Origin of the sequence: Rhodococcus sp. 2G (assembly GCF_001886355.1) — a bacterium.
GTDB classification, from domain to species: Bacteria; Actinomycetota; Actinomycetes; order Mycobacteriales; family Mycobacteriaceae; genus Rhodococcus; species Rhodococcus pyridinivorans.
In genome coordinates, this window is the sequence record NZ_CP018064.1 from 230,507 (window position 1) to 288,177 (window position 57,671).

The window sequence follows — 57,671 nt, forward strand, 5'->3', positions numbered from 1 at the left end:
CCGAATGCCGATACGACATGAGGATCGCCGGTGTACGGATCGATGAAAGTCACTGCGGCGTGGACCCGCTCAGTCGGGCCAGTCAAGTCCCTGCAAGCCCACGCAGCGAACGTCACGCTCGCCATCAGATAGCCCCTTCGTGTGGTGATCGATTGATGCGCAAAGCTTCGCAACGCTCGGAAACGAGGGCGGCACGAGAGTTCACGTCGATGGACGTGACGGAGCGACCGCAGCTGTGCCGCACAAAGAAAAGGTGACTGCAACGGTGGGGGCCAACACGATGACAGGAGAACTCGGCTATGTCGGCAACCCGCCACCCCACGTCCGATCCGATGTCGGCTGCCCCGGACGGGGACCACACACCAGCGTGGCGGAAACTGTCGCTTCGGCTCGGTGCGTTCGTCGATACGATCACCCCACGTCGGGACCTGCTGGCCGTCATCGGTCCCGGTGCCACGGAGATCTTCGATGGCCAACGCCCGGCCGGGATGTTCGATCACTCGGCGGCGACCCTCTTCGTTGACGCCACCCAGGTCCTTGCCGCGGCCACGGACCCGGATCGGATCGACCTGCGGGATCCACGTGACTGTGCCAGGTACCCGGTTTTGGCCGGGGTGACAGCACACGAGGTCGGCCACGCCACGCACTCGGCGCGACGCGGGACGATGCCGAAACGAGCTGCAATGTGGGCATCGCTTCTGGAAGAGCCCCGTATGGAAGGCAGGGTTGTCGCGGAGAACCCACGCGCTCGATCGTGGCTACGGGCTTCGGCAACCCATCTGCTCGGCCCCATCAACGCGCGAAGCGCAGACGAGGCAGCCAGGATGTTGATCCTGGTCGGCGGCCGCATCGACGCAGGCGTCTACGAGCACAGCGACCTTCCGGATCTGACAGCACTGGCCGGCCGCTTTCTCTCGGACGAGCAGGTCGACGTGCTGGTGACACAGATTCGGATCGCCGTCGGTCTCCCCGATGGCGACGTCGAGGCTCTGGTGCGGTGCGCGCACACAATCGCCGACGTGATGAGCTCCGAAGACGCCGAGGACGACGGTGGCGACGAGTTGGTCGAACACGGCAGCGATGACGTTCCCGTCTCCACCGGATCAAACGACCATGCAGCCGCCAGCGCAGACGCGGACGTCGAGGAAGAACTCGCCGCAGCACTGGCCGCGATGGCCCGCCGCTCGGTTGACCAGCTCCGCTACGCAGAGAACGTCACCGCCCTGACCTCTCGCGCTCAGCACCGCCGTGACCTCAGGCGAGAGCTTGCAGCGCAGACAACGGCAGCCGGTGCCGCCGCCCGCGCCCGCACACACCGCCACTCCGCACGTCGACCCACTGCCGCTGAGACCCAGCAGTCAGCACGGCTGACCCGGCTGCTTACGCGGGCTGCAGACCGCGGAACATACGTGCGCACCATTGCGCAGGCAGCTCCTCCCGGCCGGATGAACACCCGCGAGCTCGTCAGACGCGAAGGTCAACTCGCCGCAGGTCTCACCCCCACCGCCGCGCCGTGGTCTAGCAAACGAAGACGGGTGGTCGATGTTCCTCCCCTGACAGTTGGTATCGCAATGGATACTTCGCCCTCGATGGAGCCGGTACTCGAAGCTGCCGGAGTCGCGGCGTGGATGGTGCGGCGTGCTGTGCGTTCGCGGGGAGGCGACGCCGAGACCATGACCTGGAACAGCGACGCCGCGGTCTTGCAGGTAAACCCGGACAATAGAAGGGTGCTCCTGCCAGCTTGCGAGGGCACGAGTGAGGGGCTGCCCGAAGCGCTGTTGGCTTTGGACGCTCGCCTGCACTTGACCGCGGGTACCGGGCCGCGGCTGGTTGTGGTGATCAGCGATGGAGACATCCCCAACCACCACATAGTGGAGCAGCATCTCCGTCGCTTCACTACCAGCGGCGCCGCGGTGCTGTGGCTGACGCACTTCCAGTGGGTGCCGCAGTGGTTGGAACAGCTGAACCAGCGGTCAGACGCGGTACGGGTGAGCATCTTGGACGACACCGAACAGATCGCAGAGCGCATCGGCGCAGCGATGGTCGGCCTGCTGCAGACCTGGTAACCGCTGCGCCGGTCTGGGACGTGGGACTGAGGAGCGCTGAGTCTCCGTTCCGCTGCATGACCCTTCCTGCAAACTGAACCAACCGGACATATGCGATACAGTTCCCGGTTTAGCGGGTGGTGAGTGCTAGACAGGCTGGCAATCGGGGCAGCCACATCGCGGTGGTTACGCGAGAGGGATTGTCGTGAAGTTCGACAAGAAGTCGATCCTTGCCGGCGCCGCTGTTGTGGCGGTTGTCTGCGTTGCTGCCGGAACGGCCATTGCGTTGTCCGGGAACTCCGAAACGCGTCCGACCGGCGATCCAGTTCCGGGAACCTACTCTCAGATTCCGCGTGAGATTGGGACACACGAGATCGAATTTGCGGACGACGAGGTGTGGCCGCTGCTCATCACGGGCGAGGCTTTGGTCTATTTCCAGGACCCCACCGGGTCCGCCGGAAGAAGCCTCGGAAAGAAGATGACCGGGGTCAATCTCGAGACCGCCCAGTCGTGGGAATACATGATGGAAGGCGCATACTGCGGTTCTTCCGAGATGTACTCGCAGGATGCGACCATGGTGGTATGCCGGATGTCGGGGACAGACACCACCACCACCATCCTTAGCCCCAAGGACGGCTCTACCGTCGCATCCATACCTAGCCTGCAGGGCAACGACCATGTCGCCGGTGACACGCTCTATACCTGCTGGCGTGAGGACGGAACGTTCAAACTCGCGGCTCGAAAAGCCCCGGACTTCACCGAGGAGTTGCTTGTCAGGGTTCCTGCGAATACTGAGAACCCCTGCAACTTCAGTCTGCACGGCGACAAGATTGCGATCTACAGCAACCAAAACTGGGTGACGGTCGTCGAGGAGGACGGCACGATCGTCTACCAGGATTTTCAACGTCAGGGCTCGTTCAACTCGGCCGGGCTGCTCGAGACGATGGTTTACAACGCGGAAGAACCTCTCGAGGACAAAACATTCGACGTTATCGACCTGGACGGGAAGAAGATTTTCGAGTACTCCGAGCCCCTCGAGGAAGTGCCGAGCATTCCGGGTGGGCGTGATAGCGGACTCTTCATCGATGAATACGGGGCAGTGCGCGAACGCTCTACGGGACGCGTCCGCTGGACCTATGCAGAGACGGACCGCTTTCGTGTCGTCGGACTGGCCGGCAACACGCTTCTGGTCGTCGAGGACTTTGAAAGACTGCGCGCCTACGACGCCGAAAACGGAGCCCCACTGTGGGCCATCAGCGTCGATAGTGTGCTCCCCGATGACGCGGAGTCCTTGCCCGGAAACCCCGGCGGCTACTCGCTCACCGATAGAAAGCACCGCGTCGCAGGTGACGGCGAGGTCCTGCTGTTTGCATCCGGAACACGCCTGACTGCAGTCGATGTCGCCACCGGTGACATCCTGTGGAATATGGGCACCGGAGGCTGGATCGTCGACGAATACCAGGATTACATCGTCCTTTCCGACGACGAACGCATGCGAGTCCTTCACTTCGAGTGACCCTGTGCACGGGTGAACGATCTATCGGTCGGCCCGTAGTTGCACGAGCTCAGGCAGTTTCGCGGATCTGCTCGACCATATGTTGGGTGGCGTCGGCGACATCCAAGTAGGACTGTCCGAACGCGTCGCGGTCGGCAGCAGCAGGTATGTCCGGCACAGCGAGCACACCCGACTGCACGCATGCGCCGGTGCGACGAAGCACCTGTACCGCGAGTTCCAGACCACCAATCGGCATGTACGCCATCGGCGGGTCGCTCTGGAACAACTCCGGAGACGTATCGGCGTCGACGAGTGTGAAGGTCAACGCGGTGAGCAGCTCGGCGATCTCCCGGGGGTCAAGCCCAACAGGATCAGGAACTCCGGATTCGAGCAGCATCCGAAGTGCGGAGGCAAGCTTCATGCGCAGCAGCCCCATGGCCGCGTAGCGAGCGTGAACGTCAATCGCATGCACGTGTGCGGGCAACCGACGCTCGGGATAGGTGGTGGTCATCGCGGATCTCCTGGTGTCGAATTCCAGTGGTGTCACCGGGCAGGTCAGCGAACGTCGCCGTGCGCGGCGGTGATGATGTCGTCCAGCCATGACGCGGTGTCACGGAACCCGGCCGCGGCCTCGATAGGACTCTGGTTGGTAGGCACTGGACACAGGCCTGCGTCGATGTTGCCGGCTGTCGCTATCAGCACATCGCGTGCGAACGCCAGCGCTCCGGTCACAGAGAACACCATCGGATAGTCGGTTCGCAGGAACTGGCCGGTATCGCCATTGGTGTTTTTCTCGATGGTCGCGAACAGCTCCAGGGCCTCACAAATCTTCAGCGGATCAACACCTGGAGCAGACCCGCCCGCTTCAAGTGCGATACGCAATGCGTGCGTCAATGCGTGCTGCACCAAACCGTTGTCGCCGACGCTGATAGAGCAGTCGATGTCCTCTACCGAAATCGGCACTCGGGTGCGAGCAAATGTCTTCATATCCGGAGTGTGCCTCACCAGATTCGGGTGGAGCGCTCCCTGCAATGCCCCGTCGGCGCCGTTGCGGCCCTATACATGAGGTCACCGACAACTGAGAACGCTCATGAAGTGGAGTGACTATGCCGCACCTGTCGTCTGCCATGAGCATGGGACCGGTGTGAGCTGATTTTGCCAGGGTGATGGGACCACCTGGATTGCCAGTTATGGGACCACCGGCGCGCCTTGCCGGTGATCTCGTCGTTTGCTCGTTCGATCGTCTGTGACAGCTCAAGCGAGGTCGCGGAGGTCGACGGGCATGGCTTTTCGGGAGATCAGTGTGAACGAGATCAGAGAAGTACTGCGACTATGGCTCGGGACAGCCGCTCTGCCGGCGCCTGGGCTGCGCACCATCGCAGACCACGCCGGGGTGGACCGCAAGACCGTCCGACGCTACGTCGACGCCGCCCAGACTGCCGGGCTGAACAGGGACGGCACTGCAGCCGACATCGATGACGAGTTGATCGCTGCGGTCGTCGACACCGTGCGCCCCGACCGGCCTCATGGACACGGTGCGGCATGGGAACAGTTGGTTCCTCACGAGCAGCAGATCACCAGGTGGGTGGCCGGGGACGATGAGCACAAACCGCTGACGATCACCAAGATCCACGTGCTCCTCGCCCGCCAAGGCTGTGTGGTGCCGTACCGGACGCTGCACCGGTTCGCTACCGAGCGGTGCGGTTTCGGCCGCAAGGACCTCACCGTTCGGGTCGTCGACGGAGATCCGGGTGTCGAATGCCAAATCGACTTCGGGTATCTGGGGATGCTCACCGACCCCGAGGACGGCCGATCCCGGAAAGTTCATGCCCTGATCTTCACCGCCGTGTACAGCCGGCACATGTTCGTGTGGTTGACCTATTCGCAGACGCTGGCGGCGGTGATCGCCGGATGCGAGGCGGCATGGAAGTTCTTCGGCGGGGTCTTCGCGGTCCTGATCCCCGACAACCTCAGACCCGTCGTCACCGCGGCGGACCCGATCACCCCGCGTTTCAGCGAGGGGTGGCTCGACTACAGCAGTCACGTCGGATTCATCACCGATCCCGCCCGGGTGCGGTCACCGAAGGACAAACCCCGCGTCGAACGCACCGTGCAGTACGTGCGCGGAAACTTCTGGGTCGGTGAACGTTTCACCGATCTCGCCGAAGCTCAAGAGTCCGTCGTCCGCTGGTGCAGCACCACCGCGGGCATGCGTATCCACGGCACCACCTGCGCACGACCGCTGGAGGTCTTCGACACTGCCGAACGACCCATGTTGTTGCCGGTGCCGGCGGTCTACGATGTGCCGATCTTCAAGGACGTGAAAGTGCACCGTGATTTCCACGCAGAAGTCGGGCGGGCGTTGTATTCGTTGCCGCAACAGTGGATCGGATCGACGCTGTCGGTGCGCGCCGACACCGAACTGGTGAAGTTCTATCACCGCGGCATCCTGGTGAAGATCCACCCCCGCACGCCGCCGGGTGGACGGAGCACCGACCGCGCTGACCTGCCCGAACACAGATCCGACTACGCGCTGCGTGATGTCACCTCTCTGATCGCCAAGTGCACCGCGCACGGGCCGAACATCGGCATCTACGCCGAACGCATCCTCGACGATCCGCTGCCGTGGACGAGGATCCGCAGCGTCTACCGTCTGCAAGGACTGGTCCGCCGCTACGGAGCCGAACGGGTCGAGCAGGCCTGCACCCTGTCGCTCGACCTCGACGTCGTCTCGGTCACCAAGATCGCCTCGATGCTCGAGCGCGCCACCGAAAAGACCTCGCCGGATCTGCCGAAAGCAGTCGGACACACCGCATCACGATTCTCACGTGATCCATCCGAATTCAACACTGCCGCAAATGCACCCACACTGTCAGTCGTCGGCGACAGCGCCGAGAACACGGAGATCCACCGATGAGCACCCACACCCGCACCGCAGCCACCGAACCTGTCGGTACCGACATGGTCCGACTGCTCAAAGCTCTCAAACTCGGGGCGCTGGCCGACACGCTGCCCGAACGCGCCGCCCTGGCCCGTCAACACAAACTCAGCCACATCGGGTTCCTCGAAGTGCTCCTCGCCGACGAAGTGAACCGGCGTGAATCACGTTCGGCGACACTACGAGCCACCAAGGCAGGACTCGACCCGGCGATGGTGTTCGATACCTGGAATGCGCTCGATGATCTGCGCTACGACCGGACACTCCTCGCAGATCTGACCTCATTGCGGTTCCTCGACAACCAGCAGTGCGCGATCGTTCTCGGCCCGGTCGGGGTCGGCAAGACCCATCTGGCAACAGCATTAGGGCACATGGCAATCCGGCGGCGACACAGTGCTCTGTTCGCGCGATCGGACAAGCTGTTCACCCGGCTCCGCGCAGCCCGATTGGATAACACCGTCGACGCCGAGATCCGCAGGTTGACCGCGATCGACGTGCTCATCATCGACGACTTCGCGCTGCGACCGCTCGATGCCACCGAAACCAACGACTTCTACGAACTCATCGTAGAACGGCACAAGAAGAAGACCACGATCGTCACATCAAATCGGGAGCCGTCGGAGTGGCTGACGATGACCGCAGACACCCTCCTCGCCCAATCCGCGATCGACCGGCTGACCTCCAGCGCCCACACCCTCGTCGTCGAAGGACCGTCCTACCGTCAACGCACCCGGCCCGGAGCAGTTGACGCCGCCACCGACAACACGCATCCTCAATAACGCGCCACGGTGGTCCCTACCCTCTGGCAATCAGGTGGTCCCATCAACCTGGCAAGCGACAGCACCGCGCGCCCACCTACCCGCCCGACGAATGTGCCTCCGAGTTCGGGGACGATCCGAACGATCTGCCGGGTCGATCGGATCGACGGCCACCGAGGCCCCTGCGGCCGCACGAGGGCTACCGCTTCTTTGCTCTGCCGGCGACAGCTGCGTACGTTCCGGACAACTCCTACCGAGTGGACCTGGCCGAGCAGGTCCTGCTGCATGAGGGTGTACCCGTCGCGGTTATCAGAGCCGATGGACGCCCACAGTGGTCTGCGCGACGCTCGCAGGATGAGTTTGCTCGCTGGGCGGAGGACCTGCGCTGGATCCAGCAGGTGCCGGCAGCGACGACACTGACCCACTTTGGTTTCGGCCTACTGCTTCGGGAGGCACGCACAGCGGCGTGGTGCGAAAAGCAATCGAAGACTGCGTTGATGTACTCGACCGTCGACGAGGTGCGCCGAGGACGGTGGCGTGCAGAAGAGCTTCTCAAGGCAGACCGTCCCGAAGATCTTCAGTTCCTGGCGCGTGTCGATCCCCAAGCGGCGTACTACTGGCATTGCGGCCGCCGGCACGTTCTGGTCCCCGGGCTAGCTGAGCTGCTCCCCGAGTCGTCGGCGGGGGGATGGCTTGCAGATGTCGCCTCGGGGAGAGCCTCCGTGGCCGGTTGAGTCTCTCCGAAGGCCACATACCGGGGCTCGACCTGCATGAATCGCTGTCAGCAGGGTCCGCATGCACGCAGCTGTCGCCGTGCCGCCAGACTGGGGACTATGGAGATCAAGGGGAACGTCAAGCCCACAGCAGTGGCCACCGCATACTTCCGTTCGGTGGAGTCCAAGCGACCAGATCACCTGTTCGTCGACGATCTTGCCGAGAAGTTCGTAATCGCTTCCGGGATGTCTCCGGATGGAGACCTTCGTCTGCCGAACGTCACCGAGACCAGGCTGTATCGCACCAACGCAGCGCGCACCCACTACCTCGACGAGCAGGTTCGCCAGGCTGTCGCGGCAGGTGTACGCCAGGTTGTGATCCTGGGTGCAGGCCTGGACTCTCGTGCCTTCCGGTTGGGCTTGTCCGCGGAGGTGACCGTATTCGAAGTGGACCTCGAGAGCTTGTTCGAGTTCAAGGACGCCGCGGTCGCGGCGTCCGGCCGCGAGCCGACCTGTCGCCGCATCACAGTGGCTGGAGACGTGGAAACCGATGACTGGTCGAGTGCGCTAACCGCGGCCGGGCACAACGCTGCCGAGCCGACTGTGTGGATCGTCGAGAGCTTGTTCTTCTATCTCGGGGACGAGCAGAACGAACGTCTTCTGTCGACCCTCAGCGAACTCAGTGCTAGTGGGACGGTGCTGTGTGGCTCTCACTTCGGTCCGGGCTCACGCGAAGAACAGCAGACTCAGCAGATGAACAACCGCGCTACTGAAGCCGGTTCAGCGTTCCGGTCGTACGTCGACGACCCTGCTGCATGGCTGCGGCCGCACGGATGGGAGGGCGAAGGCGTAAGCATCGCCGACTACGCCGCGACCATCGACCGTCACGTTCCGTACACGGAAGAACCGGGCAATGTCGTGGCGTGGCTACTGTCCGGTCGGCGTTTGTAGAGCTGAAGTCTCCGGTGCTGCTTGGGTGGCACCGAACATGCCGATGTCGGATAGCTCCACCATGAGCCGGTGGGCAGCTACGGAGTCTTTCGAGGCGCGCCATGCTGCCCACCGGCTCAGGGTCGGCGCGGTGGGTGTAAGCACCACACCCTCATTGAGGCGGGTAGCTTCTTGCCATTCGTGCATCCGGTTGCGCAACAACTGATACCGGCGGTAGCGCCGGGGGAACGTTTCGGCGATCACGATTCCACCGACAATTGCGAAGGCAGCAACGAGACCGAGAACCAGCACGAGGGACACGGTTTTCGAGTGCTGCGCGTACCAGGTCTCATCCAGGTCCGGGTCGTTGTTGACATACAGGTCAGCGATTTTCATCGCAACATAGGCGGCTGCGATGGTAGCTCCCACAGCGAAACTGGCAAGACCCGCCGCTAGCGGGCCACGTCGAACCTTCCTCATCGCGTTGATGGTTACCACCAGAATGGAAAGCGCAGCGACTCCGATCGTGCCGAGATAGACGGTCCAGTACGCCGCCAGCCACCCAGTCATCGGAAAGTCGGCAGTCATGTAGCTCGTGGGTGATTCTGTGACCGGAGTCATCAGGAAGGTCCCTGCCATCAATGCCGTTACGACGGCATAGAAGTAGGGGAGTCGACGAGAAGTCGACCAGTTGCCACCGATAGTGAACGATGCGAACGCCGCGAACGTAGTCGCGGCCAAGGTGCCCAACAGCATTCCCGTGAAGTCGGTCAGGTTGTACACACCAGTGATGGCATGCAGTCCTTTGTCGATGTACTCATCGGTGATGACAGGGACGCGTGCGAGTTTTGCGGATCCCAGGAGGCCGAGAGCCGCGGTGAGGATCCACGTTTCCCGAAGGCCGCGGTATCGGTACGCGCGCCAGGCGGCGATCAGTACGAGAGCTAATGGCAATGCGATGCCCACCACGATTGAGGTCATGGCACTGCCCATCCGACGGCACGGGCTAGGCGCCCGAGGATTGCGCTGTCGTGGTCACCAACATCGTCACCCCACAATGGTCGTGTCAACTCCTTGGCTCGGGACATGAGCAGCGTCGCTAACCATTCGGCCTCGCGTTCGATGGGGTCTGTCAGAAGCGTGCGGTTCTTGCAGTAAGTGGGGAGCAGGGTTTGCACCACGTCACCGCTGATCGAGGGCATGAGTGTGCGCAGGTAGATCTGCTGCAGTGTCTCGGCAGTCCGAGCGTCGGGACGGTGCCGGAAGATGATGTGGGCCAACTCGTGGCAGATGATGTGGTCACGGTAGTCGCCTTCGGTCTTGGAGGTGACGAAGACGTAGTCGATTCGCTCGGTGGGGAGCCAGGCCCCGGTGATCGTATATCCATCCTGGTCTTCGACCTGTGTTTTCTGGTCGGGGATGGTCATCAGCTGAATAGCGCGACCGTTTCGGATGGAGAGATCGGCGATGAACCTCTCGATACTCCAGGGGCGGCTTACGGGGAGGTCCTGTAGAACACGTTCCGCGGCCTCACGGGCTGAGTCAGATGACGTCTCTGGACCCGGCCGGTCGCTCATTAATGCTCCTGAGTAGAGAGATGACTTGTCTTCGTTCGGCGGAGGATGCGCGCCCGGGGTTGCGTCGTAATCCCACCCACGGGACCCCCGCTGTGCGCATGGCGGCAAACAGTTCCAACTGCTCCTCGAGATCGACGGCATCGTCGTCGGTGAGGTATTCCGGGGCGAACCCGAAGACCTGAGCTATACAGCTGAGGACAGCGTCGGAAACATCCGTCACGGCACCAGAACGGAGATTCTCGATGTCTTCGGTCGTGATGGCCGTGTTGATCCGCGAGTTCACTTCAGCTGCGACACTGGCCGGGGTGTGCGAGGAGCCGTCGGGCTTGGGGAGAGTTGTGAAGAGGCGATCGATGCGCTCAGACAGACGTGACTGACGCCTATCGTTCATGCCGTACCTCCCTCTTCTAACCCGTGTGATTGGCTCGGCGGCGGAGTCGCTGCGTAAACGCTGCAGTCTGTTCCTCCGTCAGACCGGCAACTCTCCCGCTCAGCCACCGACGATACAAGCGCTCGGTCAGTTCTGGTTCAGCGGTGCCGTCGGTCGGGGCATCGAGAAGGTGGCCGAAGGCCAGCTCGAGGACTGCGGGAACCTCCGTGTTGGAGATTCGATTGCGTTCGAGGACTTCGGTGGCCCAACGTCCTGCCAGACTGGAAGTCGAGGACTGGACCTGTCGAACCGACTCGCCGAGGTCGTCGCTGCCCACTGCGTAGGAGTCAGTGAGCCGGTTGACTGCTCGGAGCAGGCCGGCCAGTTCTTCCACCGCTACGGAGACCTGTGATACACCGATCATGGGTTGTCCCGAGGTGTGGTCGGGCACGTTCCCGTCGCCGTTCGATGCATAGGTTGGAGCGTCAGGCAGTGCCCTTGGGATGCCGCCCGAGAGCGTTCGAGCCGCTGATCCTGGCTGCCACTGCAAGCCCGCATCTAGCTTTTGAAGTGTGGGGGCGGAAGGATCGGGACCGCTGTTTTCTTCGATGGTTGCGAGTCGGCTGACCGAAGGACCGCCCGCCTGCTGGACCTGCGCGCGAGTCAGGCCGAGTTCACGGCGACGGGCGGCGACATAGTCGCCGAGGCGGGCTGAATCATTGGCCATTAGCTGGAACACCTCATTTGCGGTCTGTTGGCGTGCGCCAATGGGTTCCTCGGCTTTCGGGGGCTAAGCGTTACTCGAGCTACATCCAGAACGGTGCTTCTGTCAATCCAACGTATCGCAGTAACTATGACATAGGGCTCAGATGGCGCTCAAATGGTGTTGAAATACATCTGCGATACGTATATGTTCCTCCGTTGGGAGGAGGTAGACGAGGGGAAGTAGATGATTCGGATCGACGTGGACTCGTTGAAGCTCGACGAGTACCTCGCGACCATCGAGGGATCAAGAACCTACGACGACATCACTGTCGACAACGGTCACACCTTGATGACCTCGTTGTGGAGGGCATTGTGCGAGCTCGAGGATGCTGAGGTCTTCACCATCCGTGATCGGGAGGGTGATCATGGAAACCTCGACATCAGCATCATCAGCGAGTATGGCAGCACCGATGACGACACCGGCGGCGAAATCGTCCGCGTGGTAGCAGTTCTCGGTCGTCGATTCCCACACATGGCCGGCCGACGCATGTCGACAGCCATCAGCGTCGGGCAACTGACGTCACCGTGGGAGCTCTGCCAGGATCAATGCGGCGGGCCAGACTTTGCCCGCGCTGTCGCACACGGTATCGCCGATCTCGCCACCCGCGCGGTCGATGATGCCCGGTCGATCCTTAGCTACAACCCATCCAATATCTCTGCCTAGTCGCCGCATAGCGGCGCATCATCGGAGAACAACCCTGACCACAGGGACAAGACGCGTGAGGCCCCGGACGCTGTCCGGGGCCTCACGCCGTTCACCGTCTCGGCGTGCCGCACCTTCGGCCGCGACCCCTTATCTTTCTCACCGCCATCGCGGCCGCGAGACCACACTCACGTGCGCTCGCCGCCTCTACGCAACCCCCGATCGGGGGACCTCTCCACACCACGAGTAAGGACACACGCATGCGCTCAGAAGGCCACTTGCCGAGTGAAAGCCTGCCCAGCTCTTCCTCCGCGCTGGTGACAACTCTGGCCTGGACCCTGAACCACCGGCTATCGACAGTCTCCGAACCTGACGACGACGAACTGACCATCCTGTCGTGGATGCTCGCAGGGGCTATCGCGTCCCACTGCAGCAACGTGGCAACAACGACGTCGATGGAACTGCAACCTCGCGTGCTTAACATCTTGCGACGACAGCGGACTCATACGTATCGGGAACACCGGAACCTCGACCTCGTTGCCCGAGCAGTGGCCGCGGTCAACACAACGCCATCTCACGCAGTGGCCGAGTCCAAGTCGTGAAGAGTCGCAGAAACGACGTCACTGAGCGTGTACTCGCCCAGGACGGTGTGATGGTAGGTGCCGTGCCCGTTCTCCTCGGCCAGCGGCAGTAACGGACACTGCGACACCTCGTCGAGGAAGTCGATCAACCGGTTGTACGTGTCGACGGGAAGCTGCAGCACTTCCAAGGGCGGCTGAGTTACCAAATGGCGCGCAACATCCTGTGATAAGGACTGCACTCTCCGCTGCACCTCCAAGGACAGATCTCGCATCATTGCCGAATCAGTTGCAACGTCCGACATTGCCAGAACCGCGGTGTCTGCCAACTGCTCGACTATTCGGGCTGCCCTCATCAACTCCACCAATGTGGCAGCCGCCTGCGCGAGAGTATGGGCAGACAGCAGCACCGTCGGCGCAGATTCGCCGGGGACCGCGCTGGCCAGAATTGTCGGGGCAAGGCTGTCCGCCCAACGTTCCACTGCATCGGACGTGATGACTGTGCGGGCCAGGTCCGGGGTGATGCCGGCCGATTCGGACACCAACGTAACCATGTTGTTGACGAATTCACTGACGACTTCGCGGGAAACGGCAATGTTACGTTCCTGCAGGATCGCACAGAGCCGCTCCGTTTGCGCGACATGCCAGCTGGTCTCGTTCATGCGCCAGATCATGACGTACCAGGTTCGGGTGGACGAGACGATGAGTGCCAACGACCGACGAATCCCTGAATGCATGAGAAGGACACCTGATGGCCGGAACAACAGCATCGATACGGGAGTGGAGTGTGCAGAACGAAGCGAGTCGTGCCGCCGTGCAGCTACGTGATTCGGTGCAGTGGATGCGTGGTGACATGGCGGCGGTGATGGGAGCTTGACCCCTGATCTTGGACACGTGGAATCCAGCACACTGCTGGGGGAAGCGAGAATCCAAGGATGGCCAGAAAGAACTACACCGACGAGTTCCGCCGTCGGGCGGTGGACTTGTATGAGTCCACGCCGGGCGCGACGCTCAAGGGGATCGCGGCGGATCTGGGCGTGTCTCGGGGCGCGTTGAAGGAGTGGGTCGACAAGCTGGGCTCGGGGACCATGACGGCGGGTGCAGCGCCGGTCGCGCCGAGCCGAGGCCGGCCCGAGTCACAGACGGCGAGGATCGCGCGGCTGGAGTCGGAGAACGCCGCGTTGAGGGTCGAGCAGGCCAAGCTCGCTGAGGAGCGGGACATCCTCCGCCAGGCGGCGAAGTATTTCGCCGGGGAGACGAACTGGTGAACCGCTTCCAGTTCGTCGAGGACCACAAGGACGCCTGGGGCGTGAAGCGGTTGTGCGAGGTCATCGAGATCGCCCGGTCGTCGTTCTATGCGTGGCTGGCCGCTGCGCCGGGACGTGCCGCGAGGCAAGCCGAGGATGCGGCGCTGGCTGAGCGGATCCGGGTGCTGCAGGACCCGGCGCTGGGCGGGGACCGTGCCTCGGGGGCACCCAGGATCACCGCCGACCTGAACGAGGGTGCGGCCGCGGACGGGCGGGTCAACCACAAGCGGGTGGCCCGCGTGATGCGCGAGCACGGCCTAGCCGGCGTCCGGCTGCGCCGTCGCGTGCGCACCACGATCCCCGACCAGTCGGGACGGCGTTTCCCCGATCTGATCGGCCGCAACTTCTCCGCCGGCGAACCGAACCGCCGCTACGTCGGCGACATCACCTACCTACCCGTCGAGGGCGGCACGAACCTGTACTTCGCCTCGTGCATCGACCTCGGCTCGCGGAAGCTCACCGGGTGGGCGATGGCCGACCACATGCGCACCGAACTCGTCGAGGGCGCGCTCGAAGCCGCCCGGCGCGAGCGCGGTTCCCTTACCGGTTCGGTGTTCCACTCAGACCACGGGTCGGTCTACACCTCGAAGGCATACGCCGCCCTCTGCGAGCAACTCGGGGTGACCCAGTCGATGGGGGCGATCGGATCGTCCGCCGACAATGCCCTCGCCGAGTCGTTCAACGCGACCCTCAAACGTGAACTCCTCGAAGGCCGTTCTGCGTTTCCCGACGCGGCCACTGCCTACCGCGCCGTGTTCCGCTGGGCGAACCGCTACAACACCCGGCGCCGCCACTCCGCGATCGGCAATATCAGCCCGAACGCCTACGAAGCCGCTGCCTCCGCTACCCTCGCGGAAGCGGCATAACCGAAATGACACCGTGTCCAAGGTCAGGGGTTAAGGCCCATGAGGTTGTTCGCCGAACAACACAACGCCAATGTCCACTGGGCTGACAGACATCCGGAACATCCGCACGCGGACGTGCTCACCATGCTCACCGAATGGATCCAGCACTACTACGGCTTCGTCCCGAAACCACCCCAGCGTGCGGACACGGGATTGAGTTCGGCCCCTCAACTCGTGCAGCAGATCATGCACACGCGGGCTGACTCATTCGCCGCTTTGCCGATCCATGTCCTGCCACCTCGGGTGTTCGAGACCATCCTCATGCTCGCAGGAACCGACACCTATCGACGCGAGCCTCTTCCGCTGAGCACAGCGTGGGAACCTACAGGACTGTTGGTGCTTCCGACCGCCATCCTCCGCCGCAATGAGTCCCGATTGGACCAGATGCTGGCGCAGGTGCTGGGTCGTTCACCCGAGCCGGACACGCTCTCGGCGGTGTCGTGGCTTCGCGAACCCGCCCGTGAAGGTGGTGAGCAGATCCGAGTGGGGGACTGGATCGTGCCGGAAGTGGGCTATCAGGGCTCCGGTATAGACGACAACGTCGGTCAGGCGCTAGCCGCCTTCGACAACAACAGCGAGTTACCTCCCTGGTTATGGACCAACGAACAGATCCACCACGTTCAAAGCGCAGCGCACCCATCCAACGATGCACGCCGACGAATCCACTCCGCCGCCAACGACCTGAAAACCGGCACCGTTGTTCCATGGACGCGGGGAAGCGTCTACGACGATGCCGATGGCCTACTTGCCTTACGTCTGACCCACGTGGCCTGGGATGCAGTCCAAGCAGGGATCCTCTGCAGGGTGCCGCTGGAGGGTAACGAGCCGGCCTTTCTCGTGCAGCCGTCCTAGCCGTCGGGCTGTGCCCACTCCACCGCGTACCGACCACGCTGTCCTGCACCGCCGAACGTATGCGTGCCACAACGACACTCTTCAACCGGATAACAGCCTCAGCCGGCCACCATCTGTCTACGGCCGGCCGCGCTGTCGTGCCGCGGCCTTGGGTGCCGAGACGCAGGGTTGATTGCAGTACATCGCAATCGCTCAAGGAGGCCCACATGTCGATCACGTTCTACCCCGAAATTGCACCGGTCATCGGTTACCGGCTCGTCGACCACCTCGGTGGTATCAGTGAGCTGTTCGCGGAGTATGCCGAGGCGGTTGCTCGATTGGACGAGTTGCACGCGTCCGATGCAGTGCTGCCAGGTTGCACCGACCCGGAGTCCGCTCGTGCGTACGGCGCAACGATCGAGGCCGTCACCTCCGACGGCGAGGACGTGCCGGACCTCAACGTCTCGAATGCGAACGCGGCAACGTTGTTGGACGTTCTGGGATTTTCTGGTGAATGCAGCGGCGCGTGCTCGGCGGAGGACTTCCTCGGCCGCGTTCTCACTGCTGAGGCACTAAGCCCTCAGGATGCAGGTGTGCCCGCCCATCAAGTCGGCGCCAGCCCCCGCGTCATCGACTGTGGTCGACGCGCGGGATACATCCAGGAGCGACTCGAAGAGCTCCGTGTCATCGCTGAATGGGCACGCGCACATGATCGAAGGGTGCAGTGGGCCTGATGAACTCCATCGGTCGAGTTCCGAGTGATGAAGTCAGGTCCAAGGTTACAGCGAGTCGATTTTCCTCTCGATGCAGTCGTCGACCAGTGAGTAAGTGATCTCTCCAGCAGATCCGACTTCCGAACGGCACCGGTCTTTGATTACTTGGTAGTGTTCGCCACCAGACTTTTCGGGGACCCAGAACCCCCAGACGAGCAGCGCGACAACGCCGATGAGGACGCCCCCGCTTAGCCTCAAACTTTCGTCTGGCTAGGCTGACCTGCGGATAAGTCGTAGGTGGCTGCGTTGTCGGATGAAGGCATGAGGGATCGCCGGCGCTGCGTTCGCCGGTTCTCCATGATTGCTCGTCGGTTCGAGGTGAATGCTCAGGCGGTGCGCAATGTGGTCCAGGCGGCGTCAATGAGGTGGTTGTAGGGCCAACCCTTCGGCAGTCGCAGCAATCGTCTCCTGCCGGTGTTGATGATGCGGCCGGCGACAGTGAGGATCCGCAGGCGCAGCCGTTTGGGTTCCCACCGGCGGACCGGTGCACGCTCACCCCAAGCAAGAGTCTGAGTCCAGGCCAGTAATTCGGCTGCGAGGGAGACGATTTCGAGCCAGATCTGATTCTGGGCGAACCCGTGAAACGGCAGGTTCCGCATGCCGGTGTCCTTCAACCCGCGGATACGGTCCTCGGCTCGGGCCCGTTGCCTGTGCCGGACCTCGAGGACCGGCAGGGTCCAGCCGGGACCGCGGGTGTTGGTCGCGAAACAGGTGATCCGCCACCCGTCGGCATCGGTCAACCGCAACTGCGCGCCGGGATGCGGACGCTCACGTCGGACGATCACCCGCATCCCGGCGGGCCAGTCCTTCGGCCCGGGCCTGGTGACCCGGGTCGGTTCCGGCATCCACGCGGTCAGCTCCGCGACCTGGGCGCCGTCACGAGGTTCACCCTCGCCGTCGACCGCCGCCCGCCACGCCTGAACAGGGATTGCCTCGATCGCCGTCTTCACCGTCTCGTGCGCGGGGAACCCGATCGAATACTCGAGCCCGAGGTCGGTGATGTGATGCAGGAACGCTTTGGAGCACCCGCCGGAATCGGTACGTACCAACACCTGCCCACGCTCCGATGCAGGCAGCTGATCGAGGGCGTGGTCGAGGGCGGTGATGTGGTCCTCCTTGTCGAATGGGGAAGCCTTGCCCGGCCGCAGATCCAGGACCAGCGGTTCGCCGGTGCCGTGTTCGCCATGGTCGACGAACACGCACATCGGCGAGAACCCGAACGTGCGCTTGTAGGTCGGCTCGGCGAGTTCCTTGTCCGAGTGCGCGGTCACCAGTGTCGAGTCCAGATCGACGATCACCTGACCACCGTCACGGTTGCCCGCGGTGCCGGCCAGTGGTCGGCGGCGATCCCACGCCGCCGCTCGAGCCGATGCACGAGCAGCCCGGATCGCGGGCAGCACCGTCTCGATTTCTGCGGCAAGGCCGGTGACCAGCCGGGACACCGTCGGATCGGAGGCGACCGGTCCGAACAGTTCGGGTTGGGCGCACCACCGCGAGGTCGGCGGCGCAGTCACCACCGAGCGCGATCGCCATGGCCAGGTCGATCAGCACCTTGCCCGGGTCATGACGTGATCGCGGCGCCCGCCACGGTGTCAACGCCGTCGACAGTGCCCGATCGACGCCACAGACCCTGACCGTCTCGCGCAGCAGCAGTGCCCCGGACGAGGAAATCAGCGACTCGCGGCGAGGATCGAGAACCAGAGCTGGGTACGGGTTAGGCTTCACCTGCGGAGTGCCTCTCTCGATGACGGATACTTGACCTTCGACAAGCCAAGAATCCACTACCGGACAGGCACTTCCGTGCTTTACACGCCGGGCTCAGCCCGCATGAGAGGAAATCTCCAGGTTAGGGTGAGGCGCTTCCGATAGCGCCTTCGCTCTACAGCAGTATCACTGTCCCCAGTCAGGGAAGGCTTGGATGCCAGGCAGGCGATAACCCCGATAATGGCGCCCCAGTAAAGCAATTGCGCCGCTATTCCCACGTGGCAGGTCCCCGATAGTCGGTCCGGTCGGTTCTAGGTCGTGTTTCATAAGCGCGGGGTGCGGAGCCACAGGTTGATGGCGGCGATGCAGACAGTGGCGGTATAGCGGACGGCGAGTTTGTCGTATCTCGTTGCGACGGCCCGGTTCTGCTTGAGCAGGTTGATGCCGCACTCGACGGCGTGCCGCTGCTTGTAGTGCTCGCGGTCGAATGCGGGCGGCCGGCCACCCGCCGACCCCTTCTTCTTCCGGTTGGCGACCTGATCGGACTTGACCGGGATCGTCGCCCGAATGCCCCGCTCGCGGAGGTACTCGCGGTTGGCGGCACTGCTGTACGCCTTGTCCGCCAGCACCGCGTCGGGGCGACACCGCGGCCTTCCCACCCCGAGCCTCGGCACCCGAATCGCGTCGAGAACAGCCTCGAACTGCGGACTGTCACCACGCTGACCTGCGGTGACAAGGATCGACAGCGGTTTGCGGCCCTGCTCGCACGCCAGATGGGTTTTCGTGGTCCAGCCGCCACGCGAGCGTCCCAACGCGTGATCGGCGGGTTCGGCCTCGATCCCGCCGGGCGGCTCGACCTGCCCGGCACCGTCTCGGCGGGCACCGGCTGCGTGCTGATGGGCGCGGGCGATGGTCGAGTCGACGCTGACATCCCACACGATCTCGCCGGCGGCGTCGGCGAGTGCCTGCAACCGGGTGTGGATCTGCGCCCACACCCCGGCGCGTTGCCAGCGGCGGAACAACCCGTAGACCGTCTGCCACGGCCCGTACCGGGCCGGCACGTCCCGTCACGGCGACCCGGTGCGGGTCCGCCACCGGATCCCGTCGATGAGCTGGCGTTTCGTCCACTTTGGTGGACGCCCCACCTTCTTCCCCCTCGGCAGCAGCGGAGCGAGCTGTGCCCACTGCGCGTCAGATAGATCCGCTCGCGCCCCTGGCCCGTTGTGCTGGGCGCGTGACGTCGATGGCCTCATCGCGGCCAGATTTGGCGACGCATAGCCCGCCGCTGTGGCGACCGCGCAGGCGCCCGGTGCTCAGCCCTACTTGTCCGTCACCAGGCGATAGATCACATATCCGACGAACCATGTGGTGAGGAGGACGCAGAGAACGAGGAGGACGTCGATCGCGATCACCAGCATGCAGACTCCTTGGTTAGTGGGTACTCACTAACCAGAATCGTAAGCTACCGTCGGGACATGCCCGACAACGCTGTCCCCACCGCGCGTGACCGGATCCTGGATGCAGCTGCCAGCACCATGCGGGACAGAGGGCTTGCCCGGGCAACAACGAAGGAGATCGCGGCGGTCGCCGGCTATTCGGAGGCGATGATCTACAAGCTCTTCGACGACAAGGTCGACCTATTTCTGAGCGTCCTGCGTGAACGGGTTCCCACCGTCGACATTCTTACTCGCACCGACCGCACCCCCGGTGACGCCACCACCCTCGAGGGCAGGTTGGTAGCGACGATCGAGCAGATCACTGCGTTCTATCGGCAGACGTTCGCAATCGGCGCCTCCCTGTTCTCCGACGCCGAACTCCTCGAACGACACCGAACCGCCGTCATGGCACAAGGGGCAGGCCCGGCGCTTCTTCCAGCCGCAGTAGCCCGATTCCTTCAGAACGAGCAGCGTACCGGCACCATCGCTGCCGATGCCCCGATCAACGGGGCCACATCGTCCATCGCCGGCGCCTGCTACCTACGGGCCTTCCTCGAGCAGTTCTACGGACCCGAGCACGTACAAGAACCGATGGCCGAGTTCACCGCCTCGGTCATCGCGACGGTGTTACCTGCTCTGATCGCTGCGTAACACCACTTCTGAAACACGGCCTAGTAGTACTTTGTTAGGTTCACCACTTCTTGTTGCGGGGCCTCGAGTTTCGGCGGGATGTCCGAGACGATGACCGGGTGGATGCCGCAGCCCTGATCGATGTCGGTGAACGTCTCGACGTGTTCGTCGACGAGGTGTTCTCCTCGCTCAAACGCAAGGACCAGCGAGCAACGGCAGGGGTATATGCGCGGGGATTGATGCTCGACGGGCGCCGCAAGTCGATGCAACCGATGGCCGACCGGCTCGGGATCGATCACCAACGCCTGCAGCAGTTCGTCACCACCTCACCATGGGATCCGGTACCGGTCCGGAAAACGCTGTCCCGCAGGGCGTGTGATCTGATCGTCCCGGATGCGTGGGTGATCGACGACACCGGATTCGCCAAGGATGGCGACGCCTCCCCATGCGTGGCCCGGCAGTATTCGGGCACCTTGGGCAAGGTCGGGAACTGCCAGGTCGCGGTCAGTGTGCACGCCGCCACCGATTCCGCGTCCGCGCCGTTGGATTGGCGGCTGTATCTGCCCGAGAGCTGGGACGATCAGCGGTGCGACGATCCGGAGACGGCCGCGGTGATCACCGCTCGCCGGCGACGCAATGCGATCCCGGACGAGGAGCGGTACCGCTCCAAGGCGGTCATGGCTCTCGAGATGCTCGACGAGCTGATCTCGTGGGGCCGGACCCCGCCGGTGATCGTCGCCGACGCCGGCTACGGTGACTCGGCCACCTTCCGTCAGGGTCTGACCGACCGCGACCTGGTCTACGTCGTGGCGGTCAAGGGCGCGACCCTCGCCCACCCGGGTGATGCGGTGCCGGTCGCCGCCGCGTATTCCGGGCGCGGGCGGCCGCCGACCCGGCGCTACCCGGCGGCGGTGACCTGCAAAGATCTCGTCTTGGGGGCAGGCGTCGAAGCACTGACCGAGATCAACTGGCGCTGCGGCACCAAGACCGGCCCGGCCAATCCGGCCGCGGCGATGCGCTCACGCTTCGTGGCGCTGCGCATACGCCCGGCCAACCGCACGATTCCCCGCGATGAGGACGGTGTGCTGCCGCAGGCCTGGCTGCTCGCCGAATGGCCGATCGGAACGGCCGCCCCTACCGACTTCTGGCTCGCCACCCTGCCTGATGACACCCCGCTGTCGGAGTTGGTGCGCCTGGCCAAGATCCGTTGGCGCATCGAACACGACTACCGGGAACTGAAAACCGGTCTCGGACTCGATCATTTCGAAGGGCGTTCCTGGCTCGGCTGGCACCATCACGTCACCCTCGTCACCGCCGCGCACCTGTTCCTGACGTCACTGCGACTGACCGACCCAAAAGCGACCGGGCGGGACTGACCCTCTACGGCATCGTGCGCGAACTCCAACGCGCACTGGCCTATTGGATCGGTACCTGCCCGACCTGCCACCACACCTTCCCGACCTAACAAAGTCCTACTAGAGCCGGTTCCTACGTGCAGTGAGGTTTTCTCACCAGGAGAGCACTCATGAGAGCTGTGTCGAGTCGGGGGCCGGGGCGGTGCTGAGGACGTGGGGTCCGGCCTGGTAGGGAATGGTTTCGACCAAGAAATTCATTCCCCGAAGCAGGACCCCACGTGATCACCTATCGTGCCACGCTCGACGTGCCCGAGCACACCCTGGCCTTCGTCACCGGCATCCTTGCTGCGCACCGCCGCAGGACCGATCGCCGACCGTGGCAGCGGGCCGCCACCGTCTACGTCCAGGCGGTGATGGTGCTGCGCTGGTTTCGCGACGGCACCGCTGTCGCCGACCTCGCCCGCGATGCCCGCATCTCGCAGGCCACCGCCTACCGGTATCTCCACGAAGGTATCGACGTGATCGCCGCGCACGCCCCGGACCTGCACGAGGTGCTCGAACGTGGGATCGAGGACGGCTGGGAGCATGTCTGCCTCGACGGCACCCTCATCCCCTCGACTCGCTGCCGGGAACGCTCCGGGCCCGGGCACGACGCGTGGTACTCGGGTAAACACCGCCGCCACGGTGGCACCATCCAGCTCCTGACCGATCCGACCGGCTATCCGGTGTGGGTGTCCGAGGTCGCACCCGGTTCGGTGCACGACTTCACCGCTGCTCGTCGGGGCGGGATCCTCGGCGCCCTCTACACCGCTGCCGCCGGCGGGATGCCCACCCTCGCCGACAAGGGATACACCGGTGCCGGGATCGTTGTCCACACGCCGACCAAGGGCCGCGACCTCGATATCGGCACCCGCTGCCACAACACGGTGCTGTCTGCGATGCGTGCTCCGGCCGAACGCGCCAACGCGCTGCTGAAGACCAGGTGGAAGGCACTACAACGAGTCAGCCTGTGTCCCTGGAGGATCGGTGCGATCGCTGCTGCCGCCCTCGTGCTTCTTCACCTACAAGCACCAGCCCGGTGAGAAAACCTCACTGTTTCTGCACCTGCATAAGAAACTCCTCGTTGTCGCGAGTCTCTCTGAGCTTACTGATCAACAGGTCGATTGCCTGTTGGGAGTCGAGGGTACTAAGCACTTGTCGCAATTTGTTTACAACAGCGCCCTCCTCAGCGGAGAGAATGAGCTGGTCTTTGCGGGTACTTGACGGGGTGATGTCGACTGCAGGAAAAACCCGCCGTTCGGCGATCTTTCGATCGAGCTTCAACTCAGCGTTGCTGGTGCCCTTGAACTCTTCGAAGATCACGGTGTCGCCGGTGGACCCCGTTTCTACCAACGCTGTGGCGATGATGGTGAGCGAGCCACCGTTCTCAATGTTCCGCGCTGCACCAAGGAACCGCTTCGGCGGGTAGAGTGCGGTTGAGTCGACACCGCCGGAGAGGATGCGACCCGACGCGGGTGACGAGTTGTTGTACGCGCGTCCCAATCGCGTAATCGAGTCGAGCAGCACCACGACATCTCTGCCATTCTCGACGAGTCGCTTCGCTCGCTCGATCGCTAGCTCTGCAACCGCCGTATGGTCGGTAGGCGGCCTGTCGAAGGTTGAGGCGACGATCTCGCCATCGACCGACCGCTGCATGTCGGTGACTTCCTCGGGGCGCTCGTCAATCAACACGACCATGAGGTAGCACTCCGGGTTGTTGGTCGCGATTGCATTCGCGATGTCTTGCAACACCGTCGTCTTACCGGCTTTTGGTGGTGATTGGATTAGTGCACGTTGCCCCTTACCGATCGGCATGATGAGGTCGATTACCCGAGTGGTCAATCGGTCGGAGGTCGTCTCCAGACGTAGCCGCTCGTTGGGGTAGAGCGGAGTCAGCTTGCCGAACTCGGGCCGATTCTTTGCTGCATCTATGTTTCTTCCGTTCACCGTGTCTATTGCGACCAAGGAATTGAACTTCTGCCGGGGGTTGCGTTGTTCGCCCTCGCTCGGAAGGTGTACCGCTCCAGTGACTGCGTCGCCCCGACGCAACCCATTCTTGCGAACCAAGTTCATCGAGACATAGACATCTTTTGGACCAGGAACATATCCCGATGTGCGTAAGAAGGCATAGTTGTCTTGAACATCGAGGATCCCCGCGACAGGTTGCAATACCGTGCCATCTGAGTGGTGCGCGTCGTTCGTCTCGCTATCATGATTGCGGCTGCGCTGACGAAAGCGACGGCCACCCCTGTGCATGCGCTCTCTATCGTTCCGGGCACTGCTCCTGTTGGGTTGGTCGCGCGGCTGGTAGCCATTTTGATCTACATGTTCATCGGCGGAACCGTTATCTATGTCGGCGCCTTTGCCGGTGTCGGCTGAATTTTGTTCCGGTCCTGCTTCGGCGGCCTCTTCGCTGGCCGCCGCTTGGAGCTTCGATTGTTGCTCGCCGTCTCCTGAACTTCTGCCGAATTCTGAAGAACCGGATGTCAGCATCTCGGAAATTGCAATTGCAAGATCCTTCTTCCTCATTCCGGCTACGCCTTTAATACCCATGTCGGATGCAACAGCCCTCAACTGCGGCAACTTCATGGACGCCAGATCCTTGGGGGGCCACTCCACGGCCGACCCGGAACTTGACAGAATGATGATGTCGGTATTCGTCATTTTCACGCCCTTCTGTGACGGGGTTTTGCTAGGGGAGCAAGCTCCGTTTGGCGACTGCGAGCTAGGCCGCAGTCTTGAGTAACGACATTTTTCCGGAGGGGGAGACGCTGGAACGTCCTAGAAAGGAATATCCGATCGCAATCTCTGCAGAGCTGTCGCGGATCCTATCCACCGTCCATGGAATGAAGTGGAGCTGGCATCTCAACCTCGAGCCAGATCGTCGAGGGAGCGTGATTGAGACAGTACGCAAGGGTTGGTTCAATATCAACCCCTGCGTTCGCTCGTCGTATTAGTGCGAATTCGGTGAGCAAGTGCGCTTGCCGTCGGCGTGCATGATCCCCGCGGACTTCATCGACGTAGTCGTCCTGCAAGAACTTGATGAGTTGTCCACCCAGTGGCGCCTCACAAGCTAACCTCGGGATTTCGTGCGTCCAGCAGAACAGGAGGTTGCCTTGAGTAGGTGATTTGTTGTTCGTAAGCTCGTCGTCGCTTGCCGGTGGAAGTCCGGTCCGGGTAGCTGCCAGGTGGCCCGGTAGCAGGCTGGCGGCTTCACCGGGAAACGGGTGGGGTCGAAGCCCAGCGTCAAAAGCCCTGCAAGGGGGAGCGAAGATGCGGTCCGCAGCATGACGCGAAGCCTGCGGCGTCGTTAGAGGTCCCCGCCCATAAGGGTGGGGGTGAAGAGAGAGCCGAGCCGCCGAAATCACGGTGAAGGCCATGGAAGGCACCGAAGACCTGGAGATGCAGGTGCCGAGGAACTCTCCGGCGTATGGGGCGTGGAACGTATCGACAGTGGCGGCGGGAACTGGAGAGGCCTGTCAAGTCCCGAGTTTTGTTGAGGCTGAGCGTGTGTTCAGTTCTCAGGCCGCAGAAGCGGCTGGCGGTTGTGCGTAGTGGGCGGTCTCGACCTCGGCCGGAGTCCGATAGTCGAGCATGCCGTGGACCCGTTCGGTATTGAACCAATGCACCCACTGCGCCGTAGCGGCCTCGACGTCCTCCCGACCGGCCCAGGGACCGTCGAGGAAGATCAACTCGGCCTTGTACAGCGAGTTCAGCGCCTCCGCCATCGCGTTGTCATAGGAGTCGCCCTTCGATCCGACGGAGGCGACCGCCGCGGCCTGATCCAGAGTCTGGGCGTAGCGCAGTGCTCGGTATTGCACGCCGCGATCGCTGTGGTGGACCAGGCCGGTGACGTCGTGGCCTGCACGGCGCCGTGCCCACAGGCCCATCTTCAACGCGTCGAGAGCCAGTTCGGTGTACATCCGCGTCGAGGTCTGCCAACCAACAATCATGCGAGAGAACACATCCAGGACGAACGCGACGTAGACCCACCCGGACTGCGTGCGCACATACGTCAGATCGGCCACCCACAACTGGTTCGGCGCAGTGGCCGTGAAATCCCGCTCGACGAGGTCCCCAGGCCGATCGGTTTCCGGTGCCGGCTTCGTCGTCCGTGGCCATTTTCCGCGCATGGTGCCGCGGACACCGAGTTCGCGGCAGAGCCGCTCGATGGTGCAGCGGGCCACCTCGCGGCCCTCCCGGACCAGCTGGGCGTGAATCTTGCGGATCCCGTAGACCCGCATCCGTGGGTGGGAGTGGATGCGCATGATGTGTTCTTTGAGGACGGCATCGCGGCGTGCACGGGCGCTGGGTTCGCGACCGATGAAGGCGTAGTAGGTGCCCGGGGCGATCTTGACCTCGGTGTTCTCCGACAGAACGCGACAGATCGGTTCGATCCCCCAGCGGTGTTTGTGTTCGTCGATGAACGCGACGATCACTTCAGTCGGCGGTCGAACTCCGCCTTCTCGAAAAAAGCTGTGGCAGAACGTAATACTTCCATCGACTGACGTAGTTCGCGGTTCTCTTTCTCCAGGCGGCGGATGCGTGCTTCGGCATCGACGGGCTCGGTCGGGAGTTCGGCGTCTTCGGCCTTGCGCACCCAGGTCCGCAAGGCCTCCTTGTGGACGCCGGTCTGCTCGGCGATCCGGTTGATGGCGCCGGTGCGGGTATCGGGGTCGCGGCGGGCTTCGACGGCGAGTCGGGTCGCTCGCTCGCGCAGTTCCTGTGGGTATTTGTAGTTCGCCATGGTGAGTCTGGGGTGATCCTTCCGGGATATCTGGCTCACCCTCAATGAAACCAGGGACGATTCAATCGCGGTGTCCGCCATGGTCGCGGTGACCGGATTCCCTGCCACTCTGCTACGCAGATGCGAGGCACCGCGTTGCGTGTTGTATTTCACCCGCTACAACCCCCGCCAACACTGGTGCAGTGACATCTGCGGCAATCGAGTACGCGTGGCCCGTTCCATGAGAACCGACCGCACACGTGGCACAGGGAACATTTCTTGAACCTGCCCGGAGGTACACAGGGCACCCTCGAGGTCGGGTTGGTGGCCCCGCCTGTCGCTCCGGGACAACGATAAAACGTTGTATGTGCAAGTGCCGTATGTGCAAGTGCTTCCCGAAATCGATCGTTCATTGGCGGATTGCAGCATTCATCGAGGCGGTCGGTGACAGTCGAACCTCGAGGCTCGCACCGACTGTGGCGATCCAAGGCACAGTCGGTGCGGGCCGAATCGATGATGGGAGCTCAGCTCGGCTGCAACGCCGGCTGCGGTGCTGCTACTCGCTGCTCTCGAATGAGCCAGGTCAGGACGGTTGACACGAGCAGGACCGCAGCGCCGCTGAGGAAAGAGATGCCATAACTGCCGGTGGCATCATGGAGCACGCCACCCATCAGCACACCGAGCGCAGCGAACAGTTGATGGATCAGCCAGGTCGAGCCGAGAATCCCGCCCATGGCGGTGCCACCGAAGCGATCCGCGATCAATCCTGTGGTCAGCGGGATCACGGGGAACGAGGACAGCCCGAAAAGGACGACGGCAACGGTGAGGAGCTGTCCGGTGCCGGCGAAAGCCAACACGAGGAAGCTCACGATGCGTACGAGATGCAATGCCAGCAGGGGACGGCGCTTGCCCCACCGTTTGGCGGCCCATTGACCGGTAGCCCACATCGAGGCAGCACTGCACACTGCGACGAGCGCCATCAGCCATCCGGCGGCAGAGGTCCCGAGCCCCAGCTCCACCGCGAGTTTCGGCATGTGGGTGGTGAACATGTAGAGCGAATAACCGCATCCCGCGAAGCTGAGGCCGATCAGCCAGAACTGAGGATCTTTCAGTGCTTGATGAAGGCTGGTTGCAGCGAGCGTCGGAACGGGGGTTCTCTCCGTTTCCAGTCCCACATCGCCGGGGTCATTCCGGGCGCCGAACCAGGTGACCGGAACGACGATGGCGAGCATCACACAGCCGAGGATCGCGAAGGCGGTTTGCCATCCGAACGTGGGGATCAGGACTCCTGCGAGCGGAAGTAGCAGTAGTTGGCCGGCGTTGATGCCCATCGAGCTGATCGCCAGTGCCTGGGGGCGCCGGCGTACGTGCCATCGCGTCACCAGGACCGATGCGGGCATCGAGCTGCAGCCGGCGAATCCGATCGCGACGATGATTCCGAAGAGCAGGACGAACTGCCAGAACTCGGTGATGGCCGCGAGAAGAAGGTAAGCCAGGCCCATCAGCGCGGCGCTGGCGGTCATCACCGTTCGTGGACCCGACCGGTCGATGAGCCGGCCCATGACCGGCTGGGCCAGCCCCCACATGAGGGTGCTCGCTGCGACGGTGCCGCTCGTGGCTGCGAGTGACCACCCGAAGTGCCCCATCAAGGGCGGGATGAATTGGCCGATTGCCAGATTCAGTCCGAAGGCGCCGGTCAGCGATATGAACGCCACTGCGGTGATGCGTGTGCCCCAGCGGCTGTGCAGTACGGACCTGTCCATGAATCCCCCCTAAGCTAATGGATGTGTATTGCTTGGCCGTTAGTTAGGTATCGCAGCACGAGATCTAACGCAAGTCAAACGGGGATACCATTAGTTCTATGACGCGACAGCCCCATCCCTCCCCGACTGCACCTCTGAGCGGAGAACCCCTCGCCCTGGAATTGGTGAACACCACCTACATCGACGGAGGACTCCGGGGGCATCGTGTCGACGCACTGACCACCACGGACCAGCTCACCGCCTGGGCGAGCGAACATGCCGGTCAGTTCAGTGATGAACTACCCGCGGTTCTCGTGGAACGAGCCTGCACCCCGCGCACCCACGAACAGTTCCTCTCGCTGCGCGAGGCGCTACGCAGCTGCCTGCAGTCCGTTGTCGAGCACGCAGTACCCAACGGCGAGTCCCTCGCGGTCATCAACGGATTCAGCCGCTACAGCGCATCTCGCCTGGAAATCTCACCCGGGAACCCTGTAGTGGTGACGCGGCGGTGGCAGGTCGACGATCCGTGGTTGATCGCGCTCGGCGAAGTCGCGTCCGACGCGTGCCGACTGCTGATGCCGGATCTGATCGGCCAGGTGCGGGCATGCCCCGCGCCGGGATGCATCCTCTTCTTCGTCAAGTCCCATCCTCGGCGAGAGTGGTGCTCACCGGTGTGCGGGAACCGCGCCCGGGTCGCACGGCATGCCCGTGCCGGTAGGACGGCGCCAGGGACGGCCTGACTTTCTCGTCGCCAGTCTCGCGCCAGCGACAACTCCGGCCAGCGGCACCATCAGGTCCACCGACCCACCCCGGACCGCAGCTCGCCGGCACCGCGATGCGTCAGCAGGGCGTGTGCACCGTCGCGGGGAGTCGTCAATGGTTCGTGTCGGACACTGTGATGCTCTCGAGTGACGTCGTTACCGTTGGGACGATCCCTCCGCTGCGGCGCACACCTCCGAGAACTCGCAGATTCGCCATCACAACGGGGCCGAGGCGGTCCACACTTCGTGCCATCCTCCCCGGTGCGCGCACAGCCAGTCGTTCGGTTCATGCGAATACGCCGGGAGTCAGCTCGAGCGCATCATAAAAAGGGGGTGAATGCAAGCGGCGGACCTCGAATAGCTCACGTTCACCCAGGCCCGGGTGGCGCCGGGATCAGTTCTGGTCTCGGTCTGCTGGGAATCTCGACATCGTCGAGCGAGAAGTCTCGATCCCAACCTCGGAAGGCATCGAAACCGGCCAGGTCTGAGCCCAACGCCATCGAGGTGGTGCAGGGGACGGTGGCGATCGTCAAGAGGGCCGTCTGGGGGTACCGGTCTGACCCGTGCTGGGCTCGCCCAGGCAGCCACCGGAGGCGCCTATTTCGACAGCGGCTGGACCGAGTCGACCATCGATCTCGGCGTCGAGGGCCACGTTCTGATTCTCGAGACCGGCAAGTAGACCGGCTCTTTCCTGCGGCGAAGTGCCGTGCCCGAGGGGTACGCACGTACCCCCCATCCTCGCATCCGGCGATCGGAACCGTCGAAGGGTGGGTGTGGCACGTGCCGCGGCACGGCATTTCGCGCCGCTGCTCCTCACGCGTCTGGTGCACCGGCACCCGTGGGCGGGGATGCCACTGCGCCCCGGCGGGGAGATGGCCGAAGCACGCGCGTCGTGCGATCGCGGCGAGTGGGGCAGTGGGATGTGCTGCGCTGGTGGCCATGACAGCACCCCGTAAGACCGAGGCCGCCGCCCGCGCGGCTGTCGCGCAGATGGAACCGATCATGGCTATCGAAGGCCGGCAGATGAGCGATGGGGACAAGGACCTGCTCGTCGATCTGATCCGCGGGGTGATCACCCCAGCGAGGCCGCGGTCATCATCACCCGCGAGGCGGGCTACGAGCTCGACTGAGCCCCCGCCCCTGTCGCTCGCACACCCACCGGTGTCGGTGCTGGTGTCTACGGTCGCAGCGCGCACAGCTCGCGCGTGCGGCCACAGACGAAACGGCCGCACCACGACACAGGAGGGGGAGTGGTCGATGCTCGACGACGAGGACCGCGGCTATCGGGACGGCCGCCGCGCGGGGGCGCGGTTCGCGCGCAACCCGACACGCGAGCCGAAAGATCCGGCGATCCCGCGGTGGGTGAGCGATCCGCATGTCTACCTGCGCTTCTGGCAGGAAGGCTGGGTGCAAGGCATGTCCGATCCGGCCGGCACCCGGCTGCGGCATCCCCGCAGCCGACCCGAATCTGCACCACCGCACCGGTATCGTCCGCGACCGAGCAGTCCCCATGTGAAGGAGACCTGAACCGTGCCGCGAAGTGTCATCGACAACCGGCTGCGTACCGCGGTACTGATAGGGACTGGACCGAAGATTCTCAACAAGTTCGTGAGAGTAGGCACTGACACGATCCCCAGCCGCTGAGCCCGGTGGGGTTCTCGGGCGAAGGCCCCTTGCGGATGCTCGGTGTGGACGGGTTCGTCGTGACCACGCTGTCTGTCACCGTTAGTGATACCATTTGGTATATGTCCAGTTGAGGTGGTGAATATGATGTCGGTGGCGTTCGAGAACGATATCGAGCGGCAATTGCGTGCGATTTCCCCGCGCGCCGAGCTTGCGCAGCTCGAGAAGATCCGCGCGGTCCTCGCCGCGGTCGAGGCCGGATGGTCGCAGCGTCAGATCGCCCGCCGTGTCGGGGTGGAGCAGCCCGAGATCAGCCGACTACTGAAGAAGGCTCGTCTGCGGCCGGATATCCGCGAGCGCACCCCTCGTGAGGTGCTGCTGCGGTACGCGGTCGGTGAGCTCGATCACGAGCAGATGATGGACGAACTCGAGCACTGGGACTACACCTTCGGTGGCCCGCCCGAGGGCGACCCGAATGCCGACGTCTACGTGCGGGGGAGCTGGGATCAGATCGAACGCGCCGGGGATCTGCTCTCCGATACCGATTATCAGCGCTTGTTCGAGGTCACCGCGGCGCGGCGGGCGGCGAGCCGCCACTAGTGGAACAGCTGTGCGTCAAGACCCATACCGTTCTCGACTCGTGGTGCGCCCCGGGCGGGATACTCGACGCTGGTGGCGTGCGGGCGTCGTTTCGCCTGTACGCCGACGACCCGCGCCGCCGCCGCACCAAGGACGCGATCGTCGAGGCGTATCTGGCCGAGCAGGACGGCATCGAGCACGGTGGCCGGTGCGCGATCGTCACCGCCGGTGTTCCCGGCGCCGGTAAGTCCACCGCGATCGAATCCCGCGGTCTGGCAGGACACGGCTGGCGTGTCCTCGATGCGGATCGGATCAAAGATCATCTGATCGGTGACGGGCTCGGCCGCGGCGTCTACGACGATCTGCTCGGCATGGTCTTGCCGGACGGGCGCCGGTTGCGTCCACGGGAGTTGGCCACGCTCGTGCACCGCGAATCCACCGAGATTCTCGACATGGCACGGGAACGCTGTGTCAGGGCGGGGGAGAACATCGTCATCGAAGGCACTTTCCGCTGGGACGGTCTCGGCGCGCAGTTGCTCACCGAACTCGGCGGTGCCGGCTATACGGATCTGACCATCGTCGATGTGGAAGTCACCTGCGACACTGCCCTTCATCGTGCGCAGGACAGATGGTGGACCGGTCGCATCGACCCGGACAACGACCTCGGTGGCCGTTTCACTCCGACCTCGGCGATCACCGATCTGTATCCGGACGGGGCGACGCGGTCGATCTGTGCGCGCAATGCACGGGCGGCGTTCGAGCATCCGCTCTCGGCGGTGATCGAGTCGATGACGTTGTTCGTCGACGATTACACGACCGGCACGCATGTGGAGTCGACGGTGACCAAACACAACGGCGTCGTCAACTACGAGTCGCACACCGCGCCGTAGCCGTCCTGGCCTGCGCAGTGCTGCACCGGATGCTCTGGTCGCCGAGTTCCAGTTCCACACCGACGTTCCAGTTCCACACCGACGCCTCGCAGCAGGTCGAGGACGACACCCACGCCGACTACGAACGCGCCCGCGACACCAGCGTTCCCGCCACCGAGCGGGTCGCGCTGATCGAGAAGATGACCGCCCGCTGGGCGCAGGTCCCCACCCCACCCGGGCTCACGGAACTGTCCGAGCTCGGTGGTTGCCCGGTCACCCCGAAGAACTACGCACCACGGAAGATCAATCGCGGAAGGGACACGTGATGAGCCTCTACACCGTCAACTACCTCGGTCAGGATCAGTGGCTCGCCTACGAGGACACGCAGGCCGCCCGGATCTACGCGTATGTCCCGAACCTGGGCCGGTTCGTGCTGCACCGCCAGCTCGGCCAGGACTTCTACTGGGACAACGAACTCGACTGGACCCCTGTCGATGCAGCGACCGGCCACGCGCTGGTTGAGGCCGGCCAGCTCGGCAAGCTCGACGGTCGCCGGCACCGGGATCTGCTCGATGAGTTGACCGCCGAACCTGACCACAAGACGCTGGCCGAGGTGTTCGGTGCCCAGCCTGTCCCTGAGCGCATCCCTTCGCCGCAGGAGTTCGCTGCGGCGAAGGTCCATGCCCTGGCCGCTGCTGCACCGGGAAAGTGGCTGACCTACAAGGTCTACGACCGCGACAAGCGTAAGGCGGCCAGCGTCGCCGCCCGCGATCTGCGCACCGGGAAGATCGCCGCGGTCCGCAAGTCCGGTCTGCACATCGACTCCCGGGTGACCTCGACCGTCGATGGTCGCTTCGCTGTGGAGATCGCCCGCACCGCCTGAACGATGTTCCATGTTCCGGCCGGCAGGAACGACGCGCCCAATCTCGGTGCGGGGAAGGGACGCGGAAGATGAACATGTCCGGTATCGGGGCTCCGGTTGCCGGCTACTGCTGGCTGAGGGTCCACACTGCCATCGCGGTGCTGCCGTCGGTGTCGATCAGGACCATTTCGTCGGGGGTCATGCCCTGGGGGACCTCGAACATGATGGTTCCTCGGCGCCGATCGCCGGTGCGGATATTGCCCGAACCGAGGTCAGGGTCCGGGGCGAGACTCGACGCGGTGACGATGTCACCTTCGGGGGTGTGTAGCTCGAAATACAGGGAGTTGTAGACGAACTCACCTGTCAGGTTCTCGATTTCCACCCACGCGGTGTACTCGTTGCCGTGCAGCGACAGCACGTATGCCTCGGCCTGTGCGGGGGTGATCGCTCCGTAGTCCGACACGGTCACTGTTCCGGTGCCGGTGACACCTTGAGTAGGCCCGTACTGCTCTTGGGTGATCGTGACGGTTTCACCCATCGCGACTTCGGGGATTTCCGGGCTCGGGGGCGGGGTCTGATCCATCTGGCCTTCAATCCAGCTGTCGGATTGTGGTGGTCCGGAAGTGGTGGTGTCGTTGGTCCAGGGACCGCGTCACCAAGTACAGGCACTTGAGCGCCGATGCCTCGTTGGGAAAGTGCCCTCGGGCGCGGACCGCCCGCCGATAACAAGCATTGATCGACTCGATCGCGAACGCCCTCGCAGATCACCCGCCGGATCTCGACGTCGTACTCGAGGAACGGAACGAACTCCGCCCAAGCCTTCTCCCACAACTGCACGATCGCCGGCTACCGCTCGCCCCACTCGGCGGCGAACTCGGGTGAATCGATCCTTCGCGGCCTGCTCACTCGGAGCCGTGTAGACCGGCTTGAGGGACTTGACGATCGCATCGCGATGCTGCCGTCCGGCGTACCGGAAGCTGTTGCGGATCAGGTGAACGATGCACTGCTGGACGACCGTGCGCTCCCAGGTGGTGTTGATCGCTTCCGGCAGGCCTTTCAGCCCGTCACACACGGCGATGAATACGTCCTCGACGCCGCGGTTCTTCAATTCGCTGAACACCTGCAACCAGAACCGGGCGCCTTCAGCACCGTCGCCGGCCCAGATGCCGAGAATGTCGCGTTCTCCGCTGACGGTCACGCCCATCACGACGTAGAACGGGGTATTGCGCACCTGCCCGTCACGGACCTTCACCACGATCGCGTCGACGAAGATGACCGGGTAGATCGGATCCAGTGGCCGGGAGGACCACTCGGCGAGTTCGGCGGTCACCTTCTCGGTGGGGGTACCTCCCTGCAGGTAGTGCTCGGGGGAATCCTGCTGATGGTGTCTTTGGAGACCTTCGCCCCGTAGACCTCGTCGAAGTGCGCGGCGATCTCACCGGTGGTCAACCCACGGGCGGTCAACAAGAGCACGATCTGATCGATCCCGTCGAGCCGGCGTTTGCGTTTCGGGACGATGACCGGTTCGAACGAGCCGTCCCGGTCCCGAGGAACTTCGATCTCCACCAGCCCGATCTGGCGTCAGTACGGTCTTGGTGCGGGTCCCGTTGCGCATGGTCTCCGTGATCGGTGTTCCGCCGTCTTCGTAACCGAGGTGCTCGGCCAGTTCTGATTCCAGAACGGTCTCGAGCACGCTCTTGGTGAGCTGGCTCAGCAGGCCTCCCGGCCCGACCAGGCTCACGCCCTGCTCCTTCGCCTACGCGAGCAAACGCTCCGCGAGCTCCTTCCGATCGATGATCTCCCCGGTCACGGGATCAATGATCGCCTCGCTCAGCACTTCTGTCGTGTCAGTCACGGTCATTTCCTTTCGGGTCAGACCGGACCTTCACACACCGTTTTCCGGACAGTCCCTGCCGGTGCGCCGTGCCCGAGGAATGCGCCGAGGTCCGTCGCCGGATGCACTTCGTGTCCATGCGCGATGGTGAGGGGCTGATGTACCTGCTCGCCGCGGCGCTCGGCTACACGGTCGCCGAGCCCTGACCTGCCGACGGTCGGGCTGTGTTCATGTGGCCCGAGGGTGGTGAGGGGTTCTTCGATGGCGGAGTCCTGTGTGCTGTTCTGTCGAGCTTGGGTTGGATCGGTCCGAGCTGGCGCCGGGAGTACTCGGCAGGGAGTGCACAATCGTGTCTGTGCAAACCGTGATTACGGCGGTGGGTGTCACTGACCTGCCGGGATAAAGAAAGTGTCGTAGATCACATACGCAGTCGCGCTGCAGCCCGGGTCGCTTTCGCTATATAGTCGCCGCGGGGAGAATCCGGCGGCGAACTTTCCGCCCCGGCACGTACGGCCAAGGGGGGCGTAATCTCGGTGTCTGCATCTATTTCCTGTGTCACTGCGCATCTTCCGACAAAAATTGAATCAAATCCGGAGTTGTCTACTCGGGTGGATACCTCCGACGAATGGATCCGGTCACGCACTGGAATTTCCCAGCGTCGTTTGGTGGAGACTGGAACGTCCACTTCTGACCTGGCTGTGGAAGCACTAGCTGAGTTCGCTGCAATTTACCGCGACGTACCGATTGACGCACTGGTTCTCGCTACCACTTCTCCGGATCGAACCTGCCCCGCCACCGCTCCGGAGATCGCCGCGAGGGCAGGTCTAGGAACGATCGGCGCCTACGACATCAACTCCGCCTGCTCCGGCTACCTGTACGGCCTCGCGACAGCGACTGGCTTGGTCAGTGCTGGGATTGCTCGTTGTGTCGCGCTCGTCACCAGTGAAACCTTCAGCTACTTCGTCGATCCGTTCGACCGAAATACTGCGCCATTGTTCGGTGACGCAGCCACAGTAACCATCGTCGAGCCTACGGCCGCTGGTTCCGGCTCGATCGGTCCGTTCGACCTCGGTGCTGACGGCGCCAACTTGGGCCTGCTCGAAATCCCCGCGACCGGCACGCGCGCGCGATCCGCGGCTGGGCGAGGTAACCCCGTGACCTGGACCCACCAGCAGTATCTGCAGATGAACGGACGCCAGCTTTTCATCGAAGCTGTCGACCGGATGGCCAGCTCATGCCATACGGTGCTCGAACGCTCCGGCTTGGGTATGGACGATATCGATCGTCTGATCGTGCACCAGGCCAATGCCCGAATCGCGAAGGCGCTTAGCGAGAGCCTTGAAGTGTCTCCAGAAAAGGCGCCAGGAAACATCGCCTCGGTCGGGAACACGCTAGCCTCGTCAATTCCCCTGTTACTCGCTGAAAGCGCGCGCGACGGAATCGTCGAACCAGGCCATAGACTACTGATCACTGCATTCGGCGCGGGCCTTTCCTGGGGTTCCTGCATCGTGAATTGGAATCCGCACCGCGCTTGATTCGACTTCCGGAATTCAACCGAATTTCCGGATTCACAAATGCAAGGGGAGCACAATGAACGCCAATGAAATCATCAAGGAAGTCCTCACCCAGAAGTTCGAGGTGGATGGCGCCGACATCACAGATGAAGCCACCTTTGAGACCATGGACCTCGATTCACTCTCCCAAGTGGAGTTCGGCACAGCCCTGCGCAAGCGCCTCGGCATCGACCTCACGGACGCCGAATTGCAGGAAGTGGAGACTCTTAGCGACGTGTACGCCCTGGTAGAACAAAAGCTTCCGGTGCGATGACCCCCGTGATAGTCGCCTCCGGCGTCGGTGTGGTGAGTCCCGCCGGCGTCGGGGTGGAGCTGTTCCTCCACGCGGCCTACGAAGGGCATTCGCTGGCAACCACAGACACCCGGCTTATAGGATGCCCAGTTGAGATTGCTTGCGGGGTTACTGATTTCGTCGCCAAGGACCACGGTATCGCCCGCGCCAACCTGCTCGATCGATATACCCAGTTCGCCTTGATCGCCGCCGACGAGGCAATGCGACAGGCCGGACACACCAAAGAGAGTACCGAGAACGCCCGGGTTGCCGTGGTTCTTGGCTCCGGCGCGGGTGGGGTGAGGACCTTCGAGGAGCAGACCCGACTCTTCATAGAGGACGGCTTCGACACCATGTCGCCGATGGTGCTACCCGCCGGTTTGCTGAACATGGCAGCCGGACAGGTGGCCATTCGGCATTACGCTACCGGTCCGTGCCTGGCGCCCTGTACGGCGTGCGCGTCGGGTGCTACCGCGATCGGACTGGCCAAACAGATGTTGGAACGCGACGAGGCCGATATCGTAATTGCTGGCGGCGCGGAGGCCCCGGTCACGCCGATGTTCACTTCCGCTTTCGCCCGCATGGGCACGCTATCGCGTGCCGACGTGGATCCCGCGAAAGCATCCCGGCCCTTCGACCGACACCGAGACGGCTTCGTGATCGGTGAAGGCGCGGCGCTGATGGTGTTGGAACGGGCCGTCGATGTGCGGGCACGCGGTGGCACACCAATGGTGAGAGTGGCCGGTTACGGAGCCTCTGCCGACGCACACCACGTGACCACGCCCCATCCGAACGGTGCCGGAGCGGTCCGCGCCATGCGCGCCGCGATTGCTGATGCGGGACTCGCTGCCAGCGATCTCGACTACGTCAACGCGCACGGTACCTCCACCCGGTACAACGACTTCACCGAAGCCAGCGCAATCACCGAGGTGCTAGGTGAGGGAACACTCGTCAGCTCCACCAAGGGCGTCTTCGGCCATGCGCTTGGCGCCGCCGCTGCACTCGAGGCCGTAATAGCCGCTGCCGCCGTCACCAGTCAGCGGGTACCGCCCACCGCCAACCTAGTCGACCCCGACGATGCCTGTGCGGCACTGGACATGGTGATGGGTTCGGCTCGTGAAACCTCAATCACCGCCGTCCTAAGCAACTCCTTCGGCTTCGGCGGTCAAAACGCGTCGTTGCTCTTCACCTCCAGTTAGGATCTGACCGTTGACTCTGGACAGCTACGTCGAACTCTGCTTCGACGGCCGGTACAACGAAGTGCACAAGCCGGTGCGTGCCCTACTCACCAACGAAATCTTCGACCCCCGCTCAGGGCTTACTGCCAACGAGAATGGCCGCCTGGCCTATGAGAGGGCCCGGTTTGTCGGCCGCCACTCGATCCGGCCCTCGGTCGCTGCCGACGATATCTACCAACTCTGCGCGCTCGCCGAATGGCCTGGACTGTGCGATGTGTCGGTCTTCTCGATCCTCATGGTCCACTACAACCTGATGGTGGCCACCGTGGTCGACCGGATGCACCCGAACGCGTACGTGACTCCTATGCTGGCCGAACTCGACGAATTCGATTCGTTCGGCCCGTACCTGGCCACCGAACTCGGATACGGAAACAATGTCGCGAACCTACAGACCACTGCCACCTACGACACCGAGACCCGCGAGTTTGTCCTGCACACACCCGACGTACTGGCCTCGAAGCACATGTCTTACAGCGGCTTCTCCGACGTTCCGAAAATCGCGGTGGTACTGGCACGCACCATCATTCGTGGCCACGACCACGGTGTCTTCCCGTTCCTCGTGCGACTGACCACCGCACAGGGCGCCGTGACAGGTATCCGCACTGCCGCCTGTCCGGAGAAGCCGGTACAGGGATTAGACAATGGAATCACCCAGTTCGACGAGTACCGCGTGCCGCAGCAAGCGTGGCTATCGCGTGGACTGGCTGCTCTCTCCCCTGAAGGTGAGTTCGTAGCCGAACTGGCCAACCCGCGACGCCGATTTCTTGCCTCGATGTCCCGTATCTTCCCAGGCCGGTTGTGCGTGAGCAGTGCCGCGCTCGGCGCTTCCAAGGCTGCGCTCTACATTGCGCTCCGCTTTTCCAGCGCGCGGCTCACAAGTGCCCCGGGGTCCAAGCCTCGCGCAGTTCGGGTGCACCTTCCTTATCGCGCGCAGCTGTACCCGGCTCTGGCCGTTACCTACGCCCTCACTGCGCAGCTCAACGCGCTCAAGGCCAGATACGAGATGGATCCCACCGATCTCGCGTTGCAGACCGAGATTTCGGCCACAAAGGCCGTAACCACTCTGGTGGTGCAGGACATCGTCATGGCTTGCCGCGAACGATGCGGCGCACAGGGGATATTCGCCGTGAACCGGATCATCGACTATATCTCGCTGGTGCAGGGCCTGGTGACTGCTGAGGGCGATAGCCAGGTGCTGCTTGCGACCGCAGCCGGTCAGAAACTGGCCAGTACCACCGAGCAAATCGGCCCGAGAGCGCGCGCTGCGCGGCTTCCAGTGCTGGAGCTGCTTGCACGACGCACAGACCTGGCAGCCAAGCGCTATTACGAGACCCGGGCTTCCGAGGATGCTGCAATGACAGCATTCGACGGCATCAACCAGGCCGCTCCGATCGCACTCGACTTCGGCCGATCCTGGATCCTCGAGAGGTCCGTAGAAATGCTCCTCAACCGGGCCGCGTCACTCACCGACACACACGCCCAGGACGTGATACTCAGACTCGCCGAACTGGTGGCGGTGTCCGACCTTGTCCGTGATCCGCTCGATCTGATAGCCGATGGCGCTGTACGATCCGACGACCCCGCACAGTGGCGCACCCGGATGCTCCAGCTCTGCGACAACCTCGACCCCGAGATCGACCAGTTGATCGAGGCGTTCGGCTTCACCCCCGAACTGCTGCGAGCCCCGATCGCCGAAGCTGACTACGCGACAGCATTCCTGAACCGCTGCGTCGGCACCGCCACCACCGCGTTCGCACGATGAGCGTCCTCGTCCTCGGCGGCCGGGGTGGTCTGGGCTCCTCGGTGGTGGGCACCCTCACAGAAGGCGGTGTACCGCTGCGCTACACCTCTCGACGGCCCATCGGCGACGACGACCGCGAACTCGCCTGTGAAATGTCGAATCCAGCAAGTCTCGCCGCATGCGCGAAACGCGCGATCGACGAGCTGGGCCAGGTGAAGGCGCTGGTGGTAATGGCGGGCACCATGCGTGACGGTCTGCTGATCTCAGCCGACCCGGCCGCACTCGACGAAGTGATTCGGGTCAACTTGCTCGGTTCGATGCTCGCCGTTCAGGCACTGCTGCCGCATTTCGTTGAGCACCGACACGGCCGGATCGTGCTGGTAGGTTCGGCCAGCGGCATGCGCGGCAGCCCGGGACAGGCGAACTACGCGGCGAGCAAGGCCGGGCTGATTGGCCTCGCCCGCTCAATAACGCTGGAATACGCCAAGCGTGGCATCACGTGCAATGTGGTTTCGCCCGGGTTCATCGATGCAGGGATGGCAGCTGAACTGTCCAACACGCGACGAGCTGAAGTGCTCCGCCAGATTCCGGCGGACCGGCTGGGCCGTCCGGAGGAGATCGCGTCGGCTGTCACGTTTCTCATCGACGATTCCAGCGGCTACATCACCGGATCGGTGCTGACAGTCGACGGCGGATACGGGATGGGGTACTGACATGACGACACTGACGTCATTGGAAGACGTGCTACCAACTGGGCGGGTCGTGCGCGACCCGGCGATTCTCGCAGGTTACCGACATGACCGGGAACAGGCGCCGTGGGCGGAACCTGCGGCGCTCGTCCGACCCACCAGTACCGACGAAGTCGCCGCCGTGATCGCCTGGGCCAACGCAACCCGAACCCCCGTCGTTCCGAGGGGCGCCGGCACTGGACTGAGCGGCGGCGCCAACGCAGTGCCCGGCTCGGTCGTGCTGTGCGTCGAGCAGATGAACCGGATTCTCGAGATCGACCCAGTCGAGCGGCTTGCGGTCGTGCAACCGGGCGTACTCAACCAGCAATTACGGACTGCGGTAGCCGAGATTGGTTTATGGTACCCGCCGGATCCCTCCAGCCGCGAGATGTGCTCACTCGGCGGCAATGTGGCCACCAATGCTGGCGGATTGTGCTGTGTCCGCTACGGAGTGACCCGTGACTACGTGCTGGAACTCGAGGTTGTGACCGGCGCTGGACAAGTACTAAGACTCGGCAGTCGAACCGCGAAGAATGCAGTGGGATACCACCTCGCCGGACTGTTTGTAGGTTCGGAAGGCACTCTCGGTGTAGTCACCGAGATCACCCTGCGCCTGCAACCATGTCGGTCCCCGCTGATCACGATTGTCGGCGCGTTTGAGTCCACAGCTATGGCCGCGTCCGCTGCTGTCTCAGCCATGCGCGCAGACGGCGTGAGCGTGGAAATCTGCGAACTGATGGACGAAGCCACGTTCACCGCTGTTGACACATTGATGCCGCTCGAACTGCCTGATGAGGCCACCAGCATGGTGCTGCTACAGGTCACGAACGAGTCGGCTGCAGCTCGGACGGTTACGGTGTTGGAAGCCGCTGGCGCACTGTGGGCGCATCGCAGCGAATCCCCGCAGGAGAGCGATCTGCTGATCGAAGCTCGACGACGGGCGTTCGAAGCGGTTAGCCGACTGGGCGCAGTGACTACAGAGGACGTGTGCGTGCCCGTGGGACAAGTGGGGCTGGTGCTCACTGAAATCGAATCCATTGCGAAAAAGCTCGGAGTTCCCATCGCGACCGTGGCACATGTCGGTGACGGAAACTTGCATCCGATGCTAATCAACGACGGTTCGCTGTCCCCGGTCGCGGTGCGCGCGGCGTTCGACGCGATTCTGTCGGTGGCCGTCGCTGCTGGCGGCACCGTGACCGGGGAACATGGTGTCGGCTTACTCAAACGAGACGCAGCGATTGGCCAACTCGGTGACCTCGTGGTGGAGCTGAACAGCCAGGTGAAGTCTGTGTTCGACCCCAATCACATTATGAATCCCGGTAAGGTCGCGGTCCGCGCGACGGCACAGGAGGTCTGACATGACCGGCCACAGTATCGGCACCGCGCAAGTGCGCTGGAACGCGACGCGGGGCTGGGGCACCCCGGAATTCGCCACTGACGACCTCGGTGTCCGCGCACAAACCTCCTTCGTGCACTACGGCCAGGCTGTTTTCGAAGGTCTGCGGGTGTATTTCCACGGCGAGGGCGAGGTCGCTGCGTTCCGGCTCTACGACCATCATCGTAGGCTCTGTGCCTCGGCGCAGCGCATGGCTTTGCCTGAGCCGCCGTGGGAGGTGTTCTTCACGGCGGTGCGCCTGTTCGTCGACGCTCACCGCGCGGCCCTGACCCAACCCGGTGACACTCTATATCTCCGCCCGGTATTGCTGGCCACTACAACAACTTTGGGCATCACTGCACCGATCGCCGATGCCGTTTTAGTGGTTACCGGTCTGGTGAATTTCCACCATATGGGTACGGATGACGACGGCTTGACGATTCACGTCGAACGAGAGCTGCGGCGGGCTTGGCCGGGCGGTGCGGGCACCGCGAAATGCGCCGGCAATTACGGTCTCGCGCGTAGCGGTCAGGCTCGGGCGCAGGCGATGGGCTGCGACGATGCGCTCTGGTTGTCACCATCGGGCACCGTAACCGAATTGTCGTCGATGAATCTATTTGCAGTACGGGAGGGCCAGCTGGTCGTCCCCGAGGCAGACGAACTGGTGCTGTCGGGCATCACCTGCGACAGCATCATGACGCTCGCGCAGCACCTGGGCGTCTCGGCGGTCAAGAAAGAGCTGCCGATCGAGGAGTTGCTCGCCGATGTGGCCAAGGGACGAGTGAGTGAAATTTTCGCCACCGGGACCGCCGGCGGCGTGGTACCGATTGTCTCGCTGCGCGACGGAAACCACGTTTATTCTGTTACTGGCCCGACCGCCCTGGCTACAGAGCTGGCCAGCCTGCTAGCGGAAATTCAGTCCGGTCGCGCCGCCGACCCGTACGGCTGGCTCACGCTCCTGCCCGAGTCGGTATCAACAGCAGCAGCCGAATTCCGCACGGACTACACGGTGTACGGTTACGCACACTCGCCACACAAGCACTTGCGCCCGTCAGTTCTGGTGCGTTTGGCCCAGCAGGCAGCCGCCGACGGGCTGACTGCGGTGACCGGGGCCGGACTCGATTACGGCGCCCGGAGCTGGGTGGTCCGCCGGAATGTGGTCTGCAACTGGCAGACCACTCCCTGCGTTACCCACATCACTGTCGTGCGCACGATTGTCAGCATCGGCAGCTGCTGGCTCGAATCACTCACCGAATTCTTCGCCGACGGACACAAACTTGACGGCACCGTACGTGCGTTCTGGGTGCAACTCGATGCGGAAACCCAGCGCCCGCTGCCGCTTCCTGACGTTCTGGTGCGGCGGTGCGAGGACACAGGAATACCCACCGAATTGATGTGGCGCTCGGAACTGAAACAGTCGTTCAAAGATACTTCTTTTGAGTCGCCAGAAAAAAGGGTCGTTGGCCTTCGTCATGCCGATTTCGACGCATTGGGCCACGTGAACAATGCGATCTACTTCGATTTCATCGATCACTTGATTGGCGGGGGCAACGAGATTGTCATGGAGTACGAACTACCGATCGATATCAATGTCACCGAACTGACAGTTTCCACCGCCGAATCCGAGTCGGGTTTGGTATTCGCTATGAACAGCATCGGAAACGGACGGCCCCATGTGCGCGGGCTGGTGCGACGCGGATGAGTTTCGAGATCGGCCGCGTCCGTATCGGCGAGGCCATTGTCCCCTGTGCACGTATGTCCGATGGTGTGATCCGGGATGCGCGAGGTGCGGTTTCCGACTGGGCAGGTTCGGCACTCGATCCGGAAACTCTCTGCGAGATCGAGGAACAGGTTATAGATTTCCCTTCGCTTCCCTACGCCTCACAGGTCGAGGTGCCGTTCGGTGGGAGTGCACATGTGGTGTGCATCGGCCAGAATTTCCACGACCACGCGGTGGAAGTCCAGATCACTGCGCAGTCGAAGGATCCGATTTGTTATCTCAAACCGGCGTATACCCTCTCCACCTCAGGCACGACACCCATGCCCGATGACTGCAGGACCATGAGCTGGGAAGGTGAGCTTGCGGTGGTGACTGGCCGGGCAGCACACCGGCTTGTCGACCCATCCGATGCACTCTCGGTGATCGCTGGCTACACCACATCTAACGATATGGGCGATTATGACTGGGTGCTGCATCGTGGTGGGCAGTGGGTGAAAGGAAAAGCGTTTCCCCAGTTCAATCCGATCGGCCGCTGGCTGCGGGTGGGACTCGAATGCCATCCATCATCCGAATCTCTCCTCACTACTCGGGTGAACGGTGCCGTGGTGCAAATGGCACCGCTTGCGGACATGCGGCTCACGCCGCCATACCTGGTGTGGTACGTGAGTCAATTTCTCTGTCTTGCGCCGGGGGATGTCATCAATTGCGGCACTCCAGGCGGCACCGCCCTGTCCACGGGACGCTATCTGCAGGTAGGTGACGTGGCCGAGGTCGATATTTCGAGTTTGGGAGGACACCGCACTCGTATTGTCTGATTGCGAAAGAAGGAAAGTGACATTGCGGACATTTAACACCGTCGCCGATTTCGTGGCTGCGGAAGGCGAGCATCTTGGTGTGAGCGGATGGCTACAGGTAGTTCAGCCGATGGTCGACCAGTTCGCCGAGGTGACCGGAGACCGGCAATGGATTCATGCTGATGGCGTCAAAGCCGCCCATGGTCCCTTCGGCGCTCCTATTGCCCACGGATTCCTACTATTGGCGTTGGTTCCGACCCTTCTCTCGGAGATCATCGAGATCCATGACATGGATCTCATGCTGAATTCCGGCCTCCGAGACGTGTCGTTCGACGCTGCGGTCACTGTCGGCACGTTCGTGCAGCTCAGCGCAGAATTGCACGCGATTGACCATCGTAAAAAGCTTGCCACCGCCGAGCTGCATCTCACCATGGCTGTCAGCGATCAAGCGTCCGCACGTCCAGGGGACCGCGTATCGTTGCGCGCGACCCAGACCCTTGTTGTTCGTTCGAAACGCAGCAGCCGGACGACCGCCGACATCGGATGATGCCACTAAAAGGAGCACGGGTGCTAGAGCCGATCGCCGATTCGCGGCGTCGCCTGTTATACGAAGCAGCGGTGGTCGCCGGCGCAGTCTTCGTTGTCGGCGTCGCGTACGGAGCGATGTCGGTGAACGCCGGCCTGCCGATCTGGTTCGCCCCTGTGGTGGGATTCTTTGTTCTCGCTGCTTCCTCGGAAATGCTGTTCGTGGGTTTGCTCGCCGGCGGCGGCAATTCCTGGGTCGCCGCTGCGGCGGCGTTGGCCGTGAATTCTCGTCATCTGCCCTATGGTCTCGCCGCGACCGATGTGCTCGGCACCGGATGGAAGCGGTTCGCGCGAATTCATCTGGTGAATGACGAAACCGTAGCGTTTGCCGCCGCCCAGCAAACGCCTGCCGAGCGTCGCTTCGCTTATACCTGGTCGGGAATCGGTATCCTACTTACCTGGCCTTTAGGTGCCCTGCTCGGTTCCCTTATAGGGCGCATGTTCGACGTCGCGATCATCGGTCTCGACGCCATGTTCCCCGCCGTGATCCTTGCCTTGATCATGTCGGGGATCCGCGATCCGCGTACTCGTTACGGCTGTCTTGCTGCCGCGGTGATCGCGGTCGCTGGGGCTCTCGTTCTCCCCGAAGGTATAGCCCCGGTCTTGGCTGTTCTCGCCCTCCCCCTGATGCGCCGCCGCCCCGTCGATCCGGATCGTGGCGCGGAGAGATCCGAGGCAAAGGATGCTTGATCTGTGGATGATCTGCGCCGCCGCCGCTTTCCTTGCGGTGGGAACGTATGTCCTGCGCTGGATGGGGCCTGCGCTGCCCGACCGCTTGACGGAGTCACCGCGCGCGAAACAGGTCATCGATGATTCGGCGATTCTTCTGCTGACGGGTGTGATGGCGACGACCACGCTGTTGCAGGACCAGGGGTTCGCAGGCTGGGCGCGGGTGCTCGGGGTAGGCGCTGCTGGGGTGCTGGCGTGGTTTCGTGCTCCTTTGCTGGTGGTGATCATTGCTGCGGCTGTGGTGACTGCATTGGCGCGAGCGATGTTCGGCCTCGTGTAGTTCCGCATGCTCGCTGATCTGGCCGCTGTCCGCGCCGCACCGCCCCGACACCACGCGGCCGCAAACGTAACCGCTGCCGACTGCGAAAGGGACTGATGTAGGACCAAGTGACATGTCACCGAATCGTGCAGCAGTCCCTGGCGATAGTGCAAAAGTTATGGATCCCCGTGGCAGAGTACGCAACTCTGCTCACACAGCTAGGAGCTTTACGCAGTGACGAAGTTTGCCACCACATGCTTTAGTGCCGCCGCGATGGTGGTGCTTGCAACCACCCTCAGTGCCTGCGGCGACGAAGGGACACCGTCGGCGCAGGAAGACACGGCGGCCTTCGTCAACATCGTCACGCCCACTACGACTGCAACGCCTATCGATGTCGAATCTGTGCGGGACTCTGTCCGGACAGCAGGAAACAACCTGGTTACCAGTGCTGGATGGTTCGACTGTTATCAGCAAACACCGACGAGCTGCACTGGCCAGGAACCGGTCGAGCCGAAAGACAACGACGCCTTCGACGATCTCTACGACAGCTACTCCGCAACGTGCCAGGAGCTGATCAGTCGCAGCAACTTCCGGCTGGATATGGCAGAACGAGTTCGCCCGTGGATCGTCGATGACGACGCGGACCAGATCATCGCCAACATCGACGAACAAGAGCGGACGGCTACGACGACCGTCAACCAGACCGACGGGTCGTCGATCGTCCTGCATTTCGACCTGAAGGATCCGTGGGGTGTAGCTCCGCAATGCAATGAGGATGGAACTCTCCACATCGAGATGAACTAGATCCCACTTCAACGTCCCTGGGACGGCAGGACGCGAGACCATGTCGACCGCCTGACACAAATCCATGCGCGAAGGCCCCAGCGGTCGACTCCATCATGAGAGTCCACCTGCTGGGGCCAGCTCAATCCCACACGCCGTATCGCCACTGGCCATGGCGGTCGGCGCGCGAAATAAGCCGGCTCATCGAATGGTGAGTGCCTCGAAGCCGGAACATCAACTACCCACCACTGCGTGTCGGCCGGCCCGGCTGTCCACCACCTTTACCCCCCCATCAGCGCCCATGCGCACGGACTGCACGCCGCTGTGCCTCGCAGTTTCTACCGGGCCGAGAAGGTGGGCTCCTCATCCCAGCGACCGAGGAGTCCCACCATGACCGTCCCCGACTGCCGGCCGGACCGGCCGTTACCCCTCGTGCACGCCTCAACCGACACTCAGTGCAGCGTCTGCGAGACGCGGCTAGTCCGCCAATGGAACGCGGCGGGCGTCGACTACAGCTGGGTCGATGAAAACGGATGTCGCGCTGGTGGAACCAGCCCCATTCCTGAGGTTGTCACCCCCGGCGAATACCTGACGTATCTGCAACGACAGGGCCGGATGGGGGAGTACTCGAACTTTGCTGCACGGTGGGCGCTGGGTTCGGGATTGTTGCCCTGGGAACATTGGCACGCCTCGATTCATAAGCCGAGCCCCGTCGCGCCCGGGGAGGTTCCCGCGTGCTGCTCGATGCCGATGCAAATGGTCCGTGACGGTTGGCGATGCCGAGTGCGCCACACCATCTTCTCTGTCACTACATCAGCGGCAATGTAGCGCGACCTTGTCGGCTGGCCGCGCTGTGTTGCAGCCAGCCGCTCGTCCGATGCTCCTGTCCGCCCGAGTCCAGATGTCACCAGCAGTTCTGGGATCTCCGCGTGCCGCGCAGTACGTGCGCAGTGGCGACGATGTGGTCATCGGAGGTCATCAACTAGGAGGGTCGATATGACGGAAAGCGCTGGAATGAGCTGGGTTCGGGGATCGTTCATCGTTCCGGATATCTCCGACGATGAGTGCGGACTGGATCGCACCATCGGAGTGGCACTTGTGAGCCTCGCCGAAGCTGGCGTCACGATGTCCGGTTCCAGCGGTACCGGAGGCTTGGATTCGCGCCTCGCGGCGGTCCTGGTAGGACTGTTCCGCGCAGACACACCGTGGGGTTCTGTCTGGCACGCACGTGAACGCGACGGCGCCGAACTGCACATCGTGTTCGATGGCACCGGCTCCGCCGAGGCTGCACCGACTATCGAGGCGGCAATGCGCGCGCTGGCCGACCTCGGCGTGGAAGGTCAGGTCGAGCGCACCGAGATCGGCTACGACGGTCCTTCATTCGTCCGGTGGACTCTAGAGCGCGGCGAAGCTCGGTTCGATGACGCGGGAAGTGTCATCTACACAAGGTGAAGCACGGACGTGGGGCGCATTGGCAGATACCTGCCAATGCGCCCCACGTTGTTGTGCGGTCGCCCCGAGCTGTCCACGCTGGCTCTAACCCTGTGACATCGCCGGCCTGTCCGCCGGTGCGCGCCACATCCGCGGGAAGAGGCACGACCCATGCGGGTGGTGGGGATGTGGCCCACCACCCGCATGGGTCAGGCCGCTTGGGGGATCGGGGTGGCCGTGTCGCTCTCAGCAACGGTGTCGCTGATCTCCGCCTCAATGACAGCCAAACGCGCTTCGGCGGTGACAAGGGCCTGCTCATCAGGGAACTCACCACGGGCAGCCTCTCGCGTGGCCTGCTCGTCGTTCAGTAGCTCGGAGACCCGTTCCTTGATCCCCGCAATCCGCGCCTCGAGCCCTGCTTCGTCGAGGTCACGCAGCATCGAGGCCACGACCGGAAGCACTCCGGTAAGCCCCCGCCGTCGTTGCTTGCCACTGATCGGGACACTGGCGACCTGGACGTAGTCCACGTCGACCGCGAACCCGGTGACCACGTCGTTCATGACTTCGGCGCTTAACGTCACCGGTCCGAGGGCAGCCCGACGGTGAGGACGTTCCAACAAGGAAGCGACGGACTCGGCCAGATACGTCCCCGCGGGAATAGCGGACGATACGAGCGCGTCGCGCAGCGCACAGAACGCCTCGAGAACCCTCTGCAGGTGTGTGCGCGTCGCGGCATACTGCTCGGCCCGTTGCACTGCAGTCCGGAGGTTGCGTAGGTGGTTGGCCTTGCGCAACTTCAATGTCCGCACCTTCGCCTTGATCTCGGCTTCCTCGAGGAGCAACGCGTTACCGGACGCGGCGGCCTTGACTTCCGCGTAGGTCAGGGTGGCATCGCCGATGTCGTCGATCTCGCGTACTTCCGGGTCCGGGCAGTACAGGTGCGCGAAGGCGCGTGCCTTTCGGTGCAGTACCTCCCAGGAATACGCATCGAAGGTGCGTTCAGTGACATAGGTGTAGACGTCGACGGCAGTATTGAGGTTCCCCGGCCGGAACGCCCGGCCCAGTCCCTGCTCAACATCTGACGGTCGCCACGGTGGGGCCACCAAGTGCACTGCCGCCAGCCGGGTTTGGATGTTCGTTCCGATCCCCACCTTCGGAGTGGACCCGATCAACACAGAGACCGAGCCATCACGGCACGCCGCATGCAGGGCTTCACGTGCCTTGGGGGTAGTTGCTTCGTGCACGAACCGGATCCGTTCGGCCGGCACGCCACGAGCGGTAAGGAGGCTCCGCAACCGCCCATAGGTGGAGGCGTCATGCGGCTTCGGGGTGCCAAGGTCGCATAACACCAACTGCAGCGCTCCAGATGAGTTGCTGCCGTAGTCGCGATCACGATGGGACCGATAGACCTCGGCGATGGTGTCAGCGGCCCGCATCAACTTCGGAGACACGGTGTCGAGGTCGACTAGTGCCGGATCCAAGGCGATTTTGCGGCCGTCACCGCAGATCACCAGCATATTGTCCGTACCGGCGACCCGGGCATTGCTCCCCTGCAGAGCATCCGCGCGGGCCACGAGTCCAGTCACATACTCCAGTACCTCATCGGACGGCTCGACCACGATGGTGTGGTCCCGTCGATCCGGACGCTGCAAGTCGAGCGCTTGTGCGGGAAGAAGATCAGCAAACTCGTCGATCAGGCGCCGGAGTTCCGGAAGGTTCTGGATGGTTGATGGACGGGTGTGGGATCGGAACCCAGAGCCGTCGGGTGCAACCTCGATCCGAGTTTCCCATCGGATGAACGTGGCGGCGAAAGCGTCGAAGTGCGAGAGACCGATCTCCTCCAGCCGGTCAGGGACCATCAGCCGGGCCCAGCAGTAGGTTTCTGCCAACGTGTTGCGGAACGGTGTGCCGGTGAACATCGCCACTACGGGTTTACCCGGATGCCTCTCGGCCAGCGTTTCGACTTTCATCAGCATGTCGGTGGCGCGTTTGGAGGAACCGAGCGAGAAGCCATCGGCGCGGGTCGCGATCGGCAGTCGCAAGAACTTGTCGGCCTCGTCGACTGCAAGGTAATCGATGCCGAGTTGTTCGAGAGTGATCTGGTCGGAGTCGGCGACCTGCGACCGCAATCGGCTCAATGTCTCTTCGAATGAGCGGATTGCCCGGGCGATCTGTTTGGCGCCATGCCCGCGGTCAGGCCCGTCGTGAAGATGCCTGCGCAGCGCGAACTTCTGCGCCTCAATCCATGTGGCCTCCGATTCAGGGTCAACTCCCAGGGACGTAAACGCCTCGTGAGTCATGATCACTGCCTCCCAATCCCCGGTGGCGCAGCGGGCAGCGAACAATCGGCGTGCTTCCCGGGCGAGGTCGTCCTCGGTTGCAACGAGAAAACGGCTGGAAGGGAAAGCCTGCTGGGCCTCGCGTGCGATCTGCTCGAGGAGATGCTTCGGCACCGTGATGCAGGGACGGTTGGCCAAACCGAACCGGCGCAGCATCACGGCCAGGCTCACCATTTCCAGGGTCTTGCCGGCGCCGACTGCATGCCCAACCAACACCCGGGGTCGGGTCAGTGCCATATCCAGCGCGTCGAGCTGGTGCGGCCACAAGGAGATGTCGGTAGACAGACCTGGTACGGCCAGGTGGGAGCCGTCAGGTCGGCGGGTGACATGCGAGCTGAATCGGATGTTGTAGTCAGCCAGAATTCGGCTTCGACGCTCGTCGTCCTCGAATACCCACACACTGAAGCGCTCGTGCAACGCTTGTAGCCGATCGGCAGCTGCTGCGGTTTCTTTCGGATTGCGGATTCTCCGGTCCACTCCGTCGTCGTAGATGTGGTCGTAGACAACCGGCCGCTTCCCATTCAATCCGCACTGGAGCAGGTCGATAGGGGAGAGCCGTTCGGTGCCGTACGTGATGTTCGCTTCCGCGGAGCACTGCAGATTCCTCGGTAGCTCCCAGTACGCCAGCGACGGGGTGTGCAAAATCGTCCCGACGTAGCGAACCCCCAGCTCTTCGCGCATGAACGCACCGATGTCGTCCGGGGTCAGCCACGGAGCACCGAGATTGACGCGCACGTCGTTCTCGTCGAGCTGCGTAGGCATGACGGCCTCGAGCGCCGTCACGTTGCGGAGAAGGCTTGGATCACGCTCAGCAACTCTCCGTGCGGCGGCCAACTTGGCTCGGATGTTGCCCGATAGATAGGAGCGCGCGGTTACCCACCGGCGGCCATCTTGTGGATCGCGGTAGACCAAGTCGCCCAAAGCGTCGACCGCCGCTTTCTCGTCGTCGAGTCCGAGCAACGCTGCGACGCGAGCGAGGTCGAGATGACCGGTTTCTCCGAGGGTGACCGCCAATGCCTCGGCCGGGGTGTCGACTCGTTCGACGCGAGCAGGTCGACGGTTCACTCGTCCCAGCAGCACCGCGGCGGGCTGGGCCGTATCGCTGTCGGGGTCGTACTTCTCCAGCGCAAGGACGAGAGGGTAGTCGGGATCGCGACGGAACCCACCCATGGGCGGGCGACGCACCGACAACGCCGGAACTCCGGTTTCCGGGTCCGGTTTCCCCTCTACCACCGTCGCGCGGTTGAGTGGTCCCCACTGATTGACGTACTGGGTGTACAGCTCAAGCGCATGCGTTCGCGTCGTGGCGATCTGTTCATCGGGCAGGTCTGGATCTGCTTCGAGCTCCATCAGAGCCACAGCTGCGTCGCGCAGGTCGATGAGGGCGCGCAGTTCTTTCGATGGTCGGGCTACGGGGGTCAGTACCCCGTTAGTAACGGTGACGACCTCACCGTCGACGACATGGAACGATCGTTCCTTGCGGCCTTGCGCGTCGACAAGCTGGATGTCGTCGCAGTCGCGCCAGGGGACTGGACGAGCGGGGATGGGTGGCAGCGCTGCGCACATCGCGGCGAAGGCCTTGGATGTCGCTTCCGTGGGATGCTCGGCCACAACTGCCAGACCGTTGAACCGGTTTCCCGTCACACGCATCGCGCCGGCGACGTACTCCGGGTGTGCTGCCCAGTACTTGTTCACTCGCACGGGACTTGCAGAGATCCCCTCAGAGACCGGCGCATCCACCACATCGCGACAGTCGCTGATGCGATTTCCGACGTAGGTCGAGGCGTAGTTCCTCGTAAAGTTCACCGAATCGTTCCACCCGGAGCGGGGCTGCCCTGCTCGGCGTACCTGCAGCACTAGAACATCCGCAACGACGTCGGTGCCATTGAAGGTTCCGGTCGGAAGCCTCACGGCGCCTACCAGATCAGCTTCCCGAGCAATCTCACCGAGCTCATGACCGGAATCCATCAGGAATCGCGACACCACGACCACGACGTATCCGCCAGGACGCACGGCGCGTACTGCTCGCCGCACGAAGTACGTATGCAGCGGCGCGTGTAGCTCGTAGGCAGTGTCGTATACGCGCACCGAGGAGAACGGAACGTTCGCTACCACCGCATCAAAATGATTGTCTCGCAGTGACTGCGACTGCAACCGGCCGGTGTGGATCTGCGCAGATGGGTGCAGCAGGGCTGCGATTCGAGAAGATGTCGGATCTACCTCGACGCCGCAGAATTGGATGGGCAGATGAGTCGGAGCAGCGTCCATGAGTGCTCCGTGCCCACATCCGAGATCGAGGACTCGGCCTCCCTCGAATCCAGCGGACATGAGCACTCCCCAGAGATGTTCTGAGGCAGACCGCGGCGTGTAGAACGCGGTATCGACCACCTCAGCGGCGCAGCTCCGAGCCCCTTCGTCGAGAAGTAGGTCCAGCTGATCAGCGATCTCCAGCCACATCCCGGACGGCTGTGGGGCGAAAGCTGGCGCCAGGACACCCCAACCTGGCCAGGCCTCCAGAACTGCTCGTTCCTCCGCGCTGATGGAGGGGCTGTCGCCGATTCTCCGCAGCAACTCGAGTGCCTTGAGCGCCGACTCGACGGCGTGACGTGTAGATGACATGGCGAACCCGCTTTCTGGCCACCGCATATGCCGGTGTGGCCCAGAATCGAACAAGTGTGCGTGATGCCAAAAACGATGACTGTGGCCCAGAAGGAGTGCGGCACCAAATCAAACACACAGGTAAAGACCTATAAGTGTTAGCTGTGGTGTACATACACCACAGCTAATACAGCAAGGCTGCAGATGATGAGCCAAGGGAAGAGTCTCGATCGAACTGCCAGATGCAACGGGTCGCTGTCGTCCCGGGCCGAACCCACATCGAGCAGCTGGCGATTCGCACGCAGGAAAGGGCATGCCCCACCGGGTCTGCAATTGCCGCCGGCGTCGCTTCACTGATCGAGATGATCAGGCCCGAGTGGCTTTGTGCAGGCGACAGCAGCCGCTTAGATCATGTGCATCCTGTCCTGATCAACCCATCAGTACTGACCGCGCACACCCGAGCAAGCGGCTGTCAGCCCGCTATTCTGCGGTGATGACGATCCCGGAAACGCGGCCCCTCGGACCAACAGTGGCGGACTGGTCCGACTTTCGTCAGGTGATGGCCATATCGTGGGCGGCGCGGTGGAGGGCGGTGCGGAAGCAACGTGCGATGCTGGCCGCGTTGATTGCGGTGCCCACGGCCTATACGGCCTACATCGTCGCCACGACACTGGTATTCGGCACCAGTTGGGCACTGGCCGTTGGGGGTTGGGCAGCTTTCATGCTCGTCGCCATCCTCTTGGTCATTGGCGAAGTTCTCTGCCACACCGCCTGGCGTTTGCTGGACCGGCGGCGCATCGTCCTCCTGTCCTCCACACGAGGTGCGGCGCTCGATGTGCAGTTCAACAAGGACGTGGTGACGTTCAGCAACCACGGCCGGCTCCCGCGGGACACCTCGGCGGCAGTTCTGCGTGCCGAGGTCGCGCGCTGGGTGGGCGCACTTCCGCATCGCGTCGAAGTGAAAGCCCAGAACACGCAGGTCGCCGAGCTGTACACGAAGCAGTTCCCCGAGCTGACAGCGGGCGAGCCGGATGCGCTGGGACGTATCCCGCTGACCGTCACGGTCTGAGGTTTCCCCTCCGTCGATCGTCGATCAAACGGCGGTGATGCCGCACTCTTCGGACGCGGTAGCGAGAGTGGGTGTCGAACACGCCGGACACCGAGGGGGCAACATGAAGCGCAAGACTGTTGGCGGCGACGAGGTCGATGCATTCTCCCGCCGTCGCCACGCCCATCATTGGAAAGCGGGCGAGCGAAAGGCGATCAAGGCGCGTGTGTCTCGCCGCGAACGCCGTGCACTTCGCCGAGAACTAGGCCGTGTTTCGAAAGTGATCTTGAACCGAGATGGTGCCAGCAGGAGTGTCGCAACAACTGAATGAGTGAAGTCTCCGGTATCGGGGTTTAGCGACCAAGCAAAACCTTGAATACCGGAGACCTCGTGCCCAGCGTAGCCGTCCAGCGGCGCGCGGACCTGACCGACGCCCAGTGGGCGCGGTTGGCGCCGCTGCTGCCCTGTCCACAGAAGACCGGCCGTCCACCGAAATGGACGAAACGCCAGCTCATCGACGGAATCAGGTGGCGCATCCGCACCGGCGCACCGTGGCGGGAGATGCCGACACGATATGGACCGTGGCAGACGGTCTACGGACTGTTCCGCCGGTGGCAACGCGCCGGGGTGTGGACGCAGATCCTGACCGCGTTGCAGGCCCTGGCCGACGCTGCCGGTGAGATCACGTGGGACGTAAGCGTCGACTCGACGATCGCACGGGCCCACCAGCACGCCGCTGGCGCCCGCAAAGACGGTGATCTCCAGCGTGAGCCACCCGGCGGGGTAGAGACCGAACCGGACGACCACGCCTTGGGTCGTTCGCGGGGCGGGTGGACCACCAAGGCGCATCTGGCCTGCGAACAGGGCCGCAAGCCCTTGTCGATCGTGATTACCGCCGGTCAATACGGGGACAGCCCGCAGTTCACGACGGTTCTCGCTGCGATCGAGGTGCCTCGCCTCGGTGGTGGCCGGGCTCGGACGCGACCGGATCGAGTGTTGGCGGACAAGGCGTACAGCAGCGCTGCCAATCGCGCTCACCTGCGTAAACGCGGGATTCGGGCGACGATTCCGGTCAAGTCGGATCAGGTGGAACATCGCCGACGCAGAGGATCGGTCGGCGGTAGGCCGCCGGAGTTCGATCCCGCACTCTACAAGCAGCGGCATGCTGTCGAGTGCGGGATCAACCTGCTCAAGCAGAATCGTGCTGTGGCAACGAGATACGACAAGCTCGCGGTCCGTTACACAGCGGTGGTGCGTATCGCTGCGATCAATATGTGGTTGCGGAGCGCTTGCTTATGAAACAGGGCCTAGCTCGCTGAATCAACTTGGGTGTCTCACTAACGCAGTGAGGCACCCAAGTCGTATGTCGACCCTGCTCCATGTGGAGAAAGCATCGGCTATTCTCGGACGTCGACAGGTTACGCGGGTAAGCGCCACGCGATCCAGGATTACTCGGTTTCGCCGTTCTGTCGTGCTACCTGGCGTTCGACGTACTCAGTGAAGAGATCCTCATCCGAGGGAAGATCGCAATCGTAGGCGTGGCTACGGTCCCCGCCATTCATAGCAACTTTCATCGCGTCTACCTGGTCGTTAGCCCCTGGGTCGCTGAGCGTCTCCATGGCGGCCTCGAGTTCATACATCCCCGGGGTGACCATGGCAAAGCTCTCGCAGAACTCTTCTCGTTCGCTAGCCGTGATGGTCACTGTGCCAACGGTAATGGTCGGCTCTGCAACTTCAGCTGGCTCAGAGGAGGCCCCTCCTGAGCATGCCCCAACAAGGAGCATTACGGGCGCGACAAGAGCTACCATTCGTTTCATAGCAACATGATCTTTACAGGCCGGTGGATTGTTACAGCTCATTGAGAGTGTCCCATCGGGTGGAATGCAACGTAGTAGCTGCCGAGTTCACCCAAGGTGGACAGTTTTCATCCGAATGGCCTGTCGGTCTCGGCCATGAGTTCGGAACCCTTCCTGGTTGTCGCGATCATCGCGCGCTGTCCGCAGCGCAGGCACTGATGGCGCGCACTCGGCAGCGTCGACACCGTCTCTTGGGATGCTTGGTGCCGCACAGTTGCGGACAGCTCCATACGTTCGTGGTGTTCCCGAAACGACGAGCCAGGAGTGCATTTCATGAGCGAGCGGTACAGCCCCAAGGTCGGCGACAAGGTTGTTCTCCACGAGGACTTCCGCAAGCCGGGAGACAAGCCCGTCGTGTACGTCGTGCGCAAGATCAACCAGAAAACCATCACTACGGATCCGCTTTCTGGTGTGGGTAGAGGTGTGCGGGTGGCTCCGTACGGGGTTGTTCCGGCGACACCGGAGCAGATCGCAGCGGTGGAAACCGTCGACCCCTCGGATTTGGTCACCATCGGTTCTCTGGTGACGGTGCGAGACCCCCGATTCAACGGCCACGTTTTCGTCGTCGTGGGCATGTCGGGTTCTTCGTTCAAGCTCGCTGTGGCTAACGGTGACGGCAGCAAGGAATGGAAGGCGCCGTCGGCGCTGCTGGAAAAGGTGAAGATCGGCGCGCAGGAGTTGTTGGCCGCAGCGTCTTGATCGGGTATTTCCCTGTATGAGGCGGCAGGGTGGTTGCGACACGCAGCTGCCCTGCCGCCTCCTGCGTAGGGCGCATCTTACTGGCGGGTAAAGTGCGGTTTGCTGGCCGCAGAGATCTTCGGAAAGGCACTTCGCATGAATCACCGCAGTACAAGCGCACGCCGTGCGGACCGCAACCGGGAAACCTCGCTGGGAAGTCACTCGCCCTCGCCCGACACGAAGGAACCGAACACCACCGACGCGATCCACCGTCAACTGTTCTCCGACTATCGGTCGCAACACCCTCAGCAGAATTGACCGCAGCGCCATAGCCGGTCAGTCACTCGAACGCGTTAGCCTCCACGATCAACTCATCAGGCATCGCCCGCTGACCTTCCTGGGCGCGCACCCATGCTGCGGCCGCCGACGGTGACATACCGAGCACCAACCCCAACCCGGCCACGTCGGTAACCAACCGCCCATCGGCTGAACGTACGTCCCACGCCCGTAGGTCCCGGTGTGCCGGCAGCGGACGACGGCTCTTGTCAGACACGTTCGACCTCCCACTGTCCGCCGCCACCGATCACCACAAGCTCCTCTTCAGCCAAGCATCCCATCCCGGTCCTCGGAAGTGACAGCACCCGCGCCGCCGGTACTGTGCCGTGCAGTCGCACCGACACGTACTCGTCCTCATCCCACTCGCGACGCGCGAAGTACGATGCGACTTCGCTGCGCACCGTAAACGACGCAGCAGGATTCAGCGTCACATCAGCGTTGTGACGTGCGCCTTTCTCGGGAGGAACCCACGCAGGAAACGATCCGTCCGTGGCGAACCACATACCCCGAGAGACCGTCACCTCGGAGATCGACTGCTCGGCCAAATATCGCTGTGTGAGGTCGTATTGGGCACGCACCACCGCCCGAGCGCGGCGCGCATCCAGCGAGTCTGGGCGCGTCGAAGCGTCGGTATCGGACGAGAGAAACAGGTCCCGGACTGCCGCTTGGGTTTGCAGGGCCACCGGCGAGACGTTCTGTTCAGTGTGCGCGGCCCACGCAGCCATCGTCTGAGAGGCGATCGTGCGGCGAGCAAGTACCGGAACCTGTGAAGGATCCACCGAAGTATTGGGAGGCCCGTA

53 protein-coding genes, 3 pseudogenes and 1 other annotated feature (2 of these 57 running past the window's edge) are annotated in these 57,671 nt (G+C 63.1%); of the genes and pseudogenes, 38 read left to right on the plus strand and 18 right to left on the minus strand.

Annotated elements, in window-relative coordinates; genetic code table 11:
• On the minus strand, window positions 1–125 hold the 5' end (the start) of the coding sequence (locus BO226_RS25890) for an ATP-binding protein (RefSeq protein WP_083543791.1). The gene continues 1,195 nt to the left of window position 1, outside the view; 125 of the gene's 1,320 nt are visible here — the first part of the coding sequence; its start codon is at window positions 123–125; its stop codon lies off the left edge, out of view.
• Between the two features lie 207 nt (window positions 126–332).
• Between BO226_RS25890 and BO226_RS25895 the strand changes: the two genes are divergently transcribed.
• Together BO226_RS25895 and BO226_RS25900 are read left to right on the plus strand one after the other, a co-directional pair.
• Window positions 333–2,066: a hypothetical protein gene (locus tag BO226_RS25895; RefSeq protein ID WP_071936716.1), complete on the plus strand. Its 1,734-nt coding sequence runs from the start codon at window positions 333–335 to the stop codon at window positions 2,064–2,066.
• Between the two features lie 184 nt (window positions 2,067–2,250).
• Window positions 2,251–3,561, plus strand: coding sequence for an outer membrane protein assembly factor BamB family protein (locus BO226_RS25900; RefSeq protein WP_071936717.1), 1,311 nt, complete (start codon window positions 2,251–2,253; stop codon window positions 3,559–3,561).
• Between the two features lie 49 nt (window positions 3,562–3,610).
• Here BO226_RS25900 and BO226_RS25905 read toward each other — a convergent pair whose 3' ends face one another.
• Window positions 3,611–4,051: a hypothetical protein gene (locus BO226_RS25905; protein ID WP_064257301.1), complete on the minus strand. Its 441-nt coding sequence runs from the start codon at window positions 4,049–4,051 to the stop codon at window positions 3,611–3,613.
• 44 nt (window positions 4,052–4,095) lie between these two features.
• Window positions 4,096–4,527: a hypothetical protein gene (locus BO226_RS25910; RefSeq protein ID WP_156895438.1), complete on the minus strand. Its 432-nt coding sequence runs from the start codon at window positions 4,525–4,527 to the stop codon at window positions 4,096–4,098.
• A gap of 295 nt (window positions 4,528–4,822) precedes the next feature.
• Here BO226_RS25910 and istA point away from each other — a divergent pair, with 295 nt between their 5' ends.
• From istA to BO226_RS25930, 4 genes are all read left to right on the plus strand, one after another.
• On the plus strand, window positions 4,823–6,457 hold the full coding sequence (gene istA, locus BO226_RS25915; RefSeq protein WP_059381859.1) for an IS21 family transposase: 1,635 nt from the start codon (window positions 4,823–4,825) through the stop codon (window positions 6,455–6,457).
• A complete protein-coding gene (gene istB, locus BO226_RS25920; RefSeq protein WP_039585263.1) occupies window positions 6,454–7,257 on the plus strand; it encodes an IS21-like element helper ATPase IstB in 804 nt (267 codons plus the stop codon). Before istA ends, istB begins: the two co-directional genes overlap by 4 nt.
• Before the next feature lie 236 nt (window positions 7,258–7,493).
• On the plus strand, window positions 7,494–7,970 hold the full coding sequence (locus tag BO226_RS25925; RefSeq protein ID WP_071936719.1) for a hypothetical protein: 477 nt from the start codon (window positions 7,494–7,496) through the stop codon (window positions 7,968–7,970).
• Window positions 7,971–8,069: 99 nt separating this feature from the next.
• Complete coding sequence (locus BO226_RS25930) at window positions 8,070–8,900, plus strand: class I SAM-dependent methyltransferase (RefSeq protein WP_198040685.1); 831 nt, start codon at window positions 8,070–8,072, stop codon at window positions 8,898–8,900.
• On the opposite strand, the gene BO226_RS25935 is transcribed toward BO226_RS25930, so the two are convergent.
• The 4 genes from BO226_RS25935 to BO226_RS25950 form a co-directional block, all read right to left on the minus strand.
• Window positions 8,877–9,860: a hypothetical protein gene (locus tag BO226_RS25935; RefSeq protein WP_071936721.1), complete on the minus strand. Its 984-nt coding sequence runs from the start codon at window positions 9,858–9,860 to the stop codon at window positions 8,877–8,879. The two genes, BO226_RS25930 and BO226_RS25935, sit on opposite strands and share 24 nt — an antisense overlap.
• On the minus strand, window positions 9,857–10,306 hold the full coding sequence (locus BO226_RS25940) for a hypothetical protein (protein ID WP_071936722.1): 450 nt from the start codon (window positions 10,304–10,306) through the stop codon (window positions 9,857–9,859). The genes BO226_RS25935 and BO226_RS25940 overlap by 4 nt, the downstream gene beginning before the upstream one ends.
• A 115-nt stretch (window positions 10,307–10,421) precedes the next feature.
• Window positions 10,422–10,847 carry a hypothetical protein gene (locus tag BO226_RS25945; RefSeq protein WP_071936723.1) on the minus strand — a complete coding sequence of 142 codons (426 nt, stop codon included), beginning with the start codon at window positions 10,845–10,847 and terminating at the stop codon, window positions 10,422–10,424.
• Between the two features lie 16 nt (window positions 10,848–10,863).
• The gene (locus BO226_RS25950; RefSeq protein WP_071936724.1) at window positions 10,864–11,553 is read right to left on the minus strand and encodes a helix-turn-helix domain-containing protein; all 690 of its coding nucleotides are present in this window, start codon (window positions 11,551–11,553) and stop codon (window positions 10,864–10,866) included.
• A 222-nt stretch (window positions 11,554–11,775) separates the two neighbouring features.
• Here BO226_RS25950 and BO226_RS25955 point away from each other — a divergent pair, with 222 nt between their 5' ends.
• Window positions 11,776–12,255: a hypothetical protein gene (locus BO226_RS25955; RefSeq protein WP_071936725.1), complete on the plus strand. Its 480-nt coding sequence runs from the start codon at window positions 11,776–11,778 to the stop codon at window positions 12,253–12,255.
• Window positions 12,256–12,808: 553 nt separating this feature from the next.
• Here the strand turns inward: BO226_RS25955 and BO226_RS25960 are convergent.
• Window positions 12,809–13,474 carry a hypothetical protein gene (locus tag BO226_RS25960; RefSeq protein ID WP_156895439.1) on the minus strand — a complete coding sequence of 222 codons (666 nt, stop codon included), beginning with the start codon at window positions 13,472–13,474 and terminating at the stop codon, window positions 12,809–12,811.
• An 89-nt stretch (window positions 13,475–13,563) separates the two neighbouring features.
• On the opposite strand from BO226_RS25960, the gene BO226_RS28500 reads away from it, so the two are divergent.
• From BO226_RS28500 to BO226_RS26885, 4 genes are all read left to right on the plus strand, one after another.
• The gene (locus BO226_RS28500) at window positions 13,564–13,689 is read left to right on the plus strand and encodes a hypothetical protein (RefSeq protein ID WP_269666663.1); all 126 of its coding nucleotides are present in this window, start codon (window positions 13,564–13,566) and stop codon (window positions 13,687–13,689) included.
• A 58-nt stretch (window positions 13,690–13,747) separates the two neighbouring features.
• Window positions 13,748–14,985 (plus strand): IS3 family transposase gene (locus BO226_RS25970; protein ID WP_102031462.1). Its coding sequence is split into 2 segments (ribosomal slippage): window positions 13,748–14,060 and window positions 14,060–14,985, totalling 1,239 coding nucleotides; the frame shifts between segments, so codons are not numbered across the junction.
• A gap of 39 nt (window positions 14,986–15,024) precedes the next feature.
• Entirely contained in the window at window positions 15,025–15,876 is an 852-nt protein-coding gene (locus tag BO226_RS25975; RefSeq protein ID WP_156895440.1) for a hypothetical protein, read from the plus strand.
• A gap of 206 nt (window positions 15,877–16,082) precedes the next feature.
• Complete coding sequence (locus tag BO226_RS26885) at window positions 16,083–16,589, plus strand: hypothetical protein (protein ID WP_082921137.1); 507 nt, start codon at window positions 16,083–16,085, stop codon at window positions 16,587–16,589.
• 365 nt (window positions 16,590–16,954) lie between these two features.
• On the opposite strand, the pseudogene BO226_RS25985 reads toward BO226_RS26885, so the two are convergent.
• Together BO226_RS25985 and BO226_RS25990 are read right to left on the minus strand one after the other, a co-directional pair.
• A pseudogene (locus tag BO226_RS25985) lies at window positions 16,955–18,353 on the minus strand (IS1380 family transposase).
• A 302-nt stretch (window positions 18,354–18,655) separates the two neighbouring features.
• Window positions 18,656–19,585 (minus strand): annotated as a pseudogene (locus tag BO226_RS25990) (IS5 family transposase).
• 222 nt (window positions 19,586–19,807) lie between these two features.
• Here BO226_RS25990 and BO226_RS25995 point away from each other — a divergent pair.
• The 3 genes from BO226_RS25995 to BO226_RS26005 all read left to right on the plus strand — a co-directional run bounded on the left by BO226_RS25995 (window position 19,808) and on the right by BO226_RS26005 (window position 22,835).
• The gene (locus BO226_RS25995; RefSeq protein WP_071936728.1) at window positions 19,808–20,419 is read left to right on the plus strand and encodes a TetR/AcrR family transcriptional regulator; all 612 of its coding nucleotides are present in this window, start codon (window positions 19,808–19,810) and stop codon (window positions 20,417–20,419) included.
• Window positions 20,420–20,517: 98 nt separating this feature from the next.
• Complete coding sequence (locus tag BO226_RS26000; RefSeq protein ID WP_039584526.1) at window positions 20,518–21,774, plus strand: IS701 family transposase; 1,257 nt, start codon at window positions 20,518–20,520, stop codon at window positions 21,772–21,774.
• Window positions 21,775–22,031: 257 nt separating this feature from the next.
• Window positions 22,032–22,835 carry an IS5 family transposase gene (locus tag BO226_RS26005; RefSeq protein WP_071936729.1) on the plus strand — a complete coding sequence of 268 codons (804 nt, stop codon included), beginning with the start codon at window positions 22,032–22,034 and terminating at the stop codon, window positions 22,833–22,835.
• Window positions 22,836–22,842: 7 nt separating this feature from the next.
• Here BO226_RS26005 and rho read toward each other — a convergent pair whose 3' ends face one another.
• Both rho and BO226_RS26015 read right to left on the minus strand, forming a co-directional pair.
• Window positions 22,843–24,456 carry a transcription termination factor Rho gene (gene rho, locus BO226_RS26010; protein WP_064257811.1) on the minus strand — a complete coding sequence of 538 codons (1,614 nt, stop codon included), beginning with the start codon at window positions 24,454–24,456 and terminating at the stop codon, window positions 22,843–22,845.
• Between the two features lie 857 nt (window positions 24,457–25,313).
• Window positions 25,314–26,539, minus strand: a protein-coding gene (locus tag BO226_RS26015) for an IS3 family transposase (RefSeq protein ID WP_156895441.1) whose coding sequence is annotated in 2 segments (ribosomal slippage) — window positions 25,314–26,260 and window positions 26,260–26,539 — 1,227 coding nt in all. Because the reading frame shifts where the segments join, the coding sequence is not laid out codon by codon here.
• Window positions 26,136–26,270 (minus strand) — a sequence feature (AL1L pseudoknot). It overlaps the preceding gene by 135 nt.
• Window positions 26,540–26,618: 79 nt before the next feature.
• On the opposite strand from BO226_RS26015, the gene BO226_RS26025 reads away from it, so the two are divergent.
• Complete coding sequence (locus BO226_RS26025) at window positions 26,619–26,801, plus strand: CGNR zinc finger domain-containing protein (protein WP_071936732.1); 183 nt, start codon at window positions 26,619–26,621, stop codon at window positions 26,799–26,801.
• A 241-nt stretch (window positions 26,802–27,042) separates the two neighbouring features.
• Here BO226_RS26025 and BO226_RS26030 read toward each other — a convergent pair whose 3' ends face one another.
• Window positions 27,043–28,281, minus strand: coding sequence for an MFS transporter (locus tag BO226_RS26030; protein ID WP_071936733.1), 1,239 nt, complete (start codon window positions 28,279–28,281; stop codon window positions 27,043–27,045).
• A gap of 98 nt (window positions 28,282–28,379) precedes the next feature.
• On the opposite strand from BO226_RS26030, the gene BO226_RS26035 reads away from it, so the two are divergent.
• The 7 genes from BO226_RS26035 (at window position 28,380) to BO226_RS26065 (ending at window position 32,975) form a co-directional block, all read left to right on the plus strand.
• Window positions 28,380–29,000 carry a CGNR zinc finger domain-containing protein gene (locus BO226_RS26035; RefSeq protein WP_230826424.1) on the plus strand — a complete coding sequence of 207 codons (621 nt, stop codon included), beginning with the start codon at window positions 28,380–28,382 and terminating at the stop codon, window positions 28,998–29,000.
• A gap of 788 nt (window positions 29,001–29,788) precedes the next feature.
• Entirely contained in the window at window positions 29,789–29,977 is a 189-nt protein-coding gene (locus tag BO226_RS27520; protein WP_156666291.1) for a hypothetical protein, read from the plus strand.
• Window positions 29,978–30,278: 301 nt separating this feature from the next.
• Window positions 30,279–30,548: a hypothetical protein gene (locus BO226_RS26045; RefSeq protein ID WP_064257732.1), complete on the plus strand. Its 270-nt coding sequence runs from the start codon at window positions 30,279–30,281 to the stop codon at window positions 30,546–30,548.
• Between the two features lie 243 nt (window positions 30,549–30,791).
• Complete coding sequence (locus BO226_RS26050) at window positions 30,792–31,244, plus strand: hypothetical protein (RefSeq protein ID WP_332260673.1); 453 nt, start codon at window positions 30,792–30,794, stop codon at window positions 31,242–31,244.
• Between the two features lie 77 nt (window positions 31,245–31,321).
• Window positions 31,322–32,113 carry a zeta toxin family protein gene (locus BO226_RS26055; RefSeq protein WP_156895442.1) on the plus strand — a complete coding sequence of 264 codons (792 nt, stop codon included), beginning with the start codon at window positions 31,322–31,324 and terminating at the stop codon, window positions 32,111–32,113.
• A 29-nt stretch (window positions 32,114–32,142) separates the two neighbouring features.
• Window positions 32,143–32,418, plus strand: coding sequence for a hypothetical protein (locus BO226_RS26060; RefSeq protein WP_156895443.1), 276 nt, complete (start codon window positions 32,143–32,145; stop codon window positions 32,416–32,418).
• A complete protein-coding gene (locus tag BO226_RS26065; protein ID WP_071936737.1) occupies window positions 32,418–32,975 on the plus strand; it encodes a hypothetical protein in 558 nt (185 codons plus the stop codon). Before BO226_RS26060 ends, BO226_RS26065 begins: the two co-directional genes overlap by 1 nt.
• Window positions 32,976–33,078: 103 nt before the next feature.
• Here the strand turns inward: BO226_RS26065 and BO226_RS26070 are convergent, their stop codons facing one another.
• Together BO226_RS26070 and BO226_RS26075 are read right to left on the minus strand one after the other, a co-directional pair.
• Window positions 33,079–33,537 (minus strand): DUF4352 domain-containing protein, encoded by a 459-nt coding sequence (locus tag BO226_RS26070; RefSeq protein WP_064257610.1) that lies wholly within the window; start codon window positions 33,535–33,537, stop codon window positions 33,079–33,081.
• A gap of 55 nt (window positions 33,538–33,592) precedes the next feature.
• Window positions 33,593–34,710 (minus strand): annotated as a pseudogene (locus BO226_RS26075) (IS256 family transposase); the annotation flags it as partial.
• Window positions 34,711–35,321: 611 nt separating this feature from the next.
• On the opposite strand from BO226_RS26075, the gene BO226_RS26080 reads away from it, so the two are divergent.
• The 13 genes from BO226_RS26080 (at window position 35,322) to BO226_RS26140 (ending at window position 48,037) form a co-directional block, all read left to right on the plus strand.
• Window positions 35,322–36,323 (plus strand): beta-ketoacyl-ACP synthase 3, encoded by a 1,002-nt coding sequence (locus BO226_RS26080; RefSeq protein WP_197481946.1) that lies wholly within the window; start codon window positions 35,322–35,324, stop codon window positions 36,321–36,323.
• Window positions 36,324–36,378: 55 nt separating this feature from the next.
• Window positions 36,379–36,615 carry an acyl carrier protein gene (locus BO226_RS26085; RefSeq protein WP_064257606.1) on the plus strand — a complete coding sequence of 79 codons (237 nt, stop codon included), beginning with the start codon at window positions 36,379–36,381 and terminating at the stop codon, window positions 36,613–36,615.
• Between the two features lie 5 nt (window positions 36,616–36,620).
• Window positions 36,621–37,832 (plus strand): beta-ketoacyl-[acyl-carrier-protein] synthase family protein, encoded by a 1,212-nt coding sequence (locus tag BO226_RS26090; RefSeq protein WP_442977411.1) that lies wholly within the window; start codon window positions 36,621–36,623, stop codon window positions 37,830–37,832.
• Window positions 37,833–37,842: 10 nt separating this feature from the next.
• Window positions 37,843–39,633, plus strand: coding sequence for an acyl-CoA dehydrogenase family protein (locus BO226_RS26095; RefSeq protein ID WP_064257604.1), 1,791 nt, complete (start codon window positions 37,843–37,845; stop codon window positions 39,631–39,633).
• Window positions 39,630–40,325: an SDR family oxidoreductase gene (locus BO226_RS26100; protein WP_064257603.1), complete on the plus strand. Its 696-nt coding sequence runs from the start codon at window positions 39,630–39,632 to the stop codon at window positions 40,323–40,325. Before BO226_RS26095 ends, BO226_RS26100 begins: the two co-directional genes overlap by 4 nt.
• A gap of 1 nt (window position 40,326) precedes the next feature.
• A complete protein-coding gene (locus tag BO226_RS26105; RefSeq protein WP_064257602.1) occupies window positions 40,327–41,697 on the plus strand; it encodes an FAD-binding oxidoreductase in 1,371 nt (456 codons plus the stop codon).
• Window position 41,698: 1 nt separating this feature from the next.
• Window positions 41,699–43,417 carry an aminotransferase class IV gene (locus BO226_RS26110; protein ID WP_064257601.1) on the plus strand — a complete coding sequence of 573 codons (1,719 nt, stop codon included), beginning with the start codon at window positions 41,699–41,701 and terminating at the stop codon, window positions 43,415–43,417.
• A complete protein-coding gene (locus tag BO226_RS26115; RefSeq protein ID WP_071936739.1) occupies window positions 43,414–44,250 on the plus strand; it encodes a fumarylacetoacetate hydrolase family protein in 837 nt (278 codons plus the stop codon). The genes BO226_RS26110 and BO226_RS26115 overlap by 4 nt, the downstream gene beginning before the upstream one ends.
• Window positions 44,251–44,266: 16 nt before the next feature.
• Complete coding sequence (locus tag BO226_RS26120; protein ID WP_197481945.1) at window positions 44,267–44,776, plus strand: MaoC/PaaZ C-terminal domain-containing protein; 510 nt, start codon at window positions 44,267–44,269, stop codon at window positions 44,774–44,776.
• 20 nt (window positions 44,777–44,796) lie between these two features.
• Window positions 44,797–45,504: an AzlC family ABC transporter permease gene (locus BO226_RS26125; RefSeq protein WP_231912131.1), complete on the plus strand. Its 708-nt coding sequence runs from the start codon at window positions 44,797–44,799 to the stop codon at window positions 45,502–45,504.
• Entirely contained in the window at window positions 45,497–45,823 is a 327-nt protein-coding gene (locus BO226_RS26130; RefSeq protein ID WP_064257599.1) for an AzlD domain-containing protein, read from the plus strand. The genes BO226_RS26125 and BO226_RS26130 overlap by 8 nt, the downstream gene beginning before the upstream one ends.
• A 213-nt stretch (window positions 45,824–46,036) precedes the next feature.
• On the plus strand, window positions 46,037–46,606 hold the full coding sequence (locus tag BO226_RS26135) for a hypothetical protein (RefSeq protein ID WP_156895444.1): 570 nt from the start codon (window positions 46,037–46,039) through the stop codon (window positions 46,604–46,606).
• A 1,077-nt stretch (window positions 46,607–47,683) separates the two neighbouring features.
• The gene (locus BO226_RS26140; protein ID WP_156666267.1) at window positions 47,684–48,037 is read left to right on the plus strand and encodes a hypothetical protein; all 354 of its coding nucleotides are present in this window, start codon (window positions 47,684–47,686) and stop codon (window positions 48,035–48,037) included.
• A gap of 188 nt (window positions 48,038–48,225) precedes the next feature.
• On the opposite strand, the gene BO226_RS26145 is transcribed toward BO226_RS26140, so the two are convergent.
• On the minus strand, window positions 48,226–53,001 hold the full coding sequence (locus BO226_RS26145; RefSeq protein WP_082921184.1) for a methyltransferase domain-containing protein: 4,776 nt from the start codon (window positions 52,999–53,001) through the stop codon (window positions 48,226–48,228).
• A gap of 445 nt (window positions 53,002–53,446) precedes the next feature.
• On the opposite strand from BO226_RS26145, the gene BO226_RS26150 reads away from it, so the two are divergent.
• Both BO226_RS26150 and BO226_RS26155 read left to right on the plus strand, forming a co-directional pair.
• A complete protein-coding gene (locus BO226_RS26150; RefSeq protein WP_156666266.1) occupies window positions 53,447–54,022 on the plus strand; it encodes a hypothetical protein in 576 nt (191 codons plus the stop codon).
• A gap of 369 nt (window positions 54,023–54,391) precedes the next feature.
• Entirely contained in the window at window positions 54,392–55,300 is a 909-nt protein-coding gene (locus BO226_RS26155; protein WP_071936740.1) for an IS5 family transposase, read from the plus strand.
• 149 nt (window positions 55,301–55,449) lie between these two features.
• On the opposite strand, the gene BO226_RS26160 is transcribed toward BO226_RS26155, so the two are convergent.
• On the minus strand, window positions 55,450–55,704 hold the full coding sequence (locus BO226_RS26160) for a hypothetical protein (protein WP_064257592.1): 255 nt from the start codon (window positions 55,702–55,704) through the stop codon (window positions 55,450–55,452).
• Window positions 55,705–56,130: 426 nt separating this feature from the next.
• Between BO226_RS26160 and BO226_RS26165 the strand changes: the two genes are divergently transcribed.
• On the plus strand, window positions 56,131–56,556 hold the full coding sequence (locus BO226_RS26165; protein WP_064257591.1) for a hypothetical protein: 426 nt from the start codon (window positions 56,131–56,133) through the stop codon (window positions 56,554–56,556).
• A gap of 524 nt (window positions 56,557–57,080) precedes the next feature.
• On the opposite strand, the gene BO226_RS27525 is transcribed toward BO226_RS26165, so the two are convergent.
• Window positions 57,081–57,671, minus strand: partial view of a hypothetical protein gene (locus BO226_RS27525; RefSeq protein ID WP_156895445.1) — the final stretch only. The gene runs 1,107 nt beyond the window's last position; 591 of the gene's 1,698 nt are visible here — the last part of the coding sequence; the start codon falls outside the window, past its right edge — the gene reads right to left on this strand; the stop codon is at window positions 57,081–57,083.

Bases quoted from the DNA above. Each gene is read 5' to 3' on its own strand.
- BO226_RS25895 (WP_071936716.1), top strand. From the start codon at position 333: ATGTCGGCTGCCCCGGACGGGGACCACACACCAGCGTGGCGGAAACTG.
- BO226_RS25905 (WP_064257301.1), bottom strand. From the start codon at position 4,051: ATGACCACCACCTATCCCGAGCGTCGGTTGCCCGCACACGTGCATGCG.
- BO226_RS25910 (WP_156895438.1), bottom strand. From the start codon at position 4,527: ATGAAGACATTTGCTCGCACCCGAGTGCCGATTTCGGTAGAGGACATC.
- istA (WP_059381859.1), top strand. From the start codon at position 4,823: ATGGCTTTTCGGGAGATCAGTGTGAACGAGATCAGAGAAGTACTGCGA.
- istB (WP_039585263.1), top strand. From the start codon at position 6,454: ATGAGCACCCACACCCGCACCGCAGCCACCGAACCTGTCGGTACCGAC.
- BO226_RS25930 (WP_198040685.1), top strand. From the start codon at position 8,070: ATGGAGATCAAGGGGAACGTCAAGCCCACAGCAGTGGCCACCGCATAC.
- BO226_RS25935 (WP_071936721.1), bottom strand. From the start codon at position 9,860: ATGACCTCAATCGTGGTGGGCATCGCATTGCCATTAGCTCTCGTACTG.
- BO226_RS25940 (WP_071936722.1), bottom strand. From the start codon at position 10,306: ATGACCATCCCCGACCAGAAAACACAGGTCGAAGACCAGGATGGATAT.
- BO226_RS25945 (WP_071936723.1), bottom strand. From the start codon at position 10,847: ATGAACGATAGGCGTCAGTCACGTCTGTCTGAGCGCATCGATCGCCTC.
- BO226_RS25950 (WP_071936724.1), bottom strand. From the start codon at position 11,553: ATGGCCAATGATTCAGCCCGCCTCGGCGACTATGTCGCCGCCCGTCGC.
- BO226_RS25955 (WP_071936725.1), top strand. From the start codon at position 11,776: ATGATTCGGATCGACGTGGACTCGTTGAAGCTCGACGAGTACCTCGCG.
- BO226_RS25960 (WP_156895439.1), bottom strand. From the start codon at position 13,474: ATGAACGAGACCAGCTGGCATGTCGCGCAAACGGAGCGGCTCTGTGCG.
- BO226_RS28500 (WP_269666663.1), top strand. From the start codon at position 13,564: ATGGCCGGAACAACAGCATCGATACGGGAGTGGAGTGTGCAGAACGAA.
- BO226_RS25975 (WP_156895440.1), top strand. From the start codon at position 15,025: ATGAGGTTGTTCGCCGAACAACACAACGCCAATGTCCACTGGGCTGAC.
- BO226_RS26885 (WP_082921137.1), top strand. From the start codon at position 16,083: ATGTCGATCACGTTCTACCCCGAAATTGCACCGGTCATCGGTTACCGG.
- BO226_RS25995 (WP_071936728.1), top strand. From the start codon at position 19,808: ATGCCCGACAACGCTGTCCCCACCGCGCGTGACCGGATCCTGGATGCA.
- rho (WP_064257811.1), bottom strand. From the start codon at position 24,456: ATGACGAATACCGACATCATCATTCTGTCAAGTTCCGGGTCGGCCGTG.
- BO226_RS26025 (WP_071936732.1), top strand. From the start codon at position 26,619: ATGGTCGCGGTGACCGGATTCCCTGCCACTCTGCTACGCAGATGCGAG.
- BO226_RS26030 (WP_071936733.1), bottom strand. From the start codon at position 28,281: ATGGACAGGTCCGTACTGCACAGCCGCTGGGGCACACGCATCACCGCA.
- BO226_RS26035 (WP_230826424.1), top strand. From the start codon at position 28,380: ATGACGCGACAGCCCCATCCCTCCCCGACTGCACCTCTGAGCGGAGAA.
- BO226_RS26045 (WP_064257732.1), top strand. From the start codon at position 30,279: ATGCTCGACGACGAGGACCGCGGCTATCGGGACGGCCGCCGCGCGGGG.
- BO226_RS26050 (WP_332260673.1), top strand. From the start codon at position 30,792: ATGTCGGTGGCGTTCGAGAACGATATCGAGCGGCAATTGCGTGCGATT.
- BO226_RS26060 (WP_156895443.1), top strand. From the start codon at position 32,143: ATGCTCTGGTCGCCGAGTTCCAGTTCCACACCGACGTTCCAGTTCCAC.
- BO226_RS26065 (WP_071936737.1), top strand. From the start codon at position 32,418: ATGAGCCTCTACACCGTCAACTACCTCGGTCAGGATCAGTGGCTCGCC.
- BO226_RS26070 (WP_064257610.1), bottom strand. From the start codon at position 33,537: ATGGATCAGACCCCGCCCCCGAGCCCGGAAATCCCCGAAGTCGCGATG.
- BO226_RS26085 (WP_064257606.1), top strand. From the start codon at position 36,379: ATGAACGCCAATGAAATCATCAAGGAAGTCCTCACCCAGAAGTTCGAG.
- BO226_RS26100 (WP_064257603.1), top strand. From the start codon at position 39,630: ATGAGCGTCCTCGTCCTCGGCGGCCGGGGTGGTCTGGGCTCCTCGGTG.
- BO226_RS26105 (WP_064257602.1), top strand. From the start codon at position 40,327: ATGACGACACTGACGTCATTGGAAGACGTGCTACCAACTGGGCGGGTC.
- BO226_RS26110 (WP_064257601.1), top strand. From the start codon at position 41,699: ATGACCGGCCACAGTATCGGCACCGCGCAAGTGCGCTGGAACGCGACG.
- BO226_RS26115 (WP_071936739.1), top strand. From the start codon at position 43,414: ATGAGTTTCGAGATCGGCCGCGTCCGTATCGGCGAGGCCATTGTCCCC.
- BO226_RS26130 (WP_064257599.1), top strand. From the start codon at position 45,497: ATGCTTGATCTGTGGATGATCTGCGCCGCCGCCGCTTTCCTTGCGGTG.
- BO226_RS26145 (WP_082921184.1), bottom strand. From the start codon at position 53,001: ATGCGGTGGCCAGAAAGCGGGTTCGCCATGTCATCTACACGTCACGCC.
- BO226_RS26150 (WP_156666266.1), top strand. From the start codon at position 53,447: ATGACGATCCCGGAAACGCGGCCCCTCGGACCAACAGTGGCGGACTGG.
- BO226_RS26165 (WP_064257591.1), top strand. From the start codon at position 56,131: ATGAGCGAGCGGTACAGCCCCAAGGTCGGCGACAAGGTTGTTCTCCAC.